We start from the raw sequence: 57,671 nt of genomic DNA, 5'->3' as shown, positions 1-57,671 counted from the left end.
TGGTGTGGTGCTCGTCTACGTGCAGATCGCCGCGGGTGCGTACCGTGAGGTCAATCATGCCGTGGCGGCCTATTTGTTCGAGCATGTGGTCGAAGAATCCCAGTCCGGTGCTGATGTCGCAGCGGCCGGCGCCGTCAAGATTGATGCTCACGCAGATGTCGGTCTCACCGGTGGTGCGTGTCACTTCGGCCGTGCGCTCTCCGGCAAAGAGAATCTCGGCAATCTTGTCCCATGTCATGCCGTCCTTGTCCAGTATCAGTGCCTTACAACCGATGTTTTCGGCAAACTTCCGGTCTGTTTCACGGTCGCCTATGACATAGCTTCCGGCGATGTCACAGTCAGGATTGACCATGTATTTTTCAACCATAGCCGTACCGGGCTTGCGCGTAGGAGCGTTGTCCTCGGGAAAATGATGGTCTATGAGAATGTCGTCGAATGTGATGCCTTCGCCTTCGAGTGTCTGTAAAATGAAGTTATGTACGGGCCAGAATGTGTCTTCGGGGAAAGATTCGGTACCGAGTCCGTCTTGATTTGACACCATGACAAATTCGAAGTCGAGCTTTGAGCGTATGAACGACAGGTTGCGGAATACGCCGCGTGTGAACTTCAGTTTGCCGAACGAGTCTATCTGCTCGTCTTCCGGCTCTTCTATCAAAGTGCCGTCACGGTCTATGAACAGTATTCTTTTTTTCATAAAGTCTGGTTTCTGTTGTCGGTTTTATATACGGTTTCCGCCATCTGTCTTCGTCCGTTCTCGTCTGTCTCTATGGCTCCATACAGATAGTACGTCACGAATACTATTGACATACGTACGTATGCCTTCATAAATCCGGCAATGAAGAACGTGCCTGCCGTAAGTGCGGTGATATAGTCGGGCATGCCGAGCGGATCGCCGTTGGCCATTCCGATATATGCTTGTATGTTTGCCATCGTGATGACAGATGCCGGCAACGCCGTGACGTGTTCTACCACGGTGATGATGATGGCGCAGACAAAGCCCACGCCAATAATCTTTCCTGTATACCGTCGCAGATATACCGTATATTCACGGGCAAGCAGAGGCCAGAAACGTGTGCCGGCATTTAGCACATATTTCATTGATATGGGTGCTAATGGCAGAAGAATTATGGCAACAATACATACGGATGTAAATGCCAGGGCGAGCGTCAGTACATGTGCCGACGGTTCTATGAGCATCATACTGAGACGAAACTTCCAAAAACACCCGAACGCCGTGGCGGGAACGATGACAATGGCAAGACACGACAGGACGGCTTTCAGTGTGCGCCATGCTGTATTCATATCGAATGTAAACCATCCTTTGGGTACTGGAATTGTATTGGTGGCACTATGGTGTACGAGCAATGATATTCCTCGTGAATAGAATGCTGTTTCAAACAAGCCTCCTGCAATCAGCATTATGATTATCGCAGCAAATGTAATTATCAGTTCTATTGCCGGCATGATGCTTTCCGACGGCCCATTGGTTGCAGGAACAAGACCGGTGAGAAGCGGCAGGCTTGTAAAAGACAATGTTCCCAATATGGCGCATGCAATTGAATATAACACTGCCGTGTGCCATGATGCTTTGAAGATACTTCTGAAGTTTTCGGTGTAAAGTTTGTAGCCCGACTTGATGATGTTGCCGGTGCTGCGACTTTTAAACAAAGTGTCTAAGGATGTTTTATTTCCCATAATTTTGTTATTATTCCATGTTCATTATTGCAAAGGTAGTGCTTTTTTCGTATCTTTGCGTCATAAAAAACTGAAATCATCATCAATATTAATACTTATTATGAAAATATTGAAATGGGGATTTATAGGTTGCGGAGAAGTGACCGAAAAGAAGAGCGGGCCGGCTTTCAGCGAAGTCGAAGGCTCGTCGGTGGTGGCCGTGATGAGCCGTAGCAGCGAGAAGGCACGTAGCTATGCCGAGCGTCACAGTATACCGCGATGGTATACCGATGCCCAACGGTTGATAGACGACACCGAGGTGAATGCCATATATATAGCCACTCCGCCTTCAAGCCATGCCACGTTTGCCATTATGGCCATGCGGGCCGGCAAGCCGGTGTATGTAGAGAAGCCTCTCGCAGCAAGTTATGAAGACTGTGTGCGTGTGAACAGGATAAGCGAGCAGACCGGTGTGCCGTGTTTTGTGGCATACTATCGCCGCTATCTTCCATATTTCCTTAAGGTGAAAGAGATTATCGACAGCGGTGTAATCGGCGAGATAATCAACGTACAGGTCCGTTTTGCCGTGCCTCCGCGCGATCTCGACTACCATAATTCGGGAAACTTGCCGTGGCGTGTACAGCCCGATATTGCCGGCGGAGGATATTTTTACGACTTGGCTCCCCATCAGCTCGACCTGCTGCAATACATGTTCGGAGTGATAACAGAGGCCAACGGCATCTGTGCCAACCGGGGACGTCTCTACGAGGCCGAGGATACTGTCAGTGCCTGTTTCAGGTTTGAAAGCGGGCTCCCCGGCAGCGGTTCGTGGTGTTTCGTGGCCTATGAATCGGCGCGTGAAGACCGTATAGAGGTTATCGGTGACAAGGGTCAGGTGAGTTTCTCTGTGTTCAACTACGATCCTATTTTGATTCATTCGGGCGGAGGCACGCAGAGTTTGCCCATACCCAATCCGTCTTATGTGCAATATCCGTTGATAAAAAATGTGGTGGAGCATTTGCAGGGCCTTGGAGTATGCACGTGTACGGCAGTGTCGGCCACGCCGGTGAATTGGGCTATGGACCGCATATTAGGTAAGTTCTGACAAAATATCGAGATGCCGATGGTGAGACTGTACCTTCTGTTGTTTGTTCTGATTGTGGCAGTAACGGTGGAGACCGGTGCCGAAACCGAAGGCAAACGCAAGGAATTGAGTTCCCTTAGGAAGACGGTAAGGGATTTCAGCTCGATAGACACCAACTATATAGAGCCGCAGCATTACAATTTTACAGTGATGGGACAGACTACGGCCACATATGAGATTTACACTCTGAAGAGCAGTACCGGGCAGACCGTAACACTGGCACCTGATGTTATAATGAAGGTCGGTCCGTTTTTCGGATGGCGTTGGTTTTTTCTTGGATATACCTTTGATCTGCGCAACATCAGTTTCGGCGGTAAGAAACAGAAACGTGAACTCGATTTCAGTATATACAGTTCCAAGATTGGTATCGATCTGTTCTATCGCCGTACAGGCAGCGATTATAAGATACGTGATGTCTGGATGGGCGATGATGTGGATGTCACACGTCTTGAGGGGGTTCCATTTGACGGTGTGAGTGTTGGGATATCAGGTTTTGACATATATTATATATTCAATCACAGGCGTTTCTCGTATCCGGCAGCATTCTCTCAGAGTACATGTCAGAAGAGAAGTTGCGGATCTGTAATAGCAGGAGTAGGGTATACGAAGAATTCCCTTGAATTGGATTACACCAAGTTGCAGAAAGCCGTGGAACGCAATTGCGAACCGAATACGGTGAAGATAGACAGCGGACTGATGTTCAACAGTGTTGACTATTATGATGTTAATGTGTCGTGTGGCTACGCCTATAATTGGGTTTTTGCCAAGAACTGGCTGTTCTGTGCCAGCGGAGCCGTGGCTTTTGCTTATAAGCATTCGGATGGCGATATGAACGAGAAGAAGGATTTTAACTTCAGTTTCGACAATGTCAATATCGATGGTATCGGACGTTTCGGGCTTGTTTACAACAATACACGATGGTATGCGGGAGCCAGTGCTATAATACGTTCGTATAATTACAGGAAATCCAGATTTTCCGCCAACAACACTTTTGGCAGTCTAAATGTTTATCTGGGATATAATTTCGGCAAAAAAAAACGTTATAAGAATAAATGAGCAGACGTATATTGGGTTTACTGATAATCATGGGGGCGCTTGCCATGGCGGTTACCGATGCCATGGCCGGTACGGCGGATAGTGACAACGTGCACTATTCACGGACAGACAGTATCATGATTTGCAGATTGTTGGCCGAGGCAGAGACTGTGCCCGATACGGAAAACATCCCGCTCTTTTTCGCAAGGAAGTTTTTGGGACGGCCCTATGTTGCCCATACTCTCGAAATATTCGACAAGGAGCATCTTGTCGTAAACACGTCTGAACTCGATTGCACAACACTGGTGGAGACGGTGGCGGCATTGACCTTGTGCGCATATAGACGCAAATACACTTTTGCAGATTATCTGGATGTGCTGAAAAGTCTGAGATATCGTGGCGGAATAATGTCCGATTATACCTCACGTCTGCATTATTTCAGTGATTGGATAGACGACAAACGGGCTATGGGGATAGTGACGGAGATATGTGAGCCTGTTCCTCCGTTCAGTGCAGTTCAGCGTCTTGACATACACTATATGGGCAGTCATACAGCGTCTTACAAGTCGTTGGCGGCTCATCCGGAGTTTGTCCCTGTCATAAAAAAGCAGGAATCTGCATTGACCGGACGCCGGTACAGATATATACCTAAAGATTGTGTCGGCAACAACGGGCTGATGAGAAAGGCCGTGGAGGACGGTGACATCATAGCAATAACATGCCGTAAGAAAGGTCTTGACATAGCCCATCTCGGTTATGCTGTCTGGCGGAATGACGGACTGCATCTGCTGAATGCCTCAATGATACATCATAAGGTGGTGGAGGAGCCGATGACACTGTACAGATACCTGCAGAAGCATCCGAGCCATACGGGAATAAGGATTGTGAGGATAAACAAATGTAACTAACAACAATATAAAATACAACGAATATGGAATTACCTGATTTTATGAGCTATGCCGGCAAATTTTCTGCCGGTGATTTTACAGAGAAGATTTCGCGTATTGCCAAAAGGGCAGGCGCAAAGTTGGTATATGCCGCGCTTATACTCTTTTATACATTGCAGAGTGATAAGGTTTCGGCCAAGGATAAGGCGATTATAATAGGTGCTTTGGGATATATGATAAGCCCGCTTGATGTTGTGCCCGATGCTGTGCCTATCGTCGGTCTGACTGACGATATGGCTGTCTTGCTGTATGTCTTGAAAAAGATTTGGGTCGATGTGGAACCTGAAATCAAGGAGAAGGCAAAGGAGAAGTTGGCAAAGTGGTTTGACGAAGACGAGATAAAAGAAATCGACGATCTCTTCTGACTTTCAATATATTATATGTCATCTGTCGCTTCCAATCCATGTCAGCTTTTTCCAAAGCCCCTCTAAAGGGCCGTGGGAATGGCTGCTCATCCACCAACGGCAGAATGTGATCTGAAGAGACAATACCGTTATACATAGCAGAAGGCTCCACGTGTCGCAAAGGTTGAGATGCAATCCCCAGTGATAGAACAGGAACGAACCTATGATGCTCTGTGTGATATAGTTGGTCAGACTCATTCTGCCGTAGGGCATGATATAGCGCATCGGCCGTGCCAGTCTTGTGGAATAGAATGCAAATAGAAGTCCTGTGACTATCATTGTCATGAAGCAAAACTTGTGCAAGGAATTGACAATGAGCATCATTGGTGTCATGAAACTTTTGGATGTGAACATTCCGGCAATGCCGGTAGTGTCAAGTGGCAGTGTCGATGCAAAGTCGGGTAGCAGTGTGCTGAGTCCGTATAGTGGCATGAACGCCAAAAGGGCAGCGGCAAACGTTTTTGCCCACATGCTTCTGTTGTGTGGAGTGTCGGCAAACCATTGTATACGTCCGGCAACGAGTCCGAGGATGAAAAGCGAGGCTGTCTGACAGAAGCGTCCTGCACCCCAGGCCCATGCCAGGCTGAATATCTGTCCGTCCCATAGGTTGGTCAATACGGTTTGGACGAAGTTGCCTTCAGACAGCATCTTCATTGAGTTGTTCCAATAAGGCTCGAAGTTGAATTCGAGTATAGTGGATTGGCTGTCTGTCAAAGCGGCATAGGCCATTTTGATCCAGTCAACCGGTTGTAACATCAGAACAGCCGCGATTATGAGCAACGTTTTGTTTTTCAGTCTGCACACCAAAGGCAGCACAAATCCCACAATGCTGTAAAGTACCAATACCTCACCACAGAAGAATGCGGCATTGAAACATCCGAAACCGAAAAGCAGCAACATGCGCCAACAAAAACGCAGGCGGAAGTCTTGGCCGCGTCGCAGTGCATTTTGCTCCATTATATAAAAGCTAAAACCGAAGAGCAACGCGAAGATGGCATAGGCTTTTCCTCCGACAACAAACCACAGGCAGTCCCATACCATACGGTCTGTGAGCTGGAGTAACGGTGATATAGGGTCTGATTGGTTATACAGGTTGAAATGTTCTATGCCGTGCAACATCAGAATCATTGCCACAGCAATGCCGCGGATAGCGTCGACAACTTCGATTCGGGAATGTTGGTTTGTTTTGTTCATGTCTTTTGACTACGTGTGGATATTGTCTGAAACAAAAAGAGACTAATTGAATTTTCAATCAGTCTCTTTTACTTTTGAGAGGTGCCTAGCAGATTCGAACTGCTGTAGACGGTTTTGCAGACCGTTGACTAAGCCACTCATCCAAGGCACCATTTCCTATTTGCGGTTGCAAAGTTAGGTATTATTTTTCATATCACCAAATTTTTCATGCTCTTTTTTGATTTTCTCTCCGCATTCCGAGTTCTTCTTATCGTCGTTTGCATGTCTTTATGGTATTTCGCGTGTGAAAAAGACGTTGCAATATGGCCCATATCGCATTGTGAAAGTGCCGCTTTGAGGATGTGAAAGTGGCACTTTGGGGATGCGAAAGTGGCACTTTGGGGATGTGAAAGTGGCACTTTGAGGATGCTAGGTGTGCGGTCAGTTATGTTTTGTCTCCGGACATTTTCTTCTTTTTCCGTTGTGTATGGAGCAACCGTCACACCCTTCACAATGAGGAGCGGGGCTGTTGAGCATTCTGTATATACGCCATCCGGCATAGATTATGGCACATGCTATTATGATATATACCGCTATTGCCTGCATGCGAAGTACTTTGTGTATTCTGATTCAAAATTAGGTGTGAAGATACCTTTACCGATATTTTCTGCAATCTCTTCCATGGTCCAAAATCGTCCGCCGTCCAGTTCGTCGGTGTCAGGGCTTATTGGACCGTCGTATATTGTCTTGTGAACATATACCAATTCTTTTTCCTTGTCGCTATTGAACACATAGTGGCCCAGCTCTTCGGGTGTGAAATCGGTGATGCCCAGTTCTTCGCCGACTTCGCGTTTAAGGGCTTGTCCGATACTTTCGCCTAAGTCAACATGACCTCCGGTAGACGTGTCCCATTTGTCTGGTTGTATGTCTTTCCATGCCGGCCTTTTCTGGAGGAATATTTCGCCTTTGCTGTTGAACAGGTGGAGATGTACCACAGGGTGGAGTATGTGTGAGCCGCTGTGGGCCTCTCCGCGGGTGACGGCTCCGATGATGTTTCCGGCTTCGTCTACAGCCGGTAAGTATTCGTTGTTGTTGTCCATGACTCTATGTTTTATTGTTTTTCAGTTTCTTCAGCAGGGCCTTGTTGATAGTCTGTATCCGTCTTCCTTGTTTTTCTATATCTTTACGCACATTGTTTATGTTGTAGTACAGTTCGGCAAAAGCGTTGAGGAAAAAGTTGGGTCTGCTGTCGGTTTCTATCACCTCAGGGTTGGTGATGATTCTTATTCCGCGTTCCTCTATATGTACGTCGATGTCAGTTCCGGTCATTATCGGCTCACCGTCATAGTGTATAGGGCCGGGTGTGTTGCGGTGTATATGGATGCGCTTAGCCTTGAATGTCTTTATTTTGGAGTTCTTGTCAAGTGTCTTGCTGAATATGTCAATGCTTATCTGTGGGGCGTCGAATGCGTTGAAAGGTTCCATTATTATTACGTCCATCAGCCCGTCGGTCATGGTGGCTTTGGGTGCTATATAGGCGTTGTTTCCATATTGCGAGGCATTGGCGCAGGCAATAAGAAAAGCCTTGTGTTTTTTTGTTCCGGTCTCGTCTTCCAGCTCGTATGTTTCCGGCTGGTAGTCCAGACCTTCTTTCAGAACATTTTCTATATATGTTATTGGTCCGCGTTTCTTTGAACTTGCAAACTTCTGGCTGATAAAAGCATCAAACCCCATGCCGCATGTACAGAAGAAAGGCAGCTCGTTGATGACGCCGTAATCGAATGTCTCTATGTTGTAGCGGTTTATGATGTCAATGGACTTCTTTATGTCTATAGGGATGGACAGGTGTCGAGCCAGACCGTTGCCCGATCCGCATGGTATTATGCCGAGTGCTGTCCGGGAGTGTACGAGTGAGCGTGCCACTTCATTCACTGTTCCGTCTCCTCCCACGGCCACTACTACGTCGATATTCTCATCTACGCATTGTCTGGCTATTTCCGAGGCGTGGCCGGCATATTCTGTGAATTTCACTTGATATTCGAACTTTGTTTTATCAAGTGTTTCGGCAATCATGTCCGGTATGTCGTTTTTCCCATGATTGCCTGATTTAGGATTCAGTATGAATGTTATGTTGTTTTTTGCGTCCATCTTATTTGCAAAAATACAATTTTAACTCATAATAATGTTTGCATCACGCATAAAAAAGTATAAAAGTGACGATTATTTAAAAAAAAGTATATAATTTGATAAAAAATGTGTACCTTTGCAGCCTGTATAACGTAGTAGTATATCTACACCTAATTATTATAAAAGTGGGACAATTACAAGAAAGATACAAAAGCTATCGTGAGCCTCAGAAGTTTATGGAGGCTGGCGTGTATCCCTATTTTCGTGCTATAACGAGCAAACAGGGTACAGAAGTAGAGATGGCGGGACAGAAAGTTTTGATGTTCGGTTCCAACGCATACACAGGATTGACGGGTGATGAGCGCATTATCAATGCTGCAAAAGAAGCCTTGGACAAGTATGGTTCGGGTTGTGCGGGAAGCCGTTTCCTCAATGGTACGTTGGATTTGCATGTTCAGTTGGAGAAAGAGCTTGCGGAATTTGAGGGCAAGGAGGATTGTCTTTGTTTCTCGACAGGATTCTCCGTAAATGCGGGAGTGCTTGCCGTTGTGGTTGGTCGTGGTGACTATATTATTTGTGATGATCGTGACCATGCAAGTATTGTAGACGGACGTCGTCTCTCGTTTGCAAAGCAGTTGCATTATAAACATAATGATATGGAAGATCTTGAGAATATTCTCAAGACACTTCCCAAGGAGGCTGTAAAGCTGATTGTCGTGGATGGTGTGTTCTCGATGGAGGGTGATCTCTGCAAGTTGCCGGAGATTGTGGAACTGAAGCATAAGTATAACTGCTCCATCATGGTGGACGAGGCTCACGGTGTGGGTGTGTTCGGACGTGAGGGCAGGGGTGTCTGCGACCATTTCGGACTTACCGACGAGGTTGATCTGATTATGGGAACATTCTCCAAATCGCTCGCAAGTATAGGCGGATTCATCGCAGGTGATGCAGATACAATCAATTTCATACGTCACACATGCCGCACGTACATATTCAGTGCGTCTGACACTCCTGCCGCAACGGCAGCCGCAATGGAGGCTCTGCACATTCTGAAGAGCGAACCTGAGCGTTTGGAGGCATTGTGGAAGGTGACCAAATATGCGTTGCGCCGTTTCCGTGAAGAGGGTTTTGAGATAGGAGACACTGAAAGTCCCATCATCCCGCTGTATGTTCACGATATTGACAAGACATTCCTTGTCACGAAGATGGCTTTTGATGCCGGTGTGTTTATCAACCCGGTAATTCCTCCGGCATGTGCACCTCAGGATACGCTCGTGCGCTTTGCTCTTATGGCGAGTCATACGGAGGAGCAGGTGGAACGAGGTGTGCAGGCTCTTACAAAGATATTCAAGGAGCTGGAAATAATAAAATAGTGATGAGAAAATTTGCAAGACTCGGAAAAAATAGCTACCTTTGCAACCGCAAAACAGGGAAATCTTTTCTGAGTTTTTGCAGCGGGGTGTAGCGCAGCCCGGTAGCGCTCCTGGTTTGGGACCAGGCGGCCGCAGGTTCGAATCCTGTCGCCCCGACAAAAGAATCCTCATGTGGGGATTCTTTTTTTGTTGGACTCGATTTTATGTATCGCAATTAAATTCAGTAATTCTCTTAATTTATAATGGAGAGTTGTTGATTACAATTTGCTTTTTCTATAGGTTGTAAGGTTTTTGAAATGTCTCTGCGTGGGAATGTGAAAGAGTGGAGACTATAAAGTATCAAACTGATTGTTGTGACAATCCGACGTTATCTGAATTCCAATTGTCTGTATCCTACGAGTCTCCATGTCCGTCCACCGGTCTCTTTATAGTAAACGTATGCCTGATACCGGTTTTCTGTCTGATGGAAATTCCCTTCTGTCGGTGATACGGAAATAGTGCCTTTGTCGTCCAGAAGTGCATATTGATATGAATAGTATCCTTGTTTCTGCATTACTGTGGCATGGTACATACCGTCTGTATCATTGTACGTCATTATGTAGTTTTCCAAGTCATCGTCAGTGGTCCAGTTTCCTCTGATTATTATTCTGCCGTGTGATATTTTCGGTGACTTCAATCTGTAATGCACATTTACATATTCGCTGATATAATCATTTTCAATGTTGTCGCTGTTGCGTATATAGAAGGCACCGTTGGCGTCTTCATCGTACAGATAGTTTTTGCGTGGCTCATCTATGAATGGATATGCATTATAGTTGTGTCCGTCCCATGTGATGCGATCTATGCCCATGGTGGGGTGGGTCACGTCAAGCACTTCAAACTTTCTGTATTCATTGCCGGCATTGAAGATAAGTTCTTTGTTGTGTCTCCATTCCAATCCTTTGCTGCTGATAAGGTTAGGACTGACGTCTTTGCGGGTGTTGTCACTTCTGTTGTTTTGCATAATGATTGTGCTTATTTGTTCCCTGTGGTTGGTCACCTTCAGTGGCCCATAACCCACGGTCAAGGTAATCTGTTGGTGGGATTTGTTGGTGTCGATGTCTGTATTTGCTGTGCATGACATACCTACTGCCATCAGCGGCTCTACAATCATAAATTCTATTGAAGCCGCTCTCTCGTTGTTCTCGTCAAAGATGGTCAGTCTGTAGTTGCCGCTCATTTTCAAACTGCATTTGTCATTGGGAAGCTGTAGGGTATAGTGGGTGTACAGTACGGTTGTGTTCAGTGAGTTTTGATAGTTTTCTATAGGATTGTCGTTGAATCCGTTGAGAAAGTCACTTTCAAAAATCTCTTGCGATACGGTCCAGTCATTTTCGCAATGCTCGATGCGGTAAGTGAAGCGATGGTACTCGTGAGACAGTTCGTCAAAGCCGATGTCAAGCACGTCGTCGCTGTTTAATATCATTACCGGCGGAGACAACCAGTCGTTGTTGACTACTGCTTGCAGCGTTTTTATCTGTCGGTTGTATACCGTTTGGCGCATGGCATTAATCTGATGTGCGGTTTGTGTTATGAGGCATATCATCGTGAAGATATACCTTGATATATATAATGCTTTTTTCATTGTTGCGTTTTTATTATATCAACGCATTGGCTTTGTGTTTATTGCATATGTTTTGCACATATATGGCGTACTAGCCGGGGTGATATCTATTGATATGTGCAGAATGGCATATAATAAAAATAACTCCTGCATCCCCGTGAGGGAATACAGGAGTCTTCTTGGTAAATTCTAAAACACTTACGTCTCTCGACGTTTTTGGTCTTTATTTCTTGTTCAGAGCCATGTCTATTGTCACTGCAACTGCAACGGTAGCGCCTACCATCGGGTTGTTGCCCATGCCGAGGAAGCCCATCATTTCAACGTGAGCCGGTACGGAAGAAGAACCTGCAAACTGTGCGTCACTGTGCATACGGCCCAATGTGTCGGTCATACCGTACGAAGCGGGACCGGCAGCCATGTTGTCCGGATGCAGCGTACGACCGGTACCGCCACCAGAAGCTACAGAGAAGTATGGTTTGCCGGCGAGTACACGCTCTTTCTTGTATGTTCCTGCAACGGGGTGTTGGAAGCGTGTCGGGTTGGTAGAGTTACCGGTGATGGACACATCTACATCCTCCAGCCAGTTGATGGCAACACCCTCACGCACATCATCAGCACCATAGCAGTTGACCTTTGCGCGCGGGCCGTCAGAATAGGCTATACGATTAACCACATCAACCTTACCTGTATAATAGTCGAACTTGGTCTGTACATATGTGAAACCGTTGATACGGCTGATAATCATGGCAGCGTCTTTACCCAGACCATTAAGGATACAACGGAGAGGATTTTTACGTACCTTATTTGCCATCTCTGCAATCTTGATGGCTCCTTCAGCAGCGGCGAAACTCTCGTGACCGGCGAGGAATGCGAAGCACTGTGTCTCCTCGCGGAGCAGACGGGCCGCCAAATTACCGTGACCGATACCAACCTTGCGGTCGTCGGCTACGGAACCGGGAATGCAGAAACTCTGCAGGCCGAGGCCGATAGCCTCTGCTGCGTCAGCTGCGCTCTTTACACCTTTCTTGATAGCGATTGCCGCACCGCAGACGTATGCCCACTTTGCGTTCTCGAAGCAGATGCGCTGTGTATCCTCGCAAATCTGATATGGATCGATGCCTGCCTCTTCGCAAATTTGGTTAGCCTCTTCGATATCTTTGATACCATTCTCATTGAGCGTAGCGATAACCTGTTTGATACGACGCTCCTGGCTCTCAAAACTTACTTTTCTTATCATTAGTCGGTCCTCCTCTTATTCTTTACGTGGGTCAATAGTCTTAACAATTCCCTGCTCGGCAGTAGTGCGGCCGTAAGAACCAGTGAACTTCTTCACAGCTTCGTTGGCATCCATACCGGCCTTGATGGCTTCCATCATTTTGCCGAGATGTACGTACTCATAACCGCATACCTGATTGTCCTTGTCGAGGAACATCTTGGTGATGTAGCCTTCGGTAAGCTCCAGATAGCGTGTACCTTTGGCAACGGTACCGTAGAGAGTGCCTGTCTGACTGCGCAGACCTTTGCCCAAGTCCTCAAGACCGGCTCCGATAACGAGACCGTCCTCAGAGAAAGCGCTCTGTGAGCGTCCGTAAACAATCTGAAGGAACAACTCACGCATGGCGGTATTAATAGCGTCGCAAACCAGATCGGTGTTGAGAGCCTCGAGGATCGTCTTGCCAGGCAGAATCTCAGAAGCCATTGCGGCTGAGTGGGTCATACCGGTACAGCCGATGGTCTCAACGAGACATTCCTGAATGATTCCTTCCTTGATGTTCAGGGAGAGTTTGCAAGCGCCCTGCTGGGGTGCACACCAACCCACACCGTGGGTATAACCGGAGATGTCCTTTATTTCCTTTGCCTGAATCCATTTGCCTTCTTCAGGAATGGGGGCGGGTCCGTGATTCGGGCCTTTGGCAACAACACACATGTTGTTGACTTCGTTAGAATAAGTCATATTCTTTTCAGTTTTATAAAAATGAATAATTTAATCTTATTTTTGTAACTGCAAAATTAATAAAACTATTGGAATAATACTCATTGTCGGGTATTCTTTTTAACTCTTTAACTACATTTTGTAACCAGCACTGATAAATAGCCGGTAAATGTATGAGAGTTGATAACCGGAAATGGCAAATTTTCTTTATGTGAATTTAAATGATGATGATTTAGAGCATTCACTGCGACCGGAGACGTCGTCCGCCAACAGCTGGGAGTTGATATAATGTCTGCTGATAAAGATTTCTAATATAAATATTTGCATGTACCAAAATAAGTACTTATATTTGCATAACATAAAAGATGTCGTCAGACTAATTTGATATATGAAAGAAGTAATAGTAAGAGATGCAGACTTGCGTCTTGCGGCAGAAGACATGGACGCTTTTCTGAAAGTGTTCAAAGACGGTATATACGCTGCTATAGATGGTGAACTTACAGCTGAGACAATGTCAGAGCTTAATGCTGAACAGATAACTTTGCTTGCCTACTGCATATTGCATGAAGAAGTTATGGATGGAGGGTTCATACAGTTGATACACAACGGATATGGAGGATTTATCTTTCTCAACCCGTTTGCAAAGGTGTTGCGGCAATGGGGGATGAGGGAACTTTCGAAATTGATATACGATGCACATACACTATATATAAAGTATCGTGAGGAGATAGAGCGAGAATGTTCCGATGAGGAATTCATGGAAATGTTTGAACGTTTTCCGGAGTTTGACGATATGGACGACAAGTTTGTGGAGAATGAAGAGGAATATACGTCTCAGATAGCATGTTATGTTGACGAACATATTGACAGATTTGCAAAGATTGAACAATGAATAAGGAAGAGGAACTGATACGCAAGAAAAGCCCTGTAAACATACGTAACAAGAAAGCATCGTTTGAGTATTTCTTTATCGAGACATACACTGCCGGCATCGTGCTTACAGGCACTGAAATAAAGTCTATCCGACTTGGTAAGGCAAGTTTGGTGGATACTTTCTGTTTTATACACAATGGTGAAATATGGGTTAAGGGAATGAATGTCAGCCCTTATTTTTACGGCTCATACAATAATCATGAACTGAAGCGCGACCGTAAGCTGCTTCTAAACCGCAAGGAAATACAGAAATTGCAGAGCGCAACGAAGCAGACGGGATATACCATCGTGCCACTGCTCGTGTTCATCGACCAAAACGGTCGTGCCAAGATGGATATTGCCTTATGTAAAGGTAAAAAGGATTTTGACAAGCGGCAAACACTGAAAGAGAAAGAAGACAGGCGTGAGATGGACCGTGCCATGAAGCATTATTGAACAATAGATGAGCAGACTTAATGATATCGTAAAGAATCGCATCCTTGTGCTTGACGGAGGCATGGGAACTATGATTCAACAATATAGCTTGACAGAAGAAGACTTCCGGGGTAACTGTTTCGGTGAAGTGGATGGATTGATGAAAGGCAATAACGATGTGCTAAACATTACGCGTCCCGATGTTATCGAAGACATACATCGTAAATATCTTGCTGTAGGTGCTGATATAATTACCACCAACACATTCAACAGCCAGCGCATATCCGAATCGGATTATCATATGGAGGCGTATTGTCGGGATATGGCTTTGGAGGGGGCGAGGATTGCGCGTCGTGTAGCCGATGCCTATTCTACAGCGGAGTGGCCGCGATTCGTAGCAGGTTCCGTAGGACCGACCAACAAAACATGTTCCATGAGTCCGGATGTGAGCAATCCTGCTGCCCGTGATATTACTTATGATAGTCTTTATGATGCTTATTTGGAACAGATCGATGCTCTGATAGAGGGTGGTGTGGATGCACTGCTTATAGAGACAATCTTTGATACTCTCAATTCGAAGGCCGCTGTAGATGCCGCCATGACGGCTATGCACAGTCGTGGTGTGGAACTGCCGTTAATGTTGTCTGTAACGGTGAGCGATCTTGCAGGGCGGACCTTGAGCGGACAGTCTCTCTCTGCTTATTTGGCAAGTGTGAGTACGTATCCAATATTCTCCATCGGACTAAATTGTTCGTTTGGAGCTCGCCAGATGCTGCCTTTCTTGAAAGAACTTGCAGCCCAGGCACCTTATTATATAAGTGCATATCCTAATGCCGGACTGCCAAACAGTCTCGGTCTGTATGACGAGACACCTGATACAATGGCACCGCAGATAGCCGAGTTTATCGATACCGGACTGGTGAACATCGTAGGTGGCTGTTGTGGTACTACAGAGAAGTTCATAGAGCGCTATGTGGCATTGGTGCGTGGCAGGGCACCTCATAATCCGGCACCTCGCCCGCAGACTATGTGGCTTAGTGGGCTTGACTTGCTCAATGTTACTCCTGAAGTGCGTTTTGTCAATGTCGGTGAACGTTGTAATGTGGCCGGTTCGCGTAAATTTCTGCGACTTATAAAGGAAAAAAAATATGAAGAGGCTGTCAGTATTGCCCGTAAGCAAGTGGCCGACGGTGCTCTTGTCATAGATATAAACATGGACGACGCACTGCTCGACGCGAAGACAGAGATGTGTACATTTCTGAACATGATTGCGGCAGAACCGGATATCGCCCGTGTTCCGGTGATGATTGATTCTTCAAAATGGGATGTGATTACATCGGGTTTGAAATGTGTGCAGGGCAAATGCATAGTCAATTCCATATCGCTCAAGGAGGGTGAGGAGGTGTTTGTCAGCCATGCTCGTGATGTGATGCGTTATGGCGCGGCGGTTGTGGTGATGTGTTTCGACGAGCAGGGACAGGCTACGAGTTATGAACGGCGTATAGCGATTGCCGCCCGTGCATATAGGATTCTTACGGAGAGGGTGGGGATGAATCCCTTGGACATAGTGTTTGATCCTAATGTGTTGGCCATAGCTACAGGTATGGAGGAACATGACAGTTACGCTGCAGATTTTATCCGTGCAACGGGGTGGATTCGTAAGAATTTGCCGGGAGCGCACGTGAGTGGTGGAGTGAGCAATCTTTCGTTTTCTTTTCGTGGCAATAGCTATATACGTGAGGCCATGCATGCTGTTTTTCTTTATCACGCTATGCGTGAAGGAATGGACTTTGGTATCGTAAATCCTGCAACTACAGTGATTTACGATGATATTCCGCAAGCAGAACTTGATGTGATTGAGGATGTTGTACTTAACCGTTGTGCCGGTGCTTCCGAGCGACTTATAGGGTTAGCGGAACGAATAAAGGAAGAACAGAATGCATCTAAGGCATGTATTGACGGATGTTGTAGTGTTGCAAAAAGTGTGGGCAAAGCGGAAGAGTGGCGTAGAGATTCGGTGAAAGAACGGTTGACTTATGCTCTTGTAAAGGGTATTGTTGATTTTCTGGAGGAAGATATCAATGAGGCTCTACGACTATATCCTCGGGCTGTCGGAATAATAGAAGGCCCGTTGATGTCCGGAATGAACAGGGTAGGAGAATTGTTCGGTTGCGGTAAAATGTTTCTGCCTCAGGTCGTTAAGTCTGCCCGAACAATGAAACAGGCTGTGGGTATACTCCGCCCGCATATAGAGGCTGAGGATACTGGATGTGGTACAAAAGCAGGAAAGATTCTGCTTGCGACAGTTAAGGGCGATGTTCACGATATCGGGAAAAACATTGTGAGTGTGGTGATGGCCTGCAATAATTATGAGGTGATAGACATGGGAGTGATGGTTCCGGCAGAGCATATTGTGCGTAAGGCCCGGGAAGAGAATGTTGATATAATCGGGTTGAGCGGACTGATAACGCCAAGCCTTGAAGAAATGGTAAATGTGGCTAAGGAGCTGGCGCGTGCAGGACTTGACATTCCGATAATGATAGGTGGAGCGACCACCAGTGAAGTACATGTCGCTCTTAGGATAGCCCCTGTGTATGGTGGTCTTGTGGTATGGGTGAAAGATGCTTCACAGAATGCTCTTATGGCGGCAAGGCTTTTAAGCGGTAACGGTAGGGCAATGCTGAAGTATGAGCTTGACGACAGGTATCGTCGTCTTCGCGAAGATTATGACAAGGAGAGAGTGAGTATAGTCTCGCTTGATGAGGCAAGAAAGAACAAACTGGAGTTGTGGTGAGCAATTGTTTATTGTAAATTATGATAAAGAATATACTTTTTGATTTGGGTGGTGTGATAATCACTCTTGACCAGTCTCAGGCAGTGAGACATTTTAAGGAAATCGGACTGAAGGATGCGGAACAGCGTCTTGATCCTTACACTCAGTCGGGGATATTCGGCGATGTGGAAATGGGGACTATTGATGCAGAGCAGTTTCGTGAAAAGTTAAGTGCTATAATAGGTCATGAGGTGAGCCGTGAGCAGTGTTTGTATGCCTGGAAAGGTTATGTGGGCGATCTGCCACGTCGTAATCTCGTTGCTTTGCGCAGGCTTAGGGCAGAGGGGTATCGTCTTGTGCTTGTGTCAAACACCAATCCGTATATGATGAGCTGGGCAATGAGCACGGAATTTGACGGTGAGGGAAATTCGTTGTCGGACTATTTTGATGCTACATACATGAGTTACCGTTGCGGTGTGATGAAGCCTGACGGGCGTTTCTTTCGTCATGTACTTGACAAAGAGTGTATAGATCCTTCTGAAACGCTTTTCATTGATGATGGACTGCGTAATGTAGAGGCAGCGGCACAATTGGGTATACATACTTTCCGACCGGATAATGGAGCTGATTGGACGGAGGAAATATATAAATATTTGAAATAATGAAGCGAATATATTTATCTGTTATAGTGATGTTTATGGCCATGACAGCAGTTGTGGCCCAAAAGAAACGAGAATTTCGCGGAGCATGGATACAGTGCGTTAACGGACAATTTCAAGGTATGTCTAAGGACGTTATGCAGAAGACGTTGTCTTATCAGCTCGACGAGTTGCAGAAAGATGGTGCAAATGCAATTATTTTTCAGGTTCGTCCGGAATGTGATGCCTTGTATGCCAGCTCGTATGAGCCATGGAGTCGGTTTCTAACCGGTGTGCAAGGGCGTGCGCCGCAGCCGTATTGGGATCCGTTGCAATGGATGGTTGACCAGTGTCACCGGCGGGGGATGGAGTTGCATGCATGGATTAATCCATATCGTGCAAAGACTAAGGGGACTACTGGGTTGGCAGTCAGTCATGTGGCCATAAAGCATCCCGAACGAGTGTTTGGTTATGACGGACAATACATAATGAATCCGGCTCTTGATGAAAACCGTGAATATATATGCCGTGTAGTGGCTGATATAGTACGCCGTTATGATGTCGACGGACTGCATATGGATGATTATTTTTATCCTTATCCTGTAGCCGGAGAAATCATTCCTGACGAAAAACAGTTTCGAAGCAATTCAAACGGTATCAGTAATATTGGTGATTGGCGCCGTTACAATGTGAATATGTTTGTGAAACAACTTCACGATACGATTACTGCCATAAAGCCATGGGTGAAATTTGGTGTGTCTCCTTTTGGTATCTACCGTAATAAGGTCAACGACCCGAATGGCAGTGATACACGAGGATTGCAAAACTATGATGATCTTTATGCTGATGTGTTGCTATGGGTAAACAATGGTTGGATAGATTACTGTGTGCCTCAGATTTATTGGCAGATTGGACATCCCACAGCCGATTATAAAACGCTGATAGAGTGGTGGAACCGTTATGCATCAGCTCGTCCGCTGTATATAGGTGAGGATGTGGAACGTACTGTGAAATATACCGATTTGCAGCGTCCTGCCAGTCATCAGATGCCGGCTAAGATGGCGTTACATGCTAAATCTTCCAATGTGGATGGCATGGTGTTGTGGTATGCAAAGGCGGCAGTGGATAACATCGGTAATTACGGGACCATGCTTCGCAACACATATTGGCGTTATCCTGCATTGCAACCGCTCATGCCTTTTATTGACCATAAGGCTCCGAAAAAAGTTCGCAAGCTCAAACCGGTATGGACAGAAGACGGATATCTTCTGTTTTGGACAGCTCCTAAAGGTCGTGGATGGCAGAACGAGGCTCGGCAATATGTAGTTTATAGATTTGCATCTGATGAAAAGGTAAATACGAATGATGCTTCAAAAATAGTTACGATAACCAGTGATACTTTCCTGAAGTTACCGTATAATAACGGTAGGACTCCCTATACTTATGTAGTGACAGCTCTTGATCGTATTCATAATGAGAGCAAGGCTGTTAAGAAGAAGTTGAAACTTTAGAATCGGTTTTATTAAGAAAATGTACATAATATATCCCTGCAAGTTTATCCATGGCTTTCAGGGATATATTATTTTGATTATCTTTTAAGATTTCAGTCGTTAATCAGATTTTTTAGAAAATCATCGAGTTCCTCATCGAGTCCGGCCATGAGTTCTGGATATATTATAACGGTGTCATCGTCCACGACATACAATTCGGCAATAGGATCTTTCTCCTCGTTTTCAAGAACAAAAGAATATGGTTTGAGAATAGACATACTGTCGATTATATCTTTGTTTTTCTCAATACATTTCCTTATAATTGAAATTATAGAATTGTGGAAAATGTTGCTTGTGTCTCCAATCCACTGTTCTATTACAGAGCGTGTAATCTCATTGTCGTCATCATCGAAGGCCACAAACTCGCCCGTCTCTTGATTGACACGCAGATGAATGTCTGTGAGCAGCATGGCTTCGTCGGTCGGAGGAAATTTGTCTGCCACTTTCTTTATGGCTCTCTCGATTTGGTGCAAAGTTTGTTCGGTTGCTTTCATAACTTATAAATTTAGTGTATATCGCATTTTTTATGCGGTTTCATTATGATACAAAAGTATAAAATTAATTGAATAGCCGCAAACGATTACGAATGTTTTTGAAAAATATTTTGTATTTTTTACTGATTATTCAGAAGATAGTATTATCTTTGCATTGTAAAGTCGAGTTTGCAAAACGTAGACTTGACAGGCTTGAAGATTATAATATATCAGGCGGAAAAGTATGATGGAATATAATACTATCAGCTTTAAATCGGGATATACCATAAACTTACATGCCTGAATCAATATGAATGAAAAATGAGTAACAGAATAAAACATTCGGGAATAATCGAAGCGATAGATGGAGAATATGTGAGAGTACGTATTCTCCAAACATCAGCGTGCGCCCAATGTAAGATAGCCGGACATTGTAATTCATCGGAGAGCAAGGAGAAAATGATTGATGTATACAATGTTTCTGATACTTCACGGCTGAAAGTGGGTGATGAAATTATTGTTACTGCTTCGACACGAATGGCAGTTTCGGCTCTTATTATAGGGTTTGGGTTGCCTCTCATAGTGCTTATTGCTGTTATAATAATTGTTCGCTTCATGACATCTGACGAAATAATGGCGGCACTATGTGGTCTTGCTACGCTTGTACCTTATTATATATTGGTATGGTTGGTTCGTGAGAAATTAAGGGTGCGCATGGCTTTTGAGATAGAATAAAATAAGTATAACTAAAACAAATAAAAAATTATGAGTTTCATTTTAGTCGCAGTACTTGTGCTTGGGGCTATCGGACTTGTGGCAGCTGTCGTGCTGTATGTCTGTTCCAAGAAATTTGCTGTGAAAGAAGATCCGCGTATTGCAGATGTTGCGGCTTTGTTGCCGCAGGCTAATTGCGGAGGATGTGGCTTCCCCGGTTGTGGCGGATTAGCTGATGCACTCGTAAAGGGGGCGGATGCCGGAACGTTAGACGGACTGTTTTGTCCTGTAGGGGGGCAAGATGTAATGGGCAAGGTTGCGGATTTGCTTGGTATGGCCATGGCAAATTCGGAGCCAATGGTTGCTGTAGTGAGGTGTAATGGTACGTGCGAACATCGGCCGAAAATTGCAGAGTATTCAGGATTGCGCACATGCACAGCCATGCATGCATGTGGAGCCGGCGAGACTGCTTGCGGTTTCGGATGTCTGGGATGCGGTGATTGTGTTGCCGCTTGTCAGTTTGGGGCCATTACAATAAACAATGAGACGGGATTGCCCGAAGTGGATGAAGACAAGTGTACCTCGTGTGGAGCATGTGTTAAAGCCTGTCCACGTAAGATTATCGAACTGCGTAAAAAGGGACCGAAGGGTCGTCGTGTTTATGTAAGTTGTGTAAACAAGGATAAGGGACCTGTAGCCATGAAGGCTTGCAAGACGGCATGTATAGGTTGCGGTAAGTGTGAGAAAGAATGTCCTTTTGGTGCAATCACCGTCACCAACAATCTGTCGTACATAGATCCTGATAAATGCCGTCTGTGCCGTAAGTGCGAGAAGGTGTGTCCGACACACGCTATAGTAGCTGTCAACTTTCCGGCGTCCAAGCCAAGACCGGTAGCGGAAGAGTCAAAGGACGATGGTGAAAATGTGGAACAAATAAAGACGGAGGCATAAGTATTATGAATATACGAACATTCAGAATAGGTGGCATACATCCAGAGGAGAACAAAATAACGGCAGAGATGCCTACGCAGGTGGCAGCACTTCCCAAACAAGCAATCTTCCCGCTGTCACAACATATCGGGGCACCTACAAAACCGGTGGTGAAGAAAGGTGATAAGGTTAAAGTGGGAACTCTGATTGCCGAAGCCGGAGGATTTGTCTCGGCTCCGATTTATTCATCAGTCTCAGGAACTGTATTCAAAGTGGATACGGCTATAGATGCTACGGGGTATCGTGTACCTGCAATTATAATCAATGTTGAAGGTGACGAGTGGGAAGAGAATATTGACCGTTCGGACTCCCTTGAGACATTGGATGCCCATCCGGAACTGACACCAGAGGAAATTGTCGAGCGCATCAAGGTTGCCGGTGTTACAGGTATGGGAGGTGCGGGCTTTCCTACTTTTATCAAGTTGTGTCCTCCGCCTACGGCTAAAGCCGAGTGTGTGATAATAAATGCTGTGGAATGTGAGCCGTATATAACGTCGGATTATCGTCTTATGATGGAGCATGCCGATGAGATTCTTGTGGGACTTGAATTGCTGATGAAAGCAGCGAAGGTGGATAAAGGTTATATAGGTATAGAGACCAACAAACCGCAGGCCATAGAGTTGCTTACGCAGAAGACGTCCGGTAACCCAAAGATTGAGGTGGTGCCATTGAAACAGCGTTATCCTCAGGGTGGCGAGAAACAGCTTGTGGATGCTGTTATCCGCCGTCAGGTACCGGCTCCACCAGCCATCCCCGTTAATGTAGGTGCAATTGTTCAGAATGTGGGAACTGCTTTTGCCGTATATCAGGCTGTAATGAAGCGTAAGCCTTTGTTTGAACGTTACACTACGGTTACGGGTAAGCGTTTGTCCAATCCGGGCAACTTCCTTGTACGTATGGGTACACCTATGAAGGAACTTATCGATGCCTGTGGTGGTATGCCGGAAGGAAATAACAAACTGTTGGCCGGTGGTCCGATGATGGGAAAGGCACTGACTTCTGTTGACGTGCCTGTATGCAAGGGAACTAACAGTGTAACTGTTATCAGTGAGGATGAGGCCATGCGTAAGTCGCCGCAACCTTGTATACGGTGTGCCAAGTGTGTCAGTGTATGTCCTATGGGACTTGAACCGTTCTTGCTGGCTACGGCTTCGTCAATGCACAATTGGGAAAAGGTTGAGGCCGAGGGCATCACTTCGTGTATAGAGTGTGGCTCGTGCCAGTTTACATGTCCGTCTCATCGGCCGATACTTGACAATATACGATTGGGAAAGAGTACAGTAATGGGTATCATAAGAGCCCGTAATGCTAAAAAGTAAAACAATCATGGGAAAATTAATAGTTTCATTATCACCGCACGCACATGGAACCGACAGTGTGGAGAAGAATATGTATGGAGTGGTGATCGCTCTTGTTCCTGCTCTTCTCGTTTCGTTCTATTTCTTCGGATTGGGTTCGGCTATAGTGTGTGCAACAAGTGTTGTTGCCTGCATGGTGTTCGAGTGGGCTATAACAAAATTTATTTTGAAAAGAGAGAACGGTACTGTTATGGATGGTTCTGCCATTCTTACAGGATTGCTTCTTGGTTTCAACCTTCCGTCCAACCTTCCTATATGGATTATAATCATAGGTGCACTTGTTGCTATCGGCATCGGAAAGATGACGTTCGGAGGACTTGGATGTAACCTTTTTAATCCGGCCCTGGTGGGACGTTGCTTTCTGCTTGTGTCTTTTCCGGCACAGATGACTTCGTGGCCCGTTGCCGGTCAGCTTGGGGCTTATACTGATGCTATGACAGGTGCCACTCCATTGAGTGTAATGAAAGATGCGATAAAGAGTGGTGATGCCTCAGTGCTTGGACAATTGCCAGATTCATTGTCTTTGCTTATTGGCAATGCCGGGTCCGGCGGTGCAGGATGTTTGGGAGAGGTTTGCGCGTTGGCTTTGCTTGTCGGTCTGGTTTTCATGCTTTGGAAGAAGATTATCACTTGGCACATTCCTGTGAGTATCATCGGTACAGTGTTCGTTCTCAGTGGTTTGCTTCACTTTATTAATCCGGTATATGCCGATCCGTTTACTGTAATTTTCAGCGGTGGTCTGATGTTGGGTGCTATATTCATGGCAACCGATTATGTTACATCCCCCATGAACAGTCGTGGTCAGCTTATTTATGGCGTTGCCATAGGTTTGCTGACAATTGTTATTCGTAACTGGGGTGCATATCCGGAGGGCATGTCATTTGCCATACTCATCATGAATGCTTTTACTCCGCTTATCAATACTTATGTCAAACCAAAACGTTTCGGGGAGGTAGTAAAGAAATGAAAAAGTTAGAATCATCACTTACCAATATGATCATTGTGCTTGTGACCGTGGCTGTAGTGTCCGGCGGATTGCTGGCATGGGTGAACAATGCGACAGAAACCCCGATAAAAGAACAGGATGAATTGGCTTTGGCCAATGGTATCAAGAGTGTGATGGGGGTTGAGAATCTTACAGTTACGGCCAATGACGAGCTGAAGAAAAACATTGGAGGCAAGGATTATACTTTCGTCGTGCACAAGACAAGTGATTCTGACGGCAATTTCCTCGGTGCTGCGGTAGAGAGTACGACGATGGGATTCGGCGGTGACCTTAAGGTGCTTGTAGGATTCGACGGAGAAGGCAATCTTCTTGGCTATACTATTCTTCAGCATGCCGAGACCCCGGGACTTGGAGCCAAAGCTGACAAATGGTTCCAGAAAGACGGCAAGGGCAATATCATAGGTCGTCGTATGGATGCTTCAAAGCCGCTTGTGGTGAGCAAGGATGGCGGTGATGTAGATGCCATTACGGCTTCCACTATTACGACACGTGCATTCCTCAAGGCCGTGAATCAGGCTTATGCTGCATATGCAGATCAGGATGTTGATGCTGCAAGCGGTGCGTCAAAGCAGGTTAAGGATATTACCGGTGACGACTTACAGGATAGGGCTGCAAAGTGTGGAACAGAAGAGTGATTAATCATTAAAATGAGAGAAATATATGAACTATATTAAAATATTACTTAACGGCATCATCAAGGAGAATCCTACATTTGTGCTTCTGCTTGGCATGTGCCCTACGCTGGCCACCACTACATCCGCACAAAACGGCATGTCGATGGGGCTTGCCACGATGTTTGTTCTGATATGCTCCAATATAGCAATATCATTGATAAAGAGCATTACTCCCGATAAAGTGCGAATACCGGTATTCATTGTTGTTATAGCATCATTTGTAACAATCCTTCAGATGTGCCTCAAGGCATATTTACCTGAAGTGAACAAGTCTCTCGGACTTTTTATTCCGCTTATAGTGGTAAACTGTATTATTCTTGGTCGTGCCGAGGCTTTCGCTTGTAAGAACAATTCTGTAGCAAGTCTTTTTGACGGACTTGGCATCGGTCTCGGATTTACCGTATCACTGACGTTCCTCGGTATCGTGCGTGAAGTTTTAGGTGCAGGTTCCGTTTTTGGTGTAGTGTTGTTGCCGGAAACATATAACATCTTGTTGTTCATATTGCCTCCCGGAGCATTCATAACGCTTGGATTCCTTATTGCCATCGTCAATAAATTAAAGAAAGCTTAATCACATATGGAATACATACTTATTTTTATATCGGCAATATTTGTAAACAACATTGTGTTGTCGCAGTTCCTTGGAATATGTCCGTTCCTCGGAGTGTCAAAGAAAGTGGATACAGCTCTCGGAATGAGTGCTGCTGTGGCCTTTGTGCTTACACTTGCCACCATCGTAACATTTCTGGTGCAAAAACTTGTGCTTGATGTCTTTGGGCTTCAATATCTTCAGACGATAACTTTCATTCTCGTTATAGCCTCCCTCGTGCAGATGGTGGAGATTGTATTGAAGAAAGTGTCGCCCGCTCTCTATCAGGCATTGGGAATATTCCTGCCGCTGATTACCACTAACTGTGCCGTACTTGGTGTAGCTATCCTTGTAATTCAGAAAGACTATAATATGCTCGAGGGCATTGTATATGCTTTGTCTACAGCCATTGGCTTCGGACTTGCCATGACAGTATTTGCAGGAATGCGTGAGCAACTTGAGATGGTGAACATACCTAAGGGAATGCGTGGCATGGCCATTGTTCTTGTATCGGCCGGTCTGTTGAGTCTTGCCTTTATGGGATTCTCCGGTGTGGACGGAGGGCTGAAGCAGATTTTTGGATTGGAGTAAGTTTAATCAGGAGTACAGGCTTATCGCCTGCAGTGCTTGTTTATGAGCTAAAGACATTGCAATATATAAAGGAATGTTGTATTTATCAAATACATAAACATTAATCCTTTATGATGATGTCGGCTTTAACTGATAATCAGGCATTGCGGGCGATAACTCTTTTAATTATCTGACTTATGAGTAGCTCGCTACATTTTTTCTTACTCAAAGGAATATTCCGCAAATCATTTAAATTAATTTTGTTGATTAACTTAAACTTAAATAATTCCATCTGTTTATTTTCTTGTTTTCCTTTTTTTATGTAATTTTGCATTATCAATTATTCAAAATATAACAATATAACAATGAAACAGACAATATTAGTGACGGGAGGAACCGGATTCATTGGTTCTCATACTACCGTAGAGTTGCAAAATGCCGGTTATAAGGTCGTAATCGTTGACAATCTTTCCAATTCACAGGCAAATGTAGTGGATGGAATTGAGAAGATAACCGGGGTGCGTCCGGCATTTGAGCAGGTAGACTGCTGCGACTTTGAAGCAATGGACAAGGTGTTTGCCAAGTATCCGGATATAGCCGGCATCATCCATTTTGCCGCGAGCAAGGCAGTCGGTGAGAGTGTGGAGAAGCCTCTGCTATATTACCGTAACAATATTGTAAGTCTGGTGAATCTGCTTGAACTTATGCCCAAACACAATGTTAAAGGTATAATTTTCTCATCGAGCTGCACAGTATACGGTCAGCCCGATCCTGAGAATCTGCCCGTGACAGAGGATGCTCCCATCAAACCGGCTGAGAGCCCTTATGGCAATACAAAGCAAGTCAACGAGGAGATTATCCGTGACGACATCAACAGCGGCGCTCCAATTAAAGCCATTCTTCTGCGTTATTTCAATCCTATAGGCTCGCACCCTACCGCTATCATCGGTGAAATGCCTAATGGCGTGCCTATGAATCTTATTCCTTACGTAACTCAGACTGCCATGGGAATACGCGAGCAGCTGAAAGTGTTCGGTAACGACTACGACACTCCCGACGGAACATGTATCCGTGACTACATATATGTGGTAGATCTTGCCAAGGCACATGTGAAAGCAATGGAGCGTGTTCTTGATACGGACAGCGACAAGCTGGAAGTGTTCAATGTCGGTACCGGCAGAGGAGTGAGCACGAAAGAAATTGTCGATGCTTTTGAGGCTGCTACAGGAGTAAAGTTGAATTGGACATTCGCACCTCGGCGTGCAGGTGATATCGAGAAGGTATGGGCTAATCCCGAAAAGGCCAACAATGTGTTGGGATGGAAGGCTGAGACGAGTCTGGAAGATACCTTGAAGTCAGCTTGGAAATGGCAGGAGAAACTTCGTAACGAAGGAATACAGTGATTTCCTTGTCTTGAAAACTTAATATAAAACAGCAATCGGTCAATAAGTCCTTTCGGTATAATGCAAAGTCAGTGATGATGCCGTTTTGACTTATTGGCCGATTCCCGAAGATATTTTAGGACCGGCCTTTTTATGATAAGACCGTGTTTTGTTTTGTGTCTGTGTTGTTTTTTTATCCTCTGATGTGAATCGGGGATAATTCGATTTTTATTTATTACTTTTCCATTCTGTTATGAGTACTTTAGATATTATCTTCCTGTCTTTTGCTCTTGCAATGGATTGCTTCACCGTATCAATCGTCAGTGGCGTTATTCTCCGTAGGTATGTCTGGATAGTTGTATTGCGCATGAGTATACTATTCGGTCTTTTTCAAGCCTTGATGCCGTTTTTAGGATGGCTTGGAACCAATCGTTTCAGTTCCGGTATCGAATCCTTTGACCATTGGATAGCCTTCTGCCTGTTGTTTTTTATTGGTGGAAGGATGATAAAAGAATCGTTTGATACAGGTAAGGACAGGCACTTTTCTCCCGAAAAGCCAAGTACCCAGTTTGTGCTGTCCATTGCCACGAGCATAGATGCGCTTGCCATCGGAATTTCGTTTGCATGTATCGGTTACGGATGTATTTCACAGCTCGTTTTTCCACTTGGCATTATAGGCATAGTCTCTTTTTTCATGAGTATTGTCGGTAATGTACTTGGAGTGCGTTTCGGCAGGACTATCGAACATCGTCTGCGTCCTGAACTTTTGGGAGGTATCATCCTGATGTTCATAGGTTTAAAGATACTTTTGACCCATCTTGATGTGATATAAGCGGAGTCAATGATTTTTTGATTGTAGTTTTAATCAGTTTATATATGAAATTGACAGAACAGCGGAGCAGCATGCTCCATGGCGTATTATTAATTGTATTGTTCTCGTGTGCCGCGTTTTATATATGTGATGTCAGCTTTGTCAAAAGCTTGTCTTTCAGTCCTATGATTGTCGGTATAGTCCTTGGCATGTTATATGCCAACAGTCTTCGCAACAATTTGCCGCCTACATGGGTGCCCGGCATAGTATTCTGTTCCAAGCGTGTGCTGCGCATCGGTATCATTCTTTACGGTTTTCGCCTGACGTTTCAGGACGTTACGGCTGTCGGACTTTCGGCAGTATGTGTGGATGCCGTCATCGTAATGACGACCATTTGCGGCGGTGTCTTTATCGGGCGTATTCTCGGAATGGAGCGTAACATTGCTTTACTGACTTCCGTGGGCAGTGGAATCTGCGGTGCAGCGGCCGTACTTGGAGCCGAGTCCGCCATCAAGGCCAAACCCTATCAGACAGCTGTTGCAGTGGCTACCGTCGTTATATTCGGTACGTTGGCAATGTTTCTTTATCCTGCGCTTTACCGTAGCGGAGTAATGGACCTGTCGCCTGATGCCATGGGAATATTCACCGGCTCGACCATTCACGAGGTGGCCCATGCCGTGGGTGCAGGAAACGCCATGGGGACCGATGTCTCCAATTCAGCCATTATCGTCAAGATGATTCGTGTGATGATGCTTGTGCCGGTGCTGCTTGTGCTCGGTTACTGTGTCTCGCGTGAGGCAGTGAGGGGGAGGGGCACAGATGCTGACGTTGCAGCCGGTGACAGCCGGTCAAAGATTTCCATACCATGGTTTGCCGTGCTTTTTCTTGTCGTTATCGGTTTCAATTCATTTGGAATCCTGTCTCCCGACATTGTCGATTTTATCAATGTCCTGGATACATTCCTGCTCACGATGGCCATGACCGCGCTCGGTGCCGAAACCAGCATAGAGAAATTCCGAAAGGCCGGTTTCAAGCCGTTTCTTCTCGCTTTCATTCTTTTTGTCTGGCTTGTCACGGCCGGCTATCTGATGGCAAGATATCTTGTGCCGCTATTCTGATGTTTTCCTGAACATTTCTTTATATTGATATGACAATATGGAAAAATATACTTATCTTTGTATGACTATTTACTAATTTAAAACAAAAAACTCATGGTGAACAGATTTATTTTGAACGAAGTGTCTTACTTCGGCCCTGGTGCACGCAAGGAGCTTCCGGGCGTGGTCCGTCGTTTTGGCTACAAGAAAGCATTGGTTGTAACAGACAAGAGCCTGATGAAGTTCGGTGTCGCAAAGATGGTGATTGACGAACTCGATGCCGCCGGCATTGTATATGATATATTTGATGATGTAAAACCCAATCCGACGGTGACCAACGTGAAGGACGGCATCGCGGCATGCAAGGCTGCCGGAGCGGACTTTATCGTTGCCATTGGCGGCGGTTCGGCCATGGATACGGCCAAGGGCATAGGTATAGTATGCAACAACCCTGAGTTTTCCGACATCGTTTCGCTTGAGGGAGTGGCCGATACCAAGAAGAAGAGTCTGCCCATCATCGCGTTGCCTACCACAGCCGGTACGGCCGCCGAGACCACAATCAATTATGTGATTGTCGATGAGGAAAACCAGAAGAAGATGGTCTGTGTCGATCCCAACGACATACCGGCCGTTGCCATCGTAGACGCCGAACTGATGTATTCGCTCCCAAAGGGGCTTACGGCTTCGACCGGAATGGATGCCATGACCCATGCCATCGAGGGATATATCACCAAGGCAGCGTGGGAGATGAGCGACATGTTTGAGATTAAGGCCATAGAGATGATACACAAATACCTGCCCATAGCCGTCAACGAGCCCGAGAATCCAGAAGGACGCAACGGTATGGCTGTGGCACAGTATATTGCCGGAATGGCATTTTCCAACGTCGGTCTCGGTGTCGACCACGGTATGGCCCATCCGATGAGTGCTCTTCACGATGTTCCCCACGGAGTGGCCTGCGCCATTCTGTTGCCCACGGTGATGCGCTTCAATGCTCCGGCAGCCAAGGATAAGTATGCCGAGATAGCCAAGGCCTGCGGAGTATATAGAGACGGCATGACTCTTGACGAGGCTGTTGAGGCAGCTTGCAACGAGATTGCCAACCTGTCGCGTATCGTCGGCATACCCGAGCATCTCAGCGAGCTGGGCATTCACGAGGAAGACATACCGGCACTGGCCGAACAGGCCATCAATGATGTTTGCACACCGGGCAATCCGCGCGAGGTGACAAAGGAAGATATCATAGCCATCTACAAGTCTATCCTGTGATGACAGACTGCATATTGTATATTTGCAGAGTGATTTGATTATCGCGAAAGAATAATGCTTAAGTGCATTTCCTATTGGCGTGATTCTGATGACAGGTTGTCATCAGAATCACGTTTGTTTGTATTGTGGGCTTTGGGGTGTTATTGTGATTCTTGTATATTCTTATGATGTCGGCAACAATCACTCGTATAATTTTTCTTTACTTTAACGACTGTTAATCGATATCCGGATTTAAATTTGCGACCAAGGCTCCGAAAACGCTGTATTTTTGCCCAAATGGAGAGTGTTGATAATCAGTGGGTTATGATAACGAGGCTATGTAAAGAAAGCGGAGAGGCACAAATAGCCTTCCGATATAGGCCATATCGCATCCCAATATGGCCTATATTGCATTGCAAAACGGCCCGTTTCGCAAGGTAAAAGCGCCCAAACGGGAGTGTAAAACGGCCGATATTGCAGGATTGTCAGGCAAAGAGCGTGTATTGATGCGGCCTATTGGGTATTATCGCTTTCTATTTCGAAAAAAACGAAATACGTTTTTCTCGGAATAAAACGTACATATTTACGATTTTTAAAATATAAGTTATACACTCTGTTCTTACAGTTGTGTCTCGTACGTGAACATGTCCTTGAAATGCTCCGCAGGCTTTATCGGATTGCGGAACAGCCCGAACACACTGCTGCCCGAACCTGACATTGCGGCATACACGGCTCCGAGGTCGTATAGCCGCTCCTTTATCCGGCCTATTTCGGGGTGCAACGTGAACACACTGTGCTCGAAGTCGTTGACGAGCGTGTCGCGCCATGTCTCCACGGGCTGCATCACTATATCGCGGCAGTTTGCGTCAGGCTGCTGCGGTGTGACGAGCGAGAAAGCATCTTTGGTGGGAACAGGAATGTCGGGGCGCACTACGACGATGTGCCATCCGCCGAGGTCGAGGTCTATGGGATGCAGTTGTTCGCCTATGCCTTCAGCATATGCCGGCCTGCCCAGTATGAAAAACGGGCAGTCGGCACCAAGCAAGGCGGCGTGGCTTATCATTTCCTCCTGTGACATACCGAGCTTGAACGATTCGTTGAGCAGACGTATCATGTATGCACAGTCGCTCGAACCACCGCCCATACCGGCCTGTGTGGGTATGCTTTTGTGTAGATGGGCATGTATGCGTGGCAGGGGATAGCGCTCAGCCAGCATGTTGTAGGCCCTGACTACAAGGTTGCGCTGCTCGTCGCCCTCGATGCTGATGTTGGTCACTTTAAGGTCGCAGGCCGTCGGTGACGGGAAAGCATCGTCCATCGGATATATTTCGAGGGCGTCTTTTATGGGTACAGGATAGAAAACGGTTTCGAGATTGTGATATCCGTCGGCACGCCGGCTTACGACGTTGAGGCCTAAATTTATCTTTGCTATGGGAAATGTTATCATCGTTTTTTTGAGTTTAAAGGTGGATGCAGACAGTTGCACAGATGCAAATGTACAATAAAAACATGATATTATATACAGGCATGGGAAAGAAAATGATTTTTCTTTAGACGGAAGTTACGAAAAAAATCGTAATTTTGCATCCGCCAACAATCAGTGTGGTGATTATTGCATCCGATGCAGTCCGCTTTCGTATCGGGTGATTTTTGATGGAATGAATTATAAAAAAGACAATGGCAGAACAAGATAATGGCAAAGGACGCCGGCAGCCACGCAAACCGGCCCCCGTGGACAATACCTACGGACATCTTCAGCCGCAGGCTTTGGATGTGGAGAAAGTCGTGCTCGGTGCACTGATGATAGACAAGGATGCTTATGCGGTGGTCTGCGAGATGCTCTATCCTGAGAGTTTCTATGAGCCTCGCAATCAGATGATATATTCAGCCATACGCGATCTGAGCATGGCCGAGCGTCCGGTCGATGTGCTCACCGTTACCGACCAGCTTGCCAAGAATGGCAAGTTGGAAGAGGTTGGAGGCCCTGTCTATATATCCGAACTGAGTTCGCGTGTGGCCTCATCGGCCAATATTGAGTATCATGCGCGTATCATAGCGCAGAAGTTTGTGGCCCGCCAGCTGATATCGTATGCCAGCGTGATAGAGACAAAGGCGTTTGACGGTACTACCGATATCGACGACTTGATGCAGGAGGCCGAGGGTGCTCTCTTCGAACTCTCACAGCGTAACATGAAGAAGGAGTACACGCAGATTGACCCTGTCATAAAGAATGCTGTCGAAGTGATACAGAAAGCAGCGGCCAACAAGGACGGACTGACAGGTGTGCCGACGGGCTATCACAAGCTGGACGACATCACGAGCGGATGGCAACCGAGCGACCTTGTCATCATTGCCGGCCGTCCGGCCATGGGCAAGACATCGTTCGCCCTTTCGATGGCCAAGAATATCGCGGCTGACTATAAGGTGCCTATGGCTTTCTTCTCGCTTGAAATGAGCAATGTGCAGTTGGTCAACAGACTTATATCCAACTGTTGTGAGATTCAGGGAAGCAAGATTCTTAACGGACAGTTGCAGCCCGACGAGTGGGACCGGCTGGACAAACGTATGAACGGACTGATAGGTGCGCCGTTGTATGTGGACGACACTCCGGGACTTTCGGTCTTCGAATTGCGTACCAAGGCGCGCCGTCTGGTGCGTGAGCATGGTGTCAAGATTATCATGATAGACTATCTTCAGCTGATGAATGCCAACGGTATGCGGTTCAGCAGCCGTCAGGAAGAGGTCTCTACCATATCACGCTCACTGAAGGGACTGGCCAAGGAGCTGGATGTTCCTATACTTGCATTGAGCCAGTTGAACCGTGGTGTGGAGTCGCGTGAGGGATTGGAGGGCAAGCGTCCGCAGCTTAGTGACTTGCGAGAGTCGGGAGCCATCGAGCAGGATGCCGATATGGTGCTTTTCGTTCATCGTCCCGAGTATTATCATATTTATCAGGATGACAACGGGCGCGACTTGCATGGCATGGCTCAGATAATCATAGCCAAGCATCGTAAGGGTGCAACGGGAGATGTGTTGCTGACTTTCCGTGGCGAATTTACGCGTTTTGAGAATCCCGAAGATACCAAGTTGCGTCGCGGTTCTACTCCTGATAGTGGTGAGATTCTCGGATCCAAGCTGAACGGCGGTGCCATGTCGGGCAGCGATATGTCCGACATGGCCGGTGGTTACGATCCGTTCTCAATGGGGATGATGCCGCCTCCTGGCGGTGACGGACCGATGCCTTTTTAGTAGTCTGTATTTCTTTGGTTCAGAATTTTAAAGGAGTCAATGGTAACGAAAACCCATTGGCTCCTTTAAAACTTAAGTGAGAGTGAAGCTGCTCTCACTGGTATTTCTCCATGAGTCCTTCTGCCTGGGTGTCGCCCAGTTCCTTTGCTTTCTGAAGGTTGGCCAGCCCGTCTGTCTTGTTGCCTTTAAGACATTGTGCAAGGCCGAGAAACAGATACCCGTCGCTCAGCGAACTGTCAAGCTTTATGCAGGCTTTGGCTGTTTCGATAGCATCGTCAAGAAGTCCGAGACGTACCTCGAACGATGCTTTCTCGGCGATATACAGTGTGCTTTTCGGATTCTTTTCTATTGCTTTGTTCATGTCGTTTATGGCTTGTTGATACATATGGCCGTCCATTTCGACAAGTGCCCGTATATAGTAGAAACGGTCGGTGAGTTGCGAATACATGAGATGTTCGTATTCGTTGTAGTCGGCTACGGCTTTCCGGTACTCTTTCATGGCACTGAGCCTTTGTGCGCGGATGAGCAGATATGGTGCTGCCTCTTTGAGGTATGGACGGCTGAATGTGTTTATGGCACTGTCGAGCATAGCCACCATGGCTGTCGAATCGCCTGTCATCTCTTTGCAGCGCGCAGCCTCGTAGTATATTTCTGCGGTACGGGTGCCTTCGGTAAGTATGTCTTTGTATATATCGTATGCTTCGTCATATCGCTTTTGGGCAAATCTTATCTGTGCCTTACGCTGGCGGTATATGGCAAGCGGATTTATCTTGTATGCTTCTTCGGCTTCTTCGGCAGCGCGGTCAAGTGACCACGCTTCGTAAGGACTGTCGGACATGTACAGTTCTTTCTGGTATATCATTCCGGAGTAGCTGTAGTGTACTTCGTCTTTCTTTTCGGCAACTTTGATGGCCTGGGCCATGTCGCGGTCGGCGGCACTGAAGTTTTTCGCTTCGGTATTTATCTTGGCTCTGTATATATAGCCGTCTGATGAGTCTGGAAACTTGCGTATAAAGTCTTCCACCATGCTTGCATATGTCGCAGAGTCTGTCGTCGATGCAGCCACGTACATTGTCAGTATGGCCTGATTGAGCTCATCAGGCAAGTCTTTTTTTATGGCCGTGCTTCTCAGTACGGGGTCGTTGATGCTCAGTCCGCTTATTTTCAAGTCGGCAGCAAAGGTTGTGCTGACAGCATGGTACGTGTTGCCGCCGGTCTTGGCAGACTCCTGTATGATACCTATGGCTTCGCCCGCATCATTGAGCAGTGGACAGCTCATGGCGTTTTCAGGCATGCCGGTCATGCTGACGGTGTAGTATCGGTAGTTGTCTTGAAATGTCTCTATCCTGCTGATTTCACCTTTCGTTGCAGGCGGAGTCTTCTTTACACTGTAGGGGATGAGCCATGTTGCTGACCCTTCGGCTGCGGTCGCGGATGATATTGGCAGTGGAGTGGTGCGGCGTGCGGTGGTACGGAATTTTGCCACATCGTATGTTTCGTTTGCTCCAAGGAGGTATTCAACATCCCATTCCTTGCCTTGGGCATCGATGACGATTGCTTTCGAGGCTCCGCGGAACGGGGTGAAACTGCTGACAGCCTCGCCCGACTCACCTATATAGAATCCGTTTGTGCTGCCGGTCATGGTGCCGTCAGCGGCAAATGCCTTCAGAGTGAACACTGATTTGGCTGCCTGTTTGGTCCATTTGGGCTGTTGGGCAAAGGCGGTGCTTGTGGTAATGGCAATGCTGATTATTGTTATGATGAAGTGTCGTTTCATATTTTTTTTATATTTTCAAGAGTTGTTTGGCGTTGTTTATTGCAGCTTCCGACACGTCGCTTCCGCTGAGCATCTGGGCTATCTCGCGTATACGTTCGTCGGGGGTGAGCATTTGCATGTGGCTGATGGTGCCGTCGGTCGTGTCTTCCTTGTATACTTTATAATGTGTTGTTCCGAGGGCTGCTATCTGCGGAAGGTGGGTTATGCTGATAACCTGACGGTCGGAGCGGCCCATCTGCTGCATTATCTGTGCCATCTGTTCGGCAATCTTGCCGCTCACGCCGGTGTCTATCTCATCGAAGATGATGGTTGGCAGCTTCACTGCACCGCTTATCATGGCTTTAAGCGAGAGCATCACACGGGCTATCTCACCGCCTGATGCTACTTGGGCGACGGGCTGGAGCTGGCCGCTGCGATTGGCACAGAACAGGAACGATGCCTTGTCGGTACCGTTCTTTCCCAATGGCTCGTTGTCGATTGCCACCCGGAATTGCACGTTGGGCATCCCTAATGTCGATAGACGGGTGAGCATTTCGCGTTCTATTTGTGCTGCTGATGCCCGGCGTGTGGTGCTGATTGTTGCGGCCTGCCTTTCGCATTCGGCTTTGATTTCGGCAATTTCCCGTTCCAGTTCGTTGAGCGTACCGTCACTGTTTTCTATTTCGTTGAGTTTCTTTTCAAGACTGTTGCGTAGTTCTGTCAGTTCGTCGACAGTGTTGCAACGGTATTTCTTCTCAAGATCGTAAATCTTGTCAAGACGGCTGTTGATGGCGTCAAGCTCGGCAGGATCGAAGTCTATGTCGTCGAGCATGCTGCTTATTTCCAGTGAAATGTCTTTCAGTTCGATATGACAGCTTTCCATGCGTTGGGCAAGTGTCTCGGCAGCCGGCATAACTCTTATGATGGAGTTGATTGCGTTTACAGCTGAATGTAGGTTGCTTACCACACCGGTACCGTCGGCGGACAATTGTCTGTCAGCGTCATACAGTGCGCTTTTTATTTCCTCCGAATGGCTCATGGTATCAGCTTTTTGCTCCAGCTCCTCCTGTTCGCCTGAAATCAGGCCGGCCGATACCAGTTCGTCGTATTGAAATTGCAGGAAGTCTGCATTCCGGCGGTTGCCTTCTATTTCCTCACGCAGCTCGTCAAGTAGGCGTCTTTTTTGTGTATATAAGGCATATGTTTCTTGGTATCTGTCGAGCAGTGCTGAGTTGTCGGCTATTATATCAACCACGTTGAGTTGGAAATCCTGCTTGTTGATGAGCAGGTTCTGATGTTGGCTGTGTACGTCAACGAGCATTTCGCCGAGTTCCTTTAGCATGGAGAGTGGGGCAGGACTGTCGTTGATGAAGGCCCGGCTTTTGCCTGTTGCGGTCAGTTCACGTCGTATGATACAGTCGTAGGCATCGTATTCGATGTCATTTTTTTCAAAAAAAGGTTCCATGCCGTATCGTGACAGGTCAAAATGGGCCTCTATCACGCATTTGGCCGCGCCGTGTCTTATCATCTTTGAGTCGGCACGCTGACCGAGTAATAGCCCTATGGCCCCGAGGATGATACTTTTTCCGGCTCCGGTTTCACCTGTTATGACGGAGAATCCGGACTTAAACTGCATGTTGAGCGTGTCTATCAGTGTGAAGTTGCGTATGTATAGCTGCTTTAGCATGATATTATTGCTTTATTTTGTTCCACGAGCTGCTTTGCGAGGCGTTGATGCCCATTAGTATGTCGTATACAGACTCTTTCTCTTTTTGGGTTCCTTTGCCTTTATATATATTGACAAGCTCATCCTTTTTGTAGTCTGTCCATATTTGTGGCAACAGGCTGAGTGGTTTGTTCTCGTGGGCTTGTTTCAAATTCTGTTGTAATGCAGTGGTGACTTCGGTGCGTCCACGCTCCACATTGTTTGCCATTTCGTCCAACCCCTTCCGATAGTAATCGTATTGCAGCATGCGGAACGGTTTCATGCCTTCTTCCATGTAGTCGTTGATAATGGCGAAGCGGTTGCGGCTGTTTTCAAAAGCTTTCCATCCGGTGAAGTTGAGATTCTGCGTGTTGTTTACCAGATATAGGCAGCGTTGCAGCACGTCTGTGCCCCCGAGCGGTGAAAAACTGTCAAGGTCGAGACCTATTATCAGATAAGCGTAATAGGCAAAGAGAGCCGTCAGCTGGTTGTCGACATTCTCATCATTATAGTTAAGCTGGTCAAACTGGGCGAATTCAAAGTTGAAGTCAGCGTCCTTGTTGTTGTATAGCGTTGTTGTGTACTGAGAGTTGTATACAGGTCGGTTGGCCTGTATCATTGCGGTACATTCAAAAAGGTTGTTGGTCTTGTCGTATTTATTGATGGTTATGTTGAAGTTGCATACGATGCGTTCGTTCTTCTGAAACTGCAATTCTGTCCATTGACGTTCGTTTACAAACTGCTCAAGTGTCTGCTTGAGGTTTTCGAACACGCTCACGTCCGTTACACCTACCTGACTGTGGTTGATGTTGATCTTTGCCTGTAATTCTTGAGCATATGCCCCAGTGACAGACATCAGTACGGCCATTGTCATCAAAATTCTCTTAATCATGCAATGCTCTCTCTCATTTACAGTATGATGGATTGTGTATTCGTATGTCATGTCTATGACATTATGTCTGACAGGCAGGATACTATATCACATGCCACTTCATCCTTGCTTTTCTTTGGATAGGCCTTTGCCCCGTCTGCCGAGATGATTGTTATCTGGTTCTCATCGGTGCCGAAACATGTGCCTTTGTTGCGTAATGAGTTGAGTACAATAAAGTCGAGATTCTTTCTTTTAAGTTTGCTTTCGGCATTGGCATTTTCATCGTCGGTTTCCAGCGCAAAGCCGACAAGTCTCTGTCCTTCACGTTTTCTGCGTCCCAACTCCGCGGCTATGTCTTGTGTGGGACAGAGTCTTATAATCAGATCGTCTTTCTCGCGTTTTATCTTTTTGTCGGCAATGTTTTCAGGACGGAAGTCCGCCACGGCAGCACAGAGTATGGCTGCATCACATCGGTCAAATTCTTCGATGGCTGCGTTGTACATCTGTTCACAGTTTTCCACGTCAATTCTTGTTATATTGGCGTTTCGTGTATTTAATGTTACAGGTCCGGATATGAGTGTGACTTTGGCACCGCGTGCGGCACATTCCTCGGCAAGTGCAAATCCCATCTTTCCGCTTGAGTAGTTTCCGATGAATCTCACCGGGTCTATCTTCTCGTATGTCGGTCCGGCAGTTATCATTATTTGCTTTCCGGCAAGGTCATGCTGCGCTTCTGAAAAAAAGTCGTCGAGTGCTTTTACGATGGTTTCCGGCTCTTCCATGCGTCCCTTGCCTTCAAGCCCGCTGGCCAAAAATCCACTTTGCGGTTCAATGATATGATTGCCAAACGAACGCAGGCGGTCAAGATTCTGCTGGGTTGAGGGGTGGGCATACATATCAAGGTCCATTGCAGGAGCAATGAATATCGGGGCTTTCATTGAAAGGTATGTCGTGATTAGCATGTTGTCGGCCACTCCTCCTGCCATTTTTCCGAGTGTAGCAGCCGTACATGGAGCTATCAGCATGGCATCTGCCCATAGACCAAGGGTTACGTGACTGTTCCAAGTACCGTCGCGTTGTGAGAAAAACTCGCTGATTACCGGTTTCTGTGTCAGTGCAGACAGGGTGATGGGTGTGATGAATTCTTTGCCTGCAGATGTAATGACCACTTGTACTTCAGCCCCACGCTTCACCAGTCCACGTATGATGTAGCATGCTTTGTATGCTGCTATCGAACCGGTGATGCCTAATACTATCTTCTTGCCTGTTAGCATTGTAAGCCTTACTTATATATTGTTAACTGTTAAGTTTGCTTTCGCGCAATCTGATACGTGTGAGTACTTGTTTGGTGTTGTAGGTGAAGTCACCGGACAGTATCCAACTGTAATATCCCGGATCGAATCTCAGCACTTGAGCTACTGACTCTCCTTTATGCTTGCCGAAGTTGAATACTTCTGTCATCTGTGGCTTTCCGTCCTTGTCGAGTACCTGTTTCCCGTTCTTGTCCTTTACTTCACTCCAAATGATGCGGCCGGCGAAGTCCACATTGTTGTTTTGGCGTGAAAACTCGGACAGGAAAGCTACATCGTTCTGCAAATGTCGTTCCTTATCCGGTTCGGTCTCGGGATTGTACTTGTCCAGTTGTCCCATCAGCACGCGGTATGTAGCCTCTGTATCCTGATCGGCGCGATGTGCCTCGAAATCTTCTTCCATTTCCCGGCCGCAATAAAACTTATACGCAGCAGCCAGATTGCGGCGCTCCATTTTATGGAAAATGTTTTGAGCGTCTATGAGTCTGCATTTTGCGAAGTCAAAGTCAATACCTGCACGGAGGAATTCCTCAGCAAGCATGGGAATGTCGAAGTGATTGGAGTTGAAACCGGCAAAATCACATCCTTTGAACGATTCGTTCAGTCGTGAAGCAATGGCCTTGAATGTCGGTTTCCCCTGTACGTCAGCATTGCTTATACCTGTCAGTGAGGTCACGAGTTCCGGTATGGGTCTTTCCGGATTTATCAGTTCGTTGCCACGTTCTTCCCGTCCGTCCGGATATACTTTTATGTAAGATATTTGTATTATCCTGTCTTTTACCAAGTCCAAGCCCGTTGTCTCCAAATCGAAGACAACGAGTGGTTTCTGTAAATTCAGCTTCATTGTATTTGTTTATATTCTTTAATCGTTTATGAGCATGGGCATCATCAGCATAAGTACATCTTGATTCTCGGGCTGTTCCGATGGCAGTACAAGTCCGGCGCGACTTGGATCTGCAAGATGAATCATTATCTCCTGACTGTCGAAATTGCTAAGTATCTCGATGAATGACGACCCTTTGAATCCTATGCTCATCGGCTGTCCGGTATATTCGCACGACATTTTCTCTGTGGCGGTCTTTGAGAAGTCATAATCTTCGGCATCAAGCTGCAACACTCCGTTTTCAATATGGAATCTTATCAGATTGCTCGAATCGTTGGCAAATGGCTGCACTCGGCGCAGAGCGCTTAACAATGCCACACGGTCTATGCATATTTGGTTGGGATTGTTCTGCGGAATTACCGAATTGTAGTTAGGATAGCGGCCCTCTATCAACCGGCATGTAATAGTTCCGTCACCGTAGTTTATTTCGGCATTGCGCTCGTCAAACTTGATGGTCACATCGCCACCATCCTTCGACAGAAGGTTTTTGAGAAGAGTGGCCGGCTTTTTGGGAAGAATGAAAGAGGCGGGAGTTTCGCTGCTGATGTTGAATATCTTGTTGCGCACAAGTTTGTGTCCGTCGGTAGCCACTATGGCCAGACATTCGGGTGTCAGGTCGAAATATATTCCGTTCATGACCGGGCGCAACTCATCTTGTGCTGTGGCAAATATGGAGTGGTTGATGTTGTCAGAGAGCACATTGCTCGCTATTATAATTGTTGTTGCATTGCCGCTTATTTCCTGAGCCTGTGGAAATTCATCAGCGTTTTCTACCGGCAGTGAGAAATGTCCGTTCTGATAGCTTATTTTTGCAATATTTTCCTGTTGGTTTACTTCGAAGGTAATTGGTTGTTCGGAAAATCCTCTCACTGCCTCGAGCAAGTCGTGGTTGCCGATGGCAAACTTGCCGTTGCTGTCGCTTTCGGTCAGTTCGACGGATGTTTTCATCATGTTCTCGCTGTCTGATGCTGTGAGATGCAGAGTATTGTTTTCCACCTCGAACACAAAGTCAGACAATATCGGCAGTGAATTCTTACTGTTTATAACTTTCGATAAAGCCACGAGTTTGCTGCTGAGTGCAGTGCTTGATAATGTAAATTTCATGATTATTTATTTTTTGTTTTATCCGTTATATTAATGACTACAAAAATACTAAATAACTGCGTGAAGAGCAAAAATATTTTTGAAAAATGCTCAAATTAGAACTATTTTTAGTAATTTCGCAATCTGAAAAAAGGAAAAACAACGTCTTCGTCGACTTAAATGAGCAAAGCCGGACTTGTCTGATTTCTGCCATGAAAAGAAAACGAATATTAAAAATGAACATATTTTAAATAAGAACAAAATGGAAATAACAGGTAAAATCATCGCTGTACTTCCTGCTAACAGTGGTGTATCGGCACGCACGGGCAATCCGTGGATGTCGCAGGAGTATGTATTGGAGACCCACGATCAGTTCCCGCGCAAGTGCTGTTTCAGAATTTTTGGTGAAGACCGGATCAAGCAGTTCAACATACAGGCTGGAGAAGAATTGACCGTATCTTTTGATATTGACGCACGTGAGTATCAGGGTCGTTGGTTTAACAGTATCAATGCATGGGCCGTGAACCGTGCCACCCAGACTCAACCTGAGGCACAGCCAATGTCCGGTGCCATGCCATTCCCGCCGGTTCAGTCCGCAACCCCGTCCGATCCGTTTGCTGCACAGCCGCAGGCTCAGAGCGAGGGCAGCACAGACGATCTGCCTTTCTAAGTTATAAAAGCGCATCGTTAACCTACTATAAAGGAAAGCGACAAAGCGACCGGCGAATCATTGCCGGTCGCTTTGTCGTTCGTATAGTTACGATGTTTTTATCATAGGACATTTGTTGCGCATCCAATAGTGGGCATGGCATAATTGTGAATTTATAATCCCTAATGTAGCGTTACTGCTTCGGGGACTCTGTAACAATTTGATCATGAAGGAGCCTTTCCCGTTCGGTCGGGAGAATTGTTTGACCTTGTCAGAAGATCATCGTGAGGAAGTGATGTTAATAACATAACCAAGTAAAGTTATTGACTTTACACCCTAAAATTAATAACTTTACTTGGTTATGTTATTAGCATCACTGACTTGTTGGACCTTAACGGCATAGTAACGAGGCTGTCGCTGTAGTTTGAGAAGGTTGTGATGGTTGTTATGCCATGAGCATACCTATCTGATATACAGCCGCTGAGACAAACCATGCAAGTACTGTGGTGTATATTGCGGCAAAGATGGCCCAACGCCATGAGCCACTCTCGTGTTTTATGGCTGCGATGGTGGCCAGGCATGGGAAGTATATAAGTACGAAGAGCAGATAGCAGAATGCTATGAGTGGAGTGATACCGTTGGCTGACATTTTCAGATATAGATTTGAATATTTGTCGTTTGATTCTCTGTTCTCTTGATCATTGTCAGTCACGGTGTCGTCTCCGCTGTATAGCACACCTAAAGTAGAGGCTACTATCTCTTTGGCGCCTACGCCGGCGATAAGCCCGACGTCGAGGCGCCAGTCGAAGCCTTGTGCATGGAATATCGGCTCGATGGTTTTGCCTATTCGTCCTATGTAGCTTTGTTCTTGTTGCTGTTGGGCGTTCAGGCTGTTGTTGTGAGGGAAGTAGCCAAGGGCCCATACGATGATGCTGGCAACAAGAATTATGCCTCCCATCTTTTTAAGATATTGTTTGCCTTTCTCCCATGTGTGGCGCATGATGGCCTTGCTTGTGGGAAAGCGGTAGGGTGGAAGTTCCATTACGAACGGCAGGTCCTCTCCCCTGATTATCCACCGACTGAATATGCGGCTCATTATCACGGATAGCAGTATACCTATGGCATATAGTGAAATCATTATAAGACTTTGATATCTTACGGCGAAAAAGGTTCCTGTTATCATGATGTAGATGGGTAAACGGGCAGAGCAACTCATCAACGGGAGTATTAGCATTGTTATGAGGCGTGAACGGCGACTCTCGATGGTGCGCGTGCTCATGATGGCCGGTACATTACAGCCGAATCCCATTATTAGTGGTATGAACGACTTGCCGTGCAGCCCCATCTTGTGCATGAGTTTGTCCATGATGAAGGCTGCACGGGCCATGTAGCCGGAGTCTTCCATGAACGATATGAAACCGTATAGTATGAGTATTTGCGGCAAGAATACAATTACGGCACCCACACCTCCGATAATTCCGTCGACAAGCATGTCTTTGAGTGGCCCGTCGGCAAGAGTCGAACTAAGCAGGTCGCTAAGTGCCGTTACGCCGTTTTCTATCCAGTCCATGGGATACTGACCGAGCGAGAATGTGGCTTGGAACATGACATATATCAACAGGAAAAATAAAGGGAAACCGATATATTTGTTTGTTATGACGCTGTCGATGGCATGGGTTATCTGATATGTGTCCTGTTTGTTTCCTTTTTCATATCCGGCTTCTTGCAGCGCACCATGTATGAATCCGTATTTGGCGTCCATGATGGCAGTCTCGCAGTCTTCTGCATTTTCTTTCTTTATTCGATCGGCCTGTTTGTCACGTATATCAATGATTCGTTTTCCGTTGGGTAGTGAATTTACAAGTCGTTCCGTCTCAGAATCCATTTCGAGGAGTTTTATGGACAAATATCGTGTGGAATACTTATGTCTTATGTGTTCGTCCTCTTGAAGTTCGCTCTTTAGGGCCTCTATACTTTCTTCTATCTGTGGTCCGTGGTTCAGGTGTATGTGACGGTATACACTATTGTTGGGGCGGTCACCGTGGGCGAAGTCCTCTCCGTGTTCTTCTTCTTGTGAGTGCTCATTGCCGTATGCTTTGTGCCAGTCGCGTATATCGGCTGCCACTTCCGGGTTGATGTTTCCGTTTTTGTCAAGGAAATCGACTCCTTCATACATATTTATGATGATGTGGAAAAGCATCTCAACACCTTTGCCAGTCTTGAATACAGTGGGTATCATCGGCACACCGAAGAGTTGGCTCAGAATCTTGTAGTCCAGTTTGTCGCCACGGTTTTCAAATTCATCGTACATGTTAAGTGCACATATCATGCGCAGGTGCATGTCTACGAGTTGTGTAGTGAGGTAAAGGTTGCGCTCTATATTGCTGGAGTCAATGACATTGATGACGATATCAGGAGTTTTTTCTATAATCTGTTTGCGTACATACAGCTCTTCAGGACTGTAGGCGGAGAGTGAATATGTTCCCGGCAGGTCTACTATGTTAAACTCATAACCTTCGAATGTGGCGTGCCCTTCCTTGGCGTCTACTGTCACTCCGGAGTAGTTTCCTACACGCTCATGGGCTCCGGACGCGAAGTTGAACAGTGAGGTCTTACCGCAGTTAGGGTTGCCCACGAGGGCTACGTTTATAGTGCGGCGCTTTTTCATGGCTGCCGCTTTCAGCTGTTTGTCTGTCAGGGAGAAGTCGCAGGCATCGTCTCCTGTAACTTTTTCTGTAGATTGGACTCTTGTGTTGTTGCTTTCCAACAGCATGGCTTCCTCGACTGATATAATCTCTATCATGTCGGCCTCGTTATGACGTAGCGACACCTCGTAGCCCATTATCTTATATTTTACAGGGTCTTGGAGTGGGGCGTTCAGCAACACTTCCACTATTTTGCCTTTGATGAATCCCATCTCGACAATACGTTTGCGGAAGCCTCCATGGCCCAATACTTTTACGATTACTCCTTTTTCACCGGTTTTTAATTCGGAAAGTTTCATGTTTGTTTTTAGATATTTTCTGCAAAATTACAATATTTCGGCTGCAACTGTATTGTATTTTAAGAGAATTGGATAAAAATACCTAAAAATGATGATGGTAATGAGGACTTATACTTGAAAATATAATGTTTGATGGTTGTTGATATGAATAGAAATATGCAAGCAAGTCAAAGACTGCAACAAGTGCACCATATTGTGGTGTATAGTTGCAGTCTTTGACTTGCTTGCGTATTATATTGATTGCTTATACCAATCCCTGACCGTGGCAGTTCTTGAACTTTTTACCGCTACCGCAAGGGCAAGGGTCGTTGCGGCCCGGTAACTTTTCTTTTACTATAGGGGCTTGTGGCTGTCGGGCGCGTGTGTCTTGAGCCGCCGCCGCTGCTTGTTCGGGATCTGTAAGCTGCTCTTCGTCCATATCACGTTTTGTTTCCGTGTATTGCTGGCGTGGCTGTTCCGGTATTTGCTCGGGTGCTGCCTCAGGTGCCTGTTGCATCTCGGGAATGGCACTTCGCATGAGTATGCCGGTAATACGATCGTTCATGTCGTTGACCATCTTGTCGAACAGTTTTACGCTCTCAAGTTTGAATATGAGTAGCGGGTCTTTTTGCTCGTATGATGCGTTCTGTACACTGTGTTTCAGTTCGTCGAGTTCTCTAAGATTTTCTTTCCAGCAGTCATCGATGATGTGGAGCAGGATAATCTTTTCAAACTGTTTCACAACACTTTTGCATTCTGTATCGTATGCTTCTTTCAAATCGCACGGTATGTTGTACATACGCCGGCCGTCTGTGATGGGCACCATGATGCGCTCGTACATAGAACCTTGGTTTTCGTAAACCTGTTTGATGATAGGCCATGCCACTGACTGTATGCGTTCGGTTTTGCGTTTGAACACCTCTATGGCTTGTTGGAATGATTTCTCATATAGTTCGTCTTTGCCCATATTGTTGAGTTGTTCATTAGTGAACGGTACCTCCATGGCCAAAATATGCATGAATTCCTCCTTGCATCCCTCATAGTCATTATTGTTATTTTCGATGATGTTTACCACACGGTCCCAAATGATGTTGGTGATGTCCATTCCGATGCGTTCGCCCATTAGTGCGTGGCGGCGTTTCTCGTACACTACGGTGCGTTGCTTGTTCATCACGTCGTCGTATTCAAGCAGGCGCTTACGTATGCCGAAGTTGTTTTCCTCAACTTTCTTTTGGGCACGTTCAATGCTGCTCGATATCATAGAACTTTCAATCATCTCGTCCTCCTTGAATCCCATCTTGTCCATAACGCGGGCAATGCGTTCGGATGCAAAGAGACGCATGAGTTTGTCTTCCAGTGAAATGAAAAACACTGATGAACCTGGGTCGCCCTGACGTCCGGAACGTCCGCGGAGCTGACGGTCTACGCGACGGCTTTCGTGACGTTCCGTACCAATGATGGCAAGACCGCCGGCAGCCTTTACTTCGGGTGACAGTTTGATGTCGGTTCCACGACCGGCCATGTTTGTAGCTATAGTAACGGCTCCGAGACCGTTTACACTTTGTCCTGCGAGTGCTACGATGTCGGCCTCTTTCTGGTGAAGTTTGGCGTTGAGCACCTGATGAGGTATCTTACGCATGCTGAGCATCTTGGAGATGAGTTCTGAAATCTCGACAGATGTCGTTCCTACAAGAACGGGACGCCCGCTTTCGCGCATCTTTACAATCTCTTCTATCACAGCATTGTACTTGGCACGTGCCGTCTTGTACACGCGGTCATCCATATCCTTTCGCAAGACAGGGCGGTTGGTGGGTATTTCAACAACGTCGAGTTTGTATATATCCCAGAATTCACCGGCTTCGGTAGAAGCCGTTCCTGTCATACCGGAAAGTTTGTGATACATGCGGAAGTAATTCTGTAATGTGATTGTAGCAAAGGTCTGTGTAGCGGCCTCCACTTTCACGTGCTCTTTGGCTTCTACGGCCTGATGGAGTCCGTCGCTCCAGCGGCGTCCTTCCATTATACGGCCGGTCTGCTCGTCTACAATCTTCACCTCACCGTCAATTACCACATATTCATCGTCTTTGTTGAACATGGTGTATGCCTTGAGCAGCTGCTGGAGTGTGTGTACGCGCTCGCTCTGTATGGCGTAGTGGCTCAGCAGTTCGTCCTTCTTGTCAACTCGCTCTTGATCGGTAAGTCCGGCTTCCACTTCGAGTTCCGAGAGCTGTGATGCTATGTCGGGGAGCACGAAGAGGGCGTTGTCATTCACCTTTTTTGCAAGCCACTCTGTTCCCTTGTCGGTAAGGTCGCACGAGTTGAGTTTCTCGTCAACAACGAAGTAAAGCGGCTCTATGGCCTCCGGCATACGTCTGTTGTTATTCTCCATGTATATCTCCTCGGTCTTGAGCATACCAGCCTTGATGCCTTCTTCCGAAAGATATTTGATGAGCGGTTTGTTTTTCGGCAAAGCCTTGTGCGAGCGGTAGAGCGAGAGAAATCCTTCGTCAAGCAGCTTCTGGTCGTTCTTTGTCTTGCCCTCGCTTATCTTCTGTTTTGCCTCGGCAAGGTATTGTGTCGCGAGCTTGCGCTGGACATCGACAAGGCTTTCAACGAGTGGCTGATACTCTTCAAACATCTGCACGTCACCTTTTGGTACCGGACCGGAAATGATAAGCGGAGTACGTGCGTCGTCGACGAGAACGGAGTCCACCTCGTCAACAATGGCGTAGTTGTGAGATCGTTGTACCAGATCGGCAGGCGATGTGGCCATGTTGTCACGCAAATAGTCGAAACCGAATTCGTTGTTAGTACCGAATGTAATGTCAGCTTGATAGGCACGGCGACGGGCTTCTGAGTTGGGCTGATGCTTGTCTATGCAGTCTACCGACAGTCCGTGGAACTCATAGATCGGTCCCATCCATTCGGAGTCACGTTTGGCCAGATAGTCGTTGACTGTAACCACATGCACTCCGTTTCCTGTCAGGGCATTAAGGAATACAGGCAGTGTGGCCACGAGAGTTTTTCCCTCTCCTGTCGCCATCTCTGCAATCTTTCCCTGATGAAGCACTATACCTCCGAATAATTGCACGTCATAGTGCACCATTTCCCATTTCAGATCATTGCCTCCGGCTGTCCAATGGTTGTGGTAAATGGCCTTGTCTCCTTCGATGGTAATGAAGTCCTTGCGCGGATCCGCTGCCAGCTCACGGTCGAAGTCGGTAGCGGTGACTATCGTTTCTTCATTCTCAGAGAAGCGTTTTGCCGTTTCCTTTACAATGGCAAAAACTTCCGGTAGTATTTCGTTGAGGACGCCTTCATATATTTCAAGAACTTCCTTTTCCAACTTGTCTATTTGGTTGAATATCTCTTCGCGCTCGTCAATAGGCGTGTCCTCTATCTTTGCTTTCAGTTCTGCAATTTTCTCCTCCTGCCCGCTGGCTGAATCTTTGATTTGTTTGCGGAGTTGTCGGGTTCTTTCACGCAAGGCGTCGTTGTCGAGTTGTGCTATTTGTGGATGTACGGCTTTTACTTTTTCTACTAACGGCTCAATAAGTTTTCTGTCTCGTTCAGATTTATTGCCGAATATTTTCTTTAGAATTTCACTGAAGTTCATATCTGATGTTTTTTTATTTTCGTTTATAATGCGTATTGTGGATTTACATGTCTTACATGTATAAGTAATTAAAACAGTGGTTCTGAAGAACAGGCATTCGGAGCACGTATGCGTATTGCCTTGGTTACAGTCGGGGCAATGCGGTCTATGGTTACGGGGGTGTTGATGCGCTCTGCTTTAACTCCCGTTCCATATATTATAATCGGGAATTGTATAAATGATGCTCTGTATAGCTGGTTTTCCATGTAATCCTCGTTGACCAAATGCCATCCGGGGGTTACTTCAATCTGTATATCTCCATTACGTTCGGGATGGAATCCGTTGCGTATTTTGTAAATCTGCGGGTTGTTGTCGGACAATAGTTGCAACGAAGTGTACACATTGCGTATGCCGGATATTTGTGACAGAAATTCCTGGGCGCGCTTTGATGCGTCTGTGAAACTTATCTGTTTTTGCTCGAAAAGTTTGTGATTCAGGAACATCTGTGGCCCGAAGCATGTCTCTACATACTTCCCTTGCCCCCAGATAGCCCCGAAATACATGTTCAGAAGATTGGCAGTGCGGTTGATGTTGAACGTTCCGGACGGAATGTTGAATTTTGTATAATCAGTGTTATCTTCGTCACAGTATCCTGTGCTTGTTATTACGAAAAGAACATTGTCGGCACCCACTCGTTTTTCCACATGGTCTATAAGTCTTCCGATTTCAGAATCAAGACGTACATAGGTGTCCTGTAATTCCATCTGACATTCGGCAAGTGGCCTATGGTCGAAATTACCGGCATAATATGTTATGTTAATGCAGTCGGTAATGGCGTCAGACCCCATCACATTGCTGTTGATGCACTGGATGGCAATGTCCGTTATGCTTTCGTTTACCAGTCCGCTCGTCTTATATTCCCTGAAACGTCGTGCTCCTGTAAACTTACGCTTGAACGGCTTTTGCATGCCTCCTGTCATGAAATAGCTGAAGTTGCCTGACAATGCGTTTTTTGGTTGCCACTCGCTTATATCTATTGTCCGTGGCAACGAGTGTAGGCTGTTGAAAGCCTGTAACCATGACGGCGGAGCATCGAAGTAGTATGTCGACGAGCACCATGTGCCGTCATTGTCGTCAATCCAGATAGCTCCGTCTGCGGCATGTCCGGCAGACAATATGGCTGCATCACGGAAAGGTGCAATGGAATAAACTACGGCTTTTCCGTTGGTCGCTACTTTTAATTCGTCGCATATAGTCGACGTGCTGAGATTTTTCGGCGAGGAGCAATCTTTGGTGTAGTATCCCTGATGATTTTCGTCATCGACACAATATACAGGCCGGAGTGTCTCTTTGTTGAGCCATCTGGCCCCGACTATACTGTTGTAAAAAGGTGTCGTCCCAGTGGCGATGGATGCTATGGCCGAGGCTCTGTCTATTTGTGAAAATGGATATGAAGCATTGGTGTATATAGTCCCGTTTTTCAGCAACCGTTTGAATCCGTTAGTGCCGTAAAGTGGTGCAAATGCTTCCATATAATCGGATCTCAGTTGGTCGATTGATATGTTCACTACCAATTGTGGAGCAGATTTTAGAATCTGTTCCTGGGCATATCCGGTAATGGCGAATGCTGCAACCAGTGTGAGTGATATGTATCTGTATTTCTTCATTTGTTGCTTGTGGGGGAAGCTGAAAGCCTCATGTTTATCCAACATCTTATTAGCAAAGATAATGCCACAATGTTAATTCCATCTGCATAATTTTGAAAAAACGCTCCGATAAAGAATAGAACAATCAATGTGAATGAGAATTTCCAATATATGGTTTTTCTTCGTTTTATTACGTTGTATATATATATAAGAGGTAGTGGATTTATAAGTAGCACCTGCAAGTTTGTGCTTGTGGTTGGATGTTTGGAGAAAAGCAATACCGTGAGGATTATACCTGCAATCCCATCTGTAAGCATTATGAGGCTGTCCCATGCGATGAATGTTCTTTTTCTTTTATATTCTATAACTGCTATTACAATGGAGATAGACAGCAGTATGTATGCACATTGAGTGGGAGAAAATGGAAATTCTTTCTCTATAATCTGTATTTGTGGTTCTATGATGGTTCTTGTATCTGTTACCAAAGGTTTGTATTCACCGTCGGCAGACTTTATTCTGGCTTTCTCAAAATCGTTCTTTAGATTGTCAGGTAAGAACTGTTGTTCTCTTAAACTCATTGCCATGTCAGCTTTCGCTCCGATACATAAGTCATTGCCGAATGTAGCCCATGGGTGTCCCACAGTGTATTCATGTATTGCTTCGCGATATGTAGGATAAGAAGACTCTTCAGGATATACAATATTTCCTTTAAGACAATGTTCTATCATGTCACGTACTTTTGTAGTACAGTTGTTATAGAAGAAATTGTATCTGTATACTCTGTTTTCCGGACTATAATTTTCTATGAGTGCATTGTATAATGTCTGCTTTTCCTCAGCGGTCATGTTGAGTACCTGTTCCACGACTCCTCTGCCGGTCCGGGCGTATTCGCGTTTGAAGATGTTAAAAGGTATCACACCAAGTTCATAATCAGTAATACCCATAGTGAAGCGTAAAACAAAAAAAGGTTTTTTGAAACTGAATATTCCATAATTGAACGTCCAGTCTTCACCGTTGTGTAAATTGTGGTATCTAAGTGCCGTATGGCCATACAGACTGTATACTTCTTCTCCGGAAGAGCATGTGAGCAGGCTTACTTCAATAGAATCGGAAGTAGTGTCTGCATTGAGGTCAGCATGTTGGCCCGGTGTGCTACCGTGAGCGGAAACACATAAAAAATACACCGTTACTGTAATGATAACGGTTTTTACGATAGTTCTAAAATTGATTGTTAATCGTTTCACGATGCAAAAATACTTTCTTTTTTCTACTTTCAGTGCTATTATCTCATTTTTTTTCAATAATTTTGCAGCCTGTAAGAGAAAACAGTAGGATGAATTTAACAATAGACATTGGTAATACTTGTACCAAACTTGTTGCTTTCGATGGTATGACGCCTGTGGAAGAAATAAGGATGGATGCCGGAGAATTGTTTGAATTGAAAAAATTCTGTAAAAAGTATTGTTTTAAGAAAGGGATTTTCTCTACAGTAGTAAAAATGTCGGAAGAGCTCCGCTTGGGTATAAGTGAACTTTCGTTTCCCATGATGCAACTCATATCGGGAGTTACTCCGGTGCCTATAATTAATAAATATGCTACTCCTCTGACTTTAGGTTCCGACAGGTTGGCTGCAGCGGTCGGTGCTTATTCACAACATAAGGGACACGATTTGCTTATAGTGGATGTCGGAACTTGTATTACATATGATTTTGTTACTTCGTCCGGCGAATATATAGGGGGGAATATCTCTCCAGGTCCGACGGTCAGACTGAAAGCTCTTAACCGTTTTACGGATTCGTTGCCTCTTATAAGCCGTAAAGGTGAGACTCCCGAACTGGGATTTGATACAGAGACGGCAATTAGAAGCGGTGTTATGTATGGAGTTGAGCGTGAGATAGAAGGATATATACATGATTTTTTATTAAAATATCCAAGTCTTTTTGTTTATTTAACGGGTGGCGTCTCTCTAAATTTGCACATTTCGGAAAAAAAGTGCATCTTTGCAGACAAATTTATAGTCCCAAAGGGATTAAACCGTATACTTCTCTATAATGAAGAATTAATATTGAATGAAAAAGCTGATAATAATAAGTAGCATAATGCTTGGTGGCATATATGTGTCTGCAAATGCTCAAAGTGGTACAAACTCTCCTTATAGTCAGTATGGATTGGGCGTCTTGTCCGATCAGTCACAGGGATTTAACCGTGGTATGAACGGTTTGGCTTTGGGATTGCGTTATAGTGACCAAGTGAACATGCTCAATCCTGCATCCTATTCTGCAGTTGATTCGCTGACAATGATAATGGATGTGGGTCTTTCCGGACAGATAACCAATTTTGAGGAAAACGGAAAGAAAATCAATGCCAATAATGCCGATTTTGAATATGCCGTAGCCCTATTTCGTCTGATGCCGAAAGTTGGACTCAGCATTGGTGTTGTTCCTTTTACAAATATTGGCTATAATTATTCAAGCAAATATAATATCGGTTCATCAGAAGAGTCTGTCCTTACCACATCTACTGAGATGCATTCCGGTTCCGGAGGATTTCATCAGGCATACGTCGGATTTGGCTGGAATGCGTTCAAAGGACTTTCCGTAGGTGCCAATTTCTCTTATTTTTGGGGGACGTATGACAAGTCCATTTCTGTTGTCAACAGCGACAGCTATGTCAACAGTATTGTAAAGACGTACAGTACAAGTGTGAGCAATTATAAGATTGATTTGGGATTGCAGTGGCAGCAACGGATGTCGGCCGACAATTATCTTACGGTGGGAGCGACTTATGGCATAGGACATAAGTTGGGAGCTGATGTGGAGGCTGTCATCTCAAACACGAATACCCAGACAAACGTATCGGACAAGACGACAGAAATTGTAAAGAACGGATTGAGTCTGCCTACGACATTCGGCGTCGGCATGTCATGGAGACATTCAAACAAATGGTCAGCCGGTGTGGATTATACATTCCAGAAATGGGGGAATCTGGATTTTCCGGAATATGATGCCTCAACGGGCAAGTACGTAATGAAGAGCGGATTGCTGAAAGATAGAAATAAACTCACAATAGGAGGGGAGTGGGTGCCCAATGCGATGAGTTCCAATTTTTTCAATCGTGTTCATTATAGGGCAGGAGCCTCTTTTGCGACACCTTATATAATGGTAAACGGACATGACGGTCCTAAAGAATATAGTGCAAGTGTAGGATTCGGATTGCCGCTAAACCGGTCTGTGCTGAATATCAGTGGTCAGTGGGTACGTTCTGAAGCCTCCGGTCTTATAAAGGAAAATACATTTCGTATCAATATAGGCCTGACGTTTAATGAACGTTGGTTTATGAAATGGAAAGTAGAATAAAGTATTTTTCAGCATACATTAGTTGTCTGACAACTCATGAAAGGGGTATGAGGAATGTATTGAACATCCTTGTACTCTTATTCTTGTTTGTGTCGTGTACAGAAGAGACTGAGCATACCGCACCGCCAATCTACGACCGCGATTCTGTATCTGTTATGACAAGTTATGGTGTCAATACACTTGTTTCCGATTCAGGTGTCATTAAGTATAGGATTGTGTCGGAGTGTTGGGATGTCAACCAGATAAAACAGCCTTCGCGTTGGACATTCATCAAAGGAGTTTTTTTTGAACAATTTGACGATAAGTTCCGTTTGCAAGCGTATGTCCAGGCTGATACCGCATGGTATTATGACCAACTGAAATTGTGGGAACTTCGTGGCAGGGTGCGAGTTCGTAATGTCAACGGGCTTCGATTCATGAGTGAAGAGCTGTTTTGGGACGGCAGGGCCCATGAGCTGTATTCAAACAAATATTCGCGTGTGATAACTCCGGAGCGGACGTTGCAAGGCTCTTATTTCCGTAGTGATGAGAGCATGACGCGTTACACAGTGTCCAATTCTGCCGGTTCGTTCGTGAAATCGGCTGTCGACGGGAGCAACGATACGTTGGACATGAACGAGAACAAGACCGATACAACCGATACAGCTGCAGTGCAGATTCGTCCGGCGGCAACACCGCGTGCGGCATCAAAAAACACATTTACAAGACAATGACAGAGCAGATAATAGGACTTATAATAACAATGGTATTCTCCGCATTCTTCTCAGGAATGGAGATAGCTTTCGTGTCAGGCAACAGACTGTTGGCAGAAATGGAACGTGGAAAAAGCGGTATAGCGCACAAGGCAATAGGTTTCTTCTACCGTCATCCTAATAATTTCGTCAGCACAATGCTTGTTGGCAACAATATAGCATTGGTCGTTTATGGAATATTGTTCGCACAAATATTTGACAGCACCATTTTCAGTGGCCTCAACGACGGACAGCGCGTAACAGCCGATACGATATTGTCTACAATCGTAGTACTGTTTACCGGTGAGTTTATGCCTAAGACAATATTCAAGAGCAATCCTAATGCAATGCTGTCCATATTTGCCATACCGGCTTTTATATGCTATGTGGTGCTTTATCCCATATCACGCTTTTCAACATCTCTATCCCGTATCATTCTCCGTATTGTTGGTGTCAAGATGCATAAGGAGAGAGAAGATAAGGAATTTACCAAGATAGACCTTGACTATCTTGTGCAGAGTAGCATAGACAATGCCAAGGATGCGGACGATATAGAGGATGAGGTGAAGATATTTCACAACGCCCTTGATTTTTCGGACACTAAGGTGCGCGACTGTATGGTGCCGCGCACGGAGATAGAAGCCGTGGATATAGACAATTGTACGTTGGAAGAACTTAAAAACCGTTTCATAGAAAGCGGATTCTCAAAGATTATTGTCTATAAGGGAGATATTGACCACATAGTGGGTTATATCCATTCGTCAGAGATGTTCCGCAATTCGGACAGATGGAAAGAGTGCATATGTACAATGCCGTACGTTCCGGAGATAATGGCAGTTAGCAAACTCATGCATATTTTCCTTCAGCAAAAGAAAAGTCTGGGTGTCGTGGTCGACGAGTTTGGAGGAACGAGCGGGCTTATTGCCCTTGAGGATATTGTTGAAGAGATATTCGGAGACATAGAGGACGAGCATGACAACAACAACTATATTGCCACGCAGACAGATGTTGACGAATATATACTCTCAGCACGCCTTGAAATAGAGAAAGTCAACGAAAGGTTCGGGCTGGAACTTCCCGAAAATGACGATTATATGACTGTCGGAGGACTCATCCTTCACGAATATCAGAGTTTTCCGAAGCTGAATGAAATCGTGAAGATAGGGAAATTTGAATTTAAGATAATCAAAAACACTATGACAAAAATAGAAATAGTTAAGCTAAAAGTCATGGAATGAGCTATTTTTTTGAGCTATTTATACCGTTATTTGCTATAATTTTAGTAATTTTGTCCGCTAAAGTGACAATAATCTTTTAATCAAGAAGAAAGAATAATAAAAAATAATCAATAAAAGTAATGGCAGCATTAGGAACAATTAGAAAAAGAGGCGCAATTTTGGTCGCAATCATAGGTCTCGGCCTTTTTGCGTTTATCGCTGAAGAATTTGTCCGTTCTTGCGAAGCTACAGGCAACGCGGCACGTCAGCAAGTTGGTGAAGTCTTGGGAGAGAAAATTTCCGTTCAGGAGTTTCAGGCCCTTGTAGATGAGTATCAGGAAGTAGTCAAGATGACTCAAGGACGAGAGAATCTCACTGAAGATGAACTGAATGGACTCAAGGATCAGGTGTGGAATACATACGTCAACAATGCCATATTGGCAAACGAGGCAAAGAAAGTGGGACTGACGGTGACTGATGAGGAGCTTCAGAACATACTTCGTGAGGGAAAGAGTCAAATTCTCAAGCAGACACCTTTTGTGAATCAGCAGACTGGGCTTTTTGATGTGTCAATGTTGACAAAGTTCCTTTCCGATTATAAAAATATCGGTTCTCAGAATCCTCAGATTGCAGAGCAGTATAGAACAATATACAGCTATTGGAAGTTTATAGAGAAGACACTGCGTCAGCAGACTCTCAATATCAAATATCAGAATCTGTTGGCCAATAGCCTGATTTCAAATCCTATTTCAGCAAAGATGGCTTTCGAGGGTCAGTATGTAGACAACAGTGTCGAACTGGCTTCTATTGCCTATACCACAATCAGCGACGACAAGATACAGGTGAGCGATGCAGACCTTAAGGCAAAGTATGACGAGGATAAAGAGAAGTTCAAGCAGTATATTGAAAGCCGTGATATAAAATATGTAGATTTTCAGGTAAAACCTTCAGATAAAGATCGTGGGGCTCTTCTGCAGACAATGAAAGAGGCTGCGGAAAATCTCAAGGAGGGAAACAATCCTTCAGAGGTTACACGTAAAGCAAAGTCTGTATATACCTATACAGGTGTGCCTGTCACACGTAAGGCATATTCGAATGATATCGCAACACGTATAGATTCTATGTCGGTTGGCGAGACCACATCGCCCTTTGAAACCAAATATGACAACACAATGAATGTTGTCAAACTCATCTCAAAGGTGCAGTTGCCAGACTCTGTCGAGTATCGTCAGATACAGATAGGCGGTGAGACTGTTGAGGCTGCCCGCAAGACAGCCGACAGCGTTTACGCTGCTTTGCAGGCCGGTGCCGACTTTGACGAAATTGCCAAGAAGTATAACCAGACTGGTTCCAAGGCATGGTTTACAACTGCTATGTACGAGAATTCCCAGTCGTTCGATGCTGATACCAAGCAATATATCGAGACTTTGAACAATCTCGGTACCAACGAAATCAAGAATCTTGAGTTTGCACAGGGTAACATCATTCTTCAGGTTACAAATCGCAAAGCCATGGTTGACAAGTATGTTGCGGCCGTTGTAAAGCATACAATAGATTTTTCTAAAGATACATATTCTGCGGCATACAATAAGTTCAGCCAGTTTGTAAGCGAGAATCAGACCTTGGATGCGATGGAGAAGAATGCTTCAAAATACGGATTTACCGTTCAGGAGCGCAAGGACCTTACAAATGCCGAGCATGGTGTGAACGGCATACGTAGCACCCGCGATGCTCTGAAGTGGATTTTCGAGGCTAAGGCCGGTGAAGTTTCTCCGCTCTATGAGTGTGGTGACAACGATCGGATGATGGTTATTGCCATGACAAAGATACATCCTGTCGGCTATCGTGCCCTTGAGGATGTCAAGGATATTGTGAAGTCAGAGGTTATCCGTGATAAGAAATTCGAGCAACTTAGCGGCAAACTTGCCGGTGCAAAGAGTATATCCGAAGCCAAAAGCAAAGGTGCCGATGTTACAGAGATTGCCCAGGTGACATTTAATGCGC

The 57,671-nt window shown here is 45.7% G+C and carries 48 protein-coding genes and 2 tRNA genes (2 of these 50 cut by a window edge); 29 read left to right on the top strand and 21 right to left on the bottom strand.

Annotated elements, in window-relative coordinates:
- Both hisB and HPS55_RS07550 read right to left on the bottom strand, forming a co-directional pair.
- On the bottom strand, window positions 1-694 hold the 5' portion of the coding sequence (gene hisB, locus HPS55_RS07555; protein WP_172175449.1) for a bifunctional histidinol-phosphatase/imidazoleglycerol-phosphate dehydratase HisB. It extends 380 nt beyond the left edge of the window; only the first 694 of its 1,074 coding nucleotides appear in the window; its start codon is at window positions 692-694; the stop codon falls past the left edge of the window.
- Window positions 691-1,695: a hypothetical protein gene (locus HPS55_RS07550; protein ID WP_172175451.1), complete on the bottom strand. Its 1,005-nt coding sequence runs from the start codon at window positions 1,693-1,695 to the stop codon at window positions 691-693. Before HPS55_RS07550 ends, hisB begins: the two co-directional genes overlap by 4 nt.
- Window positions 1,696-1,795: 100 nt before the next feature.
- On the opposite strand from HPS55_RS07550, the gene HPS55_RS07545 reads away from it, so the two are divergent.
- From HPS55_RS07545 to HPS55_RS07530, 4 genes are read left to right on the top strand one after another with little or no spacing between them, the layout of a single operon-like run.
- The gene (locus HPS55_RS07545) at window positions 1,796-2,779 is read left to right on the top strand and encodes a Gfo/Idh/MocA family protein (RefSeq protein WP_172175453.1); all 984 of its coding nucleotides are present in this window, start codon (window positions 1,796-1,798) and stop codon (window positions 2,777-2,779) included.
- A gap of 18 nt (window positions 2,780-2,797) precedes the next feature.
- Entirely contained in the window at window positions 2,798-3,874 is a 1,077-nt protein-coding gene (locus HPS55_RS07540; protein ID WP_172175455.1) for a DUF4421 domain-containing protein, read from the top strand.
- Window positions 3,871-4,761 carry an N-acetylmuramoyl-L-alanine amidase-like domain-containing protein gene (locus HPS55_RS07535; protein WP_172175457.1) on the top strand — a complete coding sequence of 297 codons (891 nt, stop codon included), beginning with the start codon at window positions 3,871-3,873 and terminating at the stop codon, window positions 4,759-4,761. The genes HPS55_RS07540 and HPS55_RS07535 overlap by 4 nt, the downstream gene beginning before the upstream one ends.
- A 23-nt stretch (window positions 4,762-4,784) precedes the next feature.
- Window positions 4,785-5,165, top strand: coding sequence for a YkvA family protein (locus tag HPS55_RS07530; protein ID WP_172175459.1), 381 nt, complete (start codon window positions 4,785-4,787; stop codon window positions 5,163-5,165).
- 18 nt (window positions 5,166-5,183) lie between these two features.
- On the opposite strand, the gene HPS55_RS07525 is transcribed toward HPS55_RS07530, so the two are convergent.
- The 4 genes from HPS55_RS07525 to HPS55_RS07510 form a co-directional block, all read right to left on the bottom strand.
- Entirely contained in the window at window positions 5,184-6,398 is a 1,215-nt protein-coding gene (locus tag HPS55_RS07525) for a DUF418 domain-containing protein (protein WP_172175461.1), read from the bottom strand.
- Between the two features lie 79 nt (window positions 6,399-6,477).
- Window positions 6,478-6,549 (bottom strand) — tRNA-Cys (locus tag HPS55_RS07520).
- 421 nt (window positions 6,550-6,970) lie between these two features.
- Window positions 6,971-7,477, bottom strand: a complete 507-nt coding sequence (locus HPS55_RS07515; RefSeq protein ID WP_172175463.1) for an NUDIX hydrolase — start codon at window positions 7,475-7,477, stop codon at window positions 6,971-6,973.
- A gap of 4 nt (window positions 7,478-7,481) precedes the next feature.
- Complete coding sequence (locus tag HPS55_RS07510) at window positions 7,482-8,525, bottom strand: diacylglycerol/lipid kinase family protein (protein WP_172175465.1); 1,044 nt, start codon at window positions 8,523-8,525, stop codon at window positions 7,482-7,484.
- A 164-nt stretch (window positions 8,526-8,689) separates the two neighbouring features.
- Here HPS55_RS07510 and spt point away from each other — a divergent pair, with 164 nt between their 5' ends.
- On the top strand, window positions 8,690-9,877 hold the full coding sequence (spt, locus tag HPS55_RS07505) for a serine palmitoyltransferase (protein WP_172175467.1): 1,188 nt from the start codon (window positions 8,690-8,692) through the stop codon (window positions 9,875-9,877).
- Window positions 9,878-9,959: 82 nt separating this feature from the next.
- A tRNA-Pro gene (locus HPS55_RS07500) sits at window positions 9,960-10,033 on the top strand.
- Between the two features lie 211 nt (window positions 10,034-10,244).
- Here the strand turns inward: HPS55_RS07500 and HPS55_RS07495 are convergent.
- The 3 genes from HPS55_RS07495 to HPS55_RS07485 all read right to left on the bottom strand — a co-directional run bounded on the left by HPS55_RS07495 (window position 10,245) and on the right by HPS55_RS07485 (window position 13,434).
- The gene (locus tag HPS55_RS07495; RefSeq protein ID WP_172175469.1) at window positions 10,245-11,501 is read right to left on the bottom strand and encodes a type IX secretion system plug protein; all 1,257 of its coding nucleotides are present in this window, start codon (window positions 11,499-11,501) and stop codon (window positions 10,245-10,247) included.
- A gap of 202 nt (window positions 11,502-11,703) precedes the next feature.
- Window positions 11,704-12,717, bottom strand: a complete 1,014-nt coding sequence (locus HPS55_RS07490; protein ID WP_172175471.1) for a GGGtGRT protein — start codon at window positions 12,715-12,717, stop codon at window positions 11,704-11,706.
- Window positions 12,718-12,732: 15 nt separating this feature from the next.
- Window positions 12,733-13,434 carry an iron-sulfur cluster assembly scaffold protein gene (locus tag HPS55_RS07485; protein ID WP_172175473.1) on the bottom strand — a complete coding sequence of 234 codons (702 nt, stop codon included), beginning with the start codon at window positions 13,432-13,434 and terminating at the stop codon, window positions 12,733-12,735.
- Window positions 13,435-13,801: 367 nt separating this feature from the next.
- Here HPS55_RS07485 and HPS55_RS07480 point away from each other — a divergent pair, with 367 nt between their 5' ends.
- From HPS55_RS07480 to HPS55_RS07460, 5 genes are read left to right on the top strand one after another with little or no spacing between them, the layout of a single operon-like run.
- Window positions 13,802-14,305 (top strand): DMP19 family protein, encoded by a 504-nt coding sequence (locus HPS55_RS07480; RefSeq protein ID WP_172175475.1) that lies wholly within the window; start codon window positions 13,802-13,804, stop codon window positions 14,303-14,305.
- A complete protein-coding gene (gene smpB / locus HPS55_RS07475; protein ID WP_172175477.1) occupies window positions 14,302-14,781 on the top strand; it encodes an SsrA-binding protein SmpB in 480 nt (159 codons plus the stop codon). The genes HPS55_RS07480 and smpB overlap by 4 nt, the downstream gene beginning before the upstream one ends.
- 7 nt (window positions 14,782-14,788) lie before the next feature.
- A complete protein-coding gene (gene metH / locus HPS55_RS07470) occupies window positions 14,789-17,554 on the top strand; it encodes a methionine synthase (RefSeq protein WP_172175479.1) in 2,766 nt (921 codons plus the stop codon).
- Between the two features lie 20 nt (window positions 17,555-17,574).
- Window positions 17,575-18,195, top strand: a complete 621-nt coding sequence (locus HPS55_RS07465; protein WP_172175481.1) for an HAD family hydrolase — start codon at window positions 17,575-17,577, stop codon at window positions 18,193-18,195.
- Window positions 18,195-19,682, top strand: coding sequence for a glycoside hydrolase family 10 protein (locus tag HPS55_RS07460; protein ID WP_172175483.1), 1,488 nt, complete (start codon window positions 18,195-18,197; stop codon window positions 19,680-19,682). Before HPS55_RS07465 ends, HPS55_RS07460 begins: the two co-directional genes overlap by 1 nt.
- Before the next feature lie 92 nt (window positions 19,683-19,774).
- On the opposite strand, the gene HPS55_RS07455 is transcribed toward HPS55_RS07460, so the two are convergent.
- A complete protein-coding gene (locus HPS55_RS07455) occupies window positions 19,775-20,215 on the bottom strand; it encodes a hypothetical protein (RefSeq protein ID WP_172175485.1) in 441 nt (146 codons plus the stop codon).
- Between the two features lie 300 nt (window positions 20,216-20,515).
- Here HPS55_RS07455 and HPS55_RS07450 point away from each other — a divergent pair, with 300 nt between their 5' ends.
- The 11 genes from HPS55_RS07450 to fucO all read left to right on the top strand — a co-directional run bounded on the left by HPS55_RS07450 (window position 20,516) and on the right by fucO (window position 30,654).
- On the top strand, window positions 20,516-20,929 hold the full coding sequence (locus HPS55_RS07450; RefSeq protein WP_172175487.1) for a SoxR reducing system RseC family protein: 414 nt from the start codon (window positions 20,516-20,518) through the stop codon (window positions 20,927-20,929).
- Between the two features lie 30 nt (window positions 20,930-20,959).
- Entirely contained in the window at window positions 20,960-21,859 is a 900-nt protein-coding gene (locus tag HPS55_RS07445; protein ID WP_172175489.1) for a Fe-S cluster domain-containing protein, read from the top strand.
- A gap of 5 nt (window positions 21,860-21,864) precedes the next feature.
- Window positions 21,865-23,217, top strand: a complete 1,353-nt coding sequence (gene rsxC, locus HPS55_RS07440; protein ID WP_172175491.1) for an electron transport complex subunit RsxC — start codon at window positions 21,865-21,867, stop codon at window positions 23,215-23,217.
- A gap of 7 nt (window positions 23,218-23,224) precedes the next feature.
- The gene (locus HPS55_RS07435) at window positions 23,225-24,223 is read left to right on the top strand and encodes an RnfABCDGE type electron transport complex subunit D (protein WP_172175493.1); all 999 of its coding nucleotides are present in this window, start codon (window positions 23,225-23,227) and stop codon (window positions 24,221-24,223) included.
- Entirely contained in the window at window positions 24,220-24,897 is a 678-nt protein-coding gene (locus HPS55_RS07430) for an RnfABCDGE type electron transport complex subunit G (protein ID WP_172175495.1), read from the top strand. Before HPS55_RS07435 ends, HPS55_RS07430 begins: the two co-directional genes overlap by 4 nt.
- Window positions 24,898-24,922: 25 nt before the next feature.
- Window positions 24,923-25,507, top strand: a complete 585-nt coding sequence (gene rsxE, locus HPS55_RS07425) for an electron transport complex subunit RsxE (RefSeq protein ID WP_172175497.1) — start codon at window positions 24,923-24,925, stop codon at window positions 25,505-25,507.
- A 6-nt stretch (window positions 25,508-25,513) separates the two neighbouring features.
- Window positions 25,514-26,116: an electron transport complex subunit RsxA gene (rsxA, locus tag HPS55_RS07420; protein ID WP_172175499.1), complete on the top strand. Its 603-nt coding sequence runs from the start codon at window positions 25,514-25,516 to the stop codon at window positions 26,114-26,116.
- 344 nt (window positions 26,117-26,460) lie between these two features.
- Entirely contained in the window at window positions 26,461-27,498 is a 1,038-nt protein-coding gene (gene galE / locus HPS55_RS07415) for a UDP-glucose 4-epimerase GalE (RefSeq protein ID WP_172175501.1), read from the top strand.
- Window positions 27,499-27,730: 232 nt separating this feature from the next.
- Window positions 27,731-28,309: a manganese efflux pump MntP gene (locus tag HPS55_RS07410; protein WP_172175503.1), complete on the top strand. Its 579-nt coding sequence runs from the start codon at window positions 27,731-27,733 to the stop codon at window positions 28,307-28,309.
- A 44-nt stretch (window positions 28,310-28,353) separates the two neighbouring features.
- The gene (locus tag HPS55_RS07405; RefSeq protein ID WP_172175505.1) at window positions 28,354-29,406 is read left to right on the top strand and encodes a YeiH family protein; all 1,053 of its coding nucleotides are present in this window, start codon (window positions 28,354-28,356) and stop codon (window positions 29,404-29,406) included.
- A gap of 93 nt (window positions 29,407-29,499) precedes the next feature.
- Window positions 29,500-30,654 (top strand): lactaldehyde reductase, encoded by a 1,155-nt coding sequence (gene fucO / locus HPS55_RS07400; protein WP_172175507.1) that lies wholly within the window; start codon window positions 29,500-29,502, stop codon window positions 30,652-30,654.
- A 598-nt stretch (window positions 30,655-31,252) separates the two neighbouring features.
- Here fucO and ispE read toward each other — a convergent pair.
- Complete coding sequence (gene ispE, locus HPS55_RS07395; RefSeq protein ID WP_172175509.1) at window positions 31,253-32,080, bottom strand: 4-(cytidine 5'-diphospho)-2-C-methyl-D-erythritol kinase; 828 nt, start codon at window positions 32,078-32,080, stop codon at window positions 31,253-31,255.
- Between the two features lie 230 nt (window positions 32,081-32,310).
- Between ispE and dnaB the strand changes: the two genes are divergently transcribed.
- A complete protein-coding gene (gene dnaB / locus HPS55_RS07390; RefSeq protein ID WP_172175511.1) occupies window positions 32,311-33,882 on the top strand; it encodes a replicative DNA helicase in 1,572 nt (523 codons plus the stop codon).
- Window positions 33,883-33,976: 94 nt separating this feature from the next.
- Here dnaB and HPS55_RS07385 read toward each other — a convergent pair whose 3' ends face one another.
- From HPS55_RS07385 to dnaN, 6 genes are read right to left on the bottom strand one after another with little or no spacing between them, the layout of a single operon-like run.
- Window positions 33,977-35,659: a tetratricopeptide repeat protein gene (locus HPS55_RS07385; protein ID WP_172175513.1), complete on the bottom strand. Its 1,683-nt coding sequence runs from the start codon at window positions 35,657-35,659 to the stop codon at window positions 33,977-33,979.
- A 7-nt stretch (window positions 35,660-35,666) separates the two neighbouring features.
- Complete coding sequence (gene recN / locus HPS55_RS07380) at window positions 35,667-37,325, bottom strand: DNA repair protein RecN (protein WP_172175515.1); 1,659 nt, start codon at window positions 37,323-37,325, stop codon at window positions 35,667-35,669.
- A 4-nt stretch (window positions 37,326-37,329) separates the two neighbouring features.
- A complete protein-coding gene (gene porD, locus HPS55_RS07375) occupies window positions 37,330-38,235 on the bottom strand; it encodes a type IX secretion system protein PorD (protein ID WP_253945796.1) in 906 nt (301 codons plus the stop codon).
- A gap of 53 nt (window positions 38,236-38,288) precedes the next feature.
- Entirely contained in the window at window positions 38,289-39,488 is a 1,200-nt protein-coding gene (gene coaBC / locus HPS55_RS07370; RefSeq protein WP_172175517.1) for a bifunctional phosphopantothenoylcysteine decarboxylase/phosphopantothenate--cysteine ligase CoaBC, read from the bottom strand.
- Window positions 39,489-39,510: 22 nt separating this feature from the next.
- Complete coding sequence (locus tag HPS55_RS07365) at window positions 39,511-40,368, bottom strand: 3'-5' exonuclease (RefSeq protein ID WP_172175519.1); 858 nt, start codon at window positions 40,366-40,368, stop codon at window positions 39,511-39,513.
- Between the two features lie 18 nt (window positions 40,369-40,386).
- On the bottom strand, window positions 40,387-41,511 hold the full coding sequence (gene dnaN, locus HPS55_RS07360) for a DNA polymerase III subunit beta (protein WP_172175521.1): 1,125 nt from the start codon (window positions 41,509-41,511) through the stop codon (window positions 40,387-40,389).
- Window positions 41,512-41,752: 241 nt separating this feature from the next.
- Here dnaN and HPS55_RS07355 point away from each other — a divergent pair, with 241 nt between their 5' ends.
- The gene (locus tag HPS55_RS07355; RefSeq protein ID WP_172175523.1) at window positions 41,753-42,160 is read left to right on the top strand and encodes a DUF3127 domain-containing protein; all 408 of its coding nucleotides are present in this window, start codon (window positions 41,753-41,755) and stop codon (window positions 42,158-42,160) included.
- A 424-nt stretch (window positions 42,161-42,584) separates the two neighbouring features.
- On the opposite strand, the gene feoB is transcribed toward HPS55_RS07355, so the two are convergent.
- The 4 genes from feoB to HPS55_RS07335 form a co-directional block, all read right to left on the bottom strand.
- Window positions 42,585-45,143, bottom strand: coding sequence for a ferrous iron transport protein B (gene feoB / locus HPS55_RS07350; protein WP_172175525.1), 2,559 nt, complete (start codon window positions 45,141-45,143; stop codon window positions 42,585-42,587).
- Window positions 45,144-45,387: 244 nt separating this feature from the next.
- The gene (secA, locus tag HPS55_RS07345; protein WP_172175527.1) at window positions 45,388-48,738 is read right to left on the bottom strand and encodes a preprotein translocase subunit SecA; all 3,351 of its coding nucleotides are present in this window, start codon (window positions 48,736-48,738) and stop codon (window positions 45,388-45,390) included.
- A gap of 68 nt (window positions 48,739-48,806) precedes the next feature.
- A complete protein-coding gene (locus tag HPS55_RS07340) occupies window positions 48,807-50,384 on the bottom strand; it encodes an alkaline phosphatase family protein (RefSeq protein ID WP_172175529.1) in 1,578 nt (525 codons plus the stop codon).
- Window positions 50,381-51,607, bottom strand: a complete 1,227-nt coding sequence (locus HPS55_RS07335) for an Lnb N-terminal periplasmic domain-containing protein (RefSeq protein ID WP_172324883.1) — start codon at window positions 51,605-51,607, stop codon at window positions 50,381-50,383. Before HPS55_RS07335 ends, HPS55_RS07340 begins: the two co-directional genes overlap by 4 nt.
- 89 nt (window positions 51,608-51,696) lie before the next feature.
- Between HPS55_RS07335 and HPS55_RS07330 the strand changes: the two genes are divergently transcribed.
- From HPS55_RS07330 to HPS55_RS07310, 5 genes are all read left to right on the top strand, one after another.
- On the top strand, window positions 51,697-52,458 hold the full coding sequence (locus HPS55_RS07330) for a type III pantothenate kinase (RefSeq protein ID WP_172175533.1): 762 nt from the start codon (window positions 51,697-51,699) through the stop codon (window positions 52,456-52,458).
- Window positions 52,433-53,719: a hypothetical protein gene (locus HPS55_RS07325; RefSeq protein ID WP_172175535.1), complete on the top strand. Its 1,287-nt coding sequence runs from the start codon at window positions 52,433-52,435 to the stop codon at window positions 53,717-53,719. The genes HPS55_RS07330 and HPS55_RS07325 overlap by 26 nt, the downstream gene beginning before the upstream one ends.
- A gap of 47 nt (window positions 53,720-53,766) precedes the next feature.
- Window positions 53,767-54,432: an LPS export ABC transporter periplasmic protein LptC gene (gene lptC / locus HPS55_RS07320; protein WP_172175537.1), complete on the top strand. Its 666-nt coding sequence runs from the start codon at window positions 53,767-53,769 to the stop codon at window positions 54,430-54,432.
- Window positions 54,429-55,688 (top strand): hemolysin family protein, encoded by a 1,260-nt coding sequence (locus HPS55_RS07315; RefSeq protein WP_253945797.1) that lies wholly within the window; start codon window positions 54,429-54,431, stop codon window positions 55,686-55,688. The genes lptC and HPS55_RS07315 overlap by 4 nt, the downstream gene beginning before the upstream one ends.
- A gap of 119 nt (window positions 55,689-55,807) precedes the next feature.
- A protein-coding gene (locus HPS55_RS07310) for a SurA N-terminal domain-containing protein (protein ID WP_172175539.1) crosses the window boundary here: on the top strand, window positions 55,808-57,671 show its 5' portion. 281 nt of this gene lie beyond the right edge of the window; 1,864 of the gene's 2,145 nt are visible here — the first part of the coding sequence; its start codon is at window positions 55,808-55,810; its stop codon lies beyond the right edge, outside the window.

The organism is Xylanibacter rodentium, from assembly GCF_013166575.1.
Classification (GTDB): domain Bacteria; phylum Bacteroidota; class Bacteroidia; order Bacteroidales; family Bacteroidaceae; genus Prevotella; species Prevotella rodentium.
The sequence above is the reverse complement of the archived record's forward strand: the minus strand, read 5'-3'. Positions and strand labels throughout refer to the sequence as shown.

Bases quoted from the DNA above. Each gene is read 5' to 3' on its own strand.
- HPS55_RS07550 (WP_172175451.1), bottom strand. From the start codon at position 1,695: ATGGGAAATAAAACATCCTTAGACACTTTGTTTAAAAGTCGCAGCACC.
- HPS55_RS07545 (WP_172175453.1), top strand. From the start codon at position 1,796: ATGAAAATATTGAAATGGGGATTTATAGGTTGCGGAGAAGTGACCGAA.
- HPS55_RS07540 (WP_172175455.1), top strand. From the start codon at position 2,798: ATGGTGAGACTGTACCTTCTGTTGTTTGTTCTGATTGTGGCAGTAACG.
- HPS55_RS07535 (WP_172175457.1), top strand. From the start codon at position 3,871: ATGAGCAGACGTATATTGGGTTTACTGATAATCATGGGGGCGCTTGCC.
- HPS55_RS07530 (WP_172175459.1), top strand. From the start codon at position 4,785: ATGGAATTACCTGATTTTATGAGCTATGCCGGCAAATTTTCTGCCGGT.
- HPS55_RS07525 (WP_172175461.1), bottom strand. From the start codon at position 6,398: ATGAACAAAACAAACCAACATTCCCGAATCGAAGTTGTCGACGCTATC.
- HPS55_RS07515 (WP_172175463.1), bottom strand. From the start codon at position 7,477: ATGGACAACAACAACGAATACTTACCGGCTGTAGACGAAGCCGGAAAC.
- HPS55_RS07510 (WP_172175465.1), bottom strand. From the start codon at position 8,525: ATGGACGCAAAAAACAACATAACATTCATACTGAATCCTAAATCAGGC.
- HPS55_RS07495 (WP_172175469.1), bottom strand. From the start codon at position 11,501: ATGAAAAAAGCATTATATATATCAAGGTATATCTTCACGATGATATGC.
- HPS55_RS07490 (WP_172175471.1), bottom strand. From the start codon at position 12,717: ATGATAAGAAAAGTAAGTTTTGAGAGCCAGGAGCGTCGTATCAAACAG.
- HPS55_RS07485 (WP_172175473.1), bottom strand. From the start codon at position 13,434: ATGACTTATTCTAACGAAGTCAACAACATGTGTGTTGTTGCCAAAGGC.
- HPS55_RS07480 (WP_172175475.1), top strand. From the start codon at position 13,802: ATGAAAGAAGTAATAGTAAGAGATGCAGACTTGCGTCTTGCGGCAGAA.
- smpB (WP_172175477.1), top strand. From the start codon at position 14,302: ATGAATAAGGAAGAGGAACTGATACGCAAGAAAAGCCCTGTAAACATA.
- metH (WP_172175479.1), top strand. From the start codon at position 14,789: ATGAGCAGACTTAATGATATCGTAAAGAATCGCATCCTTGTGCTTGAC.
- HPS55_RS07465 (WP_172175481.1), top strand. From the start codon at position 17,575: ATGATAAAGAATATACTTTTTGATTTGGGTGGTGTGATAATCACTCTT.
- HPS55_RS07460 (WP_172175483.1), top strand. From the start codon at position 18,195: ATGAAGCGAATATATTTATCTGTTATAGTGATGTTTATGGCCATGACA.
- HPS55_RS07455 (WP_172175485.1), bottom strand. From the start codon at position 20,215: ATGAAAGCAACCGAACAAACTTTGCACCAAATCGAGAGAGCCATAAAG.
- HPS55_RS07450 (WP_172175487.1), top strand. From the start codon at position 20,516: ATGAGTAACAGAATAAAACATTCGGGAATAATCGAAGCGATAGATGGA.
- HPS55_RS07445 (WP_172175489.1), top strand. From the start codon at position 20,960: ATGAGTTTCATTTTAGTCGCAGTACTTGTGCTTGGGGCTATCGGACTT.
- rsxC (WP_172175491.1), top strand. From the start codon at position 21,865: ATGAATATACGAACATTCAGAATAGGTGGCATACATCCAGAGGAGAAC.
- HPS55_RS07435 (WP_172175493.1), top strand. From the start codon at position 23,225: ATGGGAAAATTAATAGTTTCATTATCACCGCACGCACATGGAACCGAC.
- HPS55_RS07430 (WP_172175495.1), top strand. From the start codon at position 24,220: ATGAAAAAGTTAGAATCATCACTTACCAATATGATCATTGTGCTTGTG.
- rsxE (WP_172175497.1), top strand. From the start codon at position 24,923: ATGAACTATATTAAAATATTACTTAACGGCATCATCAAGGAGAATCCT.
- rsxA (WP_172175499.1), top strand. From the start codon at position 25,514: ATGGAATACATACTTATTTTTATATCGGCAATATTTGTAAACAACATT.
- galE (WP_172175501.1), top strand. From the start codon at position 26,461: ATGAAACAGACAATATTAGTGACGGGAGGAACCGGATTCATTGGTTCT.
- HPS55_RS07410 (WP_172175503.1), top strand. From the start codon at position 27,731: ATGAGTACTTTAGATATTATCTTCCTGTCTTTTGCTCTTGCAATGGAT.
- HPS55_RS07405 (WP_172175505.1), top strand. From the start codon at position 28,354: ATGAAATTGACAGAACAGCGGAGCAGCATGCTCCATGGCGTATTATTA.
- fucO (WP_172175507.1), top strand. From the start codon at position 29,500: ATGGTGAACAGATTTATTTTGAACGAAGTGTCTTACTTCGGCCCTGGT.
- ispE (WP_172175509.1), bottom strand. From the start codon at position 32,080: ATGATAACATTTCCCATAGCAAAGATAAATTTAGGCCTCAACGTCGTA.
- dnaB (WP_172175511.1), top strand. From the start codon at position 32,311: ATGGCAGAACAAGATAATGGCAAAGGACGCCGGCAGCCACGCAAACCG.
- HPS55_RS07385 (WP_172175513.1), bottom strand. From the start codon at position 35,659: ATGAAACGACACTTCATCATAACAATAATCAGCATTGCCATTACCACA.
- recN (WP_172175515.1), bottom strand. From the start codon at position 37,325: ATGCTAAAGCAGCTATACATACGCAACTTCACACTGATAGACACGCTC.
- porD (WP_253945796.1), bottom strand. From the start codon at position 38,235: ATGATTAAGAGAATTTTGATGACAATGGCCGTACTGATGTCTGTCACT.
- coaBC (WP_172175517.1), bottom strand. From the start codon at position 39,488: ATGCTAACAGGCAAGAAGATAGTATTAGGCATCACCGGTTCGATAGCA.
- HPS55_RS07365 (WP_172175519.1), bottom strand. From the start codon at position 40,368: ATGAAGCTGAATTTACAGAAACCACTCGTTGTCTTCGATTTGGAGACA.
- dnaN (WP_172175521.1), bottom strand. From the start codon at position 41,511: ATGAAATTTACATTATCAAGCACTGCACTCAGCAGCAAACTCGTGGCT.
- HPS55_RS07355 (WP_172175523.1), top strand. From the start codon at position 41,753: ATGGAAATAACAGGTAAAATCATCGCTGTACTTCCTGCTAACAGTGGT.
- feoB (WP_172175525.1), bottom strand. From the start codon at position 45,143: ATGAAACTTTCCGAATTAAAAACCGGTGAAAAAGGAGTAATCGTAAAA.
- secA (WP_172175527.1), bottom strand. From the start codon at position 48,738: ATGAACTTCAGTGAAATTCTAAAGAAAATATTCGGCAATAAATCTGAA.
- HPS55_RS07340 (WP_172175529.1), bottom strand. From the start codon at position 50,384: ATGAAGAAATACAGATACATATCACTCACACTGGTTGCAGCATTCGCC.
- HPS55_RS07330 (WP_172175533.1), top strand. From the start codon at position 51,697: ATGAATTTAACAATAGACATTGGTAATACTTGTACCAAACTTGTTGCT.
- HPS55_RS07325 (WP_172175535.1), top strand. From the start codon at position 52,433: ATGAAAAAGCTGATAATAATAAGTAGCATAATGCTTGGTGGCATATAT.
- lptC (WP_172175537.1), top strand. From the start codon at position 53,767: ATGAGGAATGTATTGAACATCCTTGTACTCTTATTCTTGTTTGTGTCG.
- HPS55_RS07315 (WP_253945797.1), top strand. From the start codon at position 54,429: ATGACAGAGCAGATAATAGGACTTATAATAACAATGGTATTCTCCGCA.